Raw genomic sequence first — 57,362 nt, 5'->3', positions numbered from 1 at the left:
CTGCCACAATCAGGATGGTATGCGGCGCGCTGCCCAGCAGCAATTGGCCGATCAGGATAGCCAGAATGCCGCCGAGCAGCACCGGCTTCATCTTGCCCCGTTTCTCCGCGACGATGATCGCCGGGACCATCATCACGAACGCGAGCCCCATCACCGGCAGGTAGACCTTCCAGTGCGCGGCGACCGGCAGCCCGCCGTCGACGAGCAGGCGCGGCACGACGAGGAACAGCGCCGTCTGCGTCGCATGCAGCACCAGCACGCCGAAGTTCAGGCGCAGCAGCTCGACGTTGTGCAGCACCTCGGCGAACGGCGCGGGCACGTGCACGGGCTTCGCCGCGTCGGGCACGATCCACACCACGACGCCGATCGCGAGGATCGACAACACGCCGACGATCGTGAACAACCCGCTCATCCCGACCCAGTGGAATACGATCGGCGCGCCGACGATCGCGACCGCGAACGACACGCCGATCGAGCCGCCGACCATCGCCATCGCCTTGGTACGGTTCTGCTCGGAAGTCAGGTCGGCGATGAACGCGAGCACCGCGGACGACACGGCGCCCATCCCCTGGATCACGCGGCCGACGATGATCCACGTGATGTCGTGCGCGAACGCGGCGACGAAGCTGCCGATCGCGAAGATCACGAGGCCCGTGGCGATCACCGGCTTGCGGCCGAACTTGTCGGACGCCCAGCCGTAGAAGATGTAGAACAGCGACTGCGTGACGCCGTAGGCCCCGAGCGCGATGCCGACGAGCAGCACGTTGTCGCCGCCCGGGATGGTTTTCGCGTAGACCGAGAACACCGGCATGATCATGAACAGGCCGAGCATGCGCAGCGCGAAGATCGCCGCGAGCGACGTGGTCGCGCGCAATTCGGGCGCGGTCATGCGGGAAGACGTGGCGGACGGATTGGACATCGGGAATGAATTTCGAATGATCGGAATGTCCGCCCGGTAACGGGCGGCGGAAGATCAGGACCGGCGGGCGACGTATCGGGGCAGGATTCGGCAGCCTGCAGGCCACCCGGAACCGCGCGGCGCGACCGCTTTCCCCGGCGCAGGCGCCGCCTTGCTGCCACCTGCTGTAAAGGCTGGGGACCCCGAACGACGGTCTCGAAAAGCCGTTATAGTAGCAGGTTTGGTTCCCTCCATTTTCGCCAGGTTCATGGAACAGATCCGTATCCGTGGGGCACGTACCCACAACCTGAAAAACGTCAATCTCGACCTGCCGCGCCACAAGCTGATCGTGATTACCGGGTTGTCAGGGTCGGGCAAGTCGTCGCTTGCGTTCGACACCCTTTATGCCGAGGGCCAGCGCCGCTACGTCGAAAGCCTGTCCGCCTATGCCCGCCAGTTCCTGCAGTTGATGGAGAAACCGGACGTCGACCTGATCGAGGGCCTGTCGCCCGCGATCTCGATCGAGCAGAAGGCGACGTCCCACAACCCGCGTTCGACCGTCGGCACGGTCACGGAAATCCACGACTACCTGCGACTTTTGTACGCACGTGTCGGCACGCCGTACTGCCCCGACCACGACATCCCGCTCGAGGCGCAGAGCGTGTCGCAGATGGTCGACGCCGCGCTCGCGCTGCCCGAGGAAACCAAGCTGATGATCCTCGCGCCCGTCGTCGCGAACCGCAAGGGCGAGCACGTCGAGCTGTTCGAGGAGATGCAGGCGCAGGGCTTCGTGCGCTTTCGCGTGCGCTCGGGCGGCGGCACCGCGAACGAAGGCGTCGCGAAGATCTACGAGGTCGAGTCGCTGCCGAAGCTCAAGAAGAACGACAAGCACACGATCGACGTCGTCGTCGATCGCCTGAAGGTGCGCCCGGACATGAAGCAGCGCCTCGCCGAATCGTTCGAGACGGCGCTGCGCCTCGCCGACGGCCGCGCGATCGCGCTCGAGATGGATACCGACCACGAGCACCTGTTCAGCTCGAAGTTCGCGTGTCCGATCTGCTCGTACTCGCTGCAGGAGCTCGAACCGCGCCTGTTCTCGTTCAACAACCCGATGGGCGCGTGCCCGGAATGCGACGGCCTCGGCCAGATCACGTTCTTCGACCCGAAGCGGGTCGTCGCGCACCCGTCGCTGTCGCTCGCCGCGGGCGCCGTGAAGGGCTGGGACCGCCGCAACCAGTTCTACTTCCAGATGCTGCAGAGCCTCGCAGCGTTCTACGAATTCGACATCGACGCCGCGTTCGAGGATCTGCCGGAAAAAATCAGGAAGGTGCTGCTGTTCGGCTCGGGCAAGCAGACGATCCCGTTCTCGTACATCAACGAGCGCGGCCGCACGACGATCCGCGAGCACGTGTTCGAAGGGATCATCCCGAACCTCGAGCGCCGCTACCGCGAAACCGATTCGGTCGCGGTGCGCGAAGAACTGTCGAAGTACCAGAACAACCAGCCGTGCCCGTCGTGCGAAGGCACGCGCCTGCGTCGCGAGGCGCGCCACGTGCGGATCGGCACGGGCGACTACGCGCGCGGCATCTATGAAATCAGCGGCTGGCCGCTGCGCGATGCGCTCGGCTATTTCGACGGGCTGACGCTCGAAGGCGCGAAGCGCGAGATCGCCGACAAGGTGATCAAGGAAATCGTCGCGCGCCTGACGTTCCTGAACAACGTCGGCCTCGACTACCTGTCGCTCGAGCGCAGCGCCGAGACGCTGTCGGGCGGCGAGGCGCAGCGGATCCGGCTCGCGTCGCAGATCGGCTCGGGCCTCACGGGCGTGATGTACGTGCTCGACGAGCCGTCGATCGGCCTGCACCAGCGCGACAACGATCGCCTGATCGGCACGCTCAAGCACCTGCGCGACCTCGGCAACTCGGTGATCGTCGTCGAGCACGACGAGGACATGATCCGCACGGCCGACTACGTCGTCGACATGGGCCCCGGCGCGGGCGAGCACGGCGGCGTGGTGGTGGCCGAAGGCACGCCGAAGCAGGTGCAGTCGAACCCGCAGTCGCTGACGGGCCAGTACCTGCTCGGCAAGCGCACGATCGAGTATCCGGACGAGCGGATCGCACCCGACGCCGAGCGGATGCTGCGCATCGTCGACGCGCACGGCAACAACCTGAAGCACGTCGATCTCGAGCTGCCGGTCGGCCTGCTGACCTGCATCACCGGCGTGTCGGGATCCGGCAAGTCGACGCTGATCAACGACACGCTGTACCACGCGGTCGCGCGCCATCTGTACGGCTCGTCGGCCGAGCCGGCGCCGCACGAGGCGATCGAGGGCCTCGAGCACTTCGACAAGGTGATCAACGTCGACCAGTCGCCGATCGGCCGCACGCCGCGCTCGAACCCGGCCACGTATACGGGCCTGTTCACGCCGATCCGCGAGCTGTTCTCGGGCGTGCCGACCTCGAAGGAGCGCGGCTACGATCCGGGCCGCTTCTCGTTCAACGTGAAGGGCGGCCGCTGCGAATCGTGCCAGGGCGACGGCGTGCTGAAGGTCGAGATGCACTTCCTGCCGGACGTCTACGTGCCGTGCGACGTGTGCCACGGCAAGCGCTACAACCGCGAAACGCTCGAAGTGCAGTACAAGGGCAAGAACATCAGCGAAGTGCTCGACATGACGGTCGAGCATGCGTACGAGTTCTTCAGCGCGGTGCCGGTCATCGCGCGCAAGCTGAAGACGCTGCTCGACGTCGGCCTCGGCTACATCCGCCTCGGCCAGTCGGCCACGACGCTGTCGGGCGGCGAGGCGCAGCGCGTGAAGCTGTCGCTGGAGCTGTCGAAGCGCGACACGGGCCGCACGCTGTACATCCTCGACGAGCCGACCACCGGCCTGCACTTCCACGACATCGCGCTGCTGCTCGAGGTGATCCACCGGCTGCGCGACCAGGGCAACACGGTCGTGATCATCGAGCACAACCTCGACGTGATCAAGACGGCCGACTGGGTGATCGACCTCGGCCCCGAAGGCGGCGCCGGCGGCGGCCAGATCATCGCGCAGGGCACGCCCGAACAGGTCGCGAAGACGAAGGCAAGCTTCACCGGCAAGTACCTCGCGCCGCTGCTCAAGCGTCCGACCCGCAAGGTCGCGGCCGGCTGACGCGCTTTCGGCCCTCCCGGCCCTTCCCGCGCGCGGCCGCCCGGCCGCGCGCGTCCTTTCGCGGCGAGCAGCCCCCTCGTTTTCCCTTCTGCGTTTACACGACGCGCCAAACGGCCCGTTTGCGGACCATAATGGCAGCTATACTTTACGGTCGTAAGGTTCGCCTTCCGCACCAGTCCGGTGCGACGCCGGGCGAACCCGGCTCTGCCGCGCGCTGTGCGGCATGACACACGAACGACAGGAATCCACGATGGAGAAGCAACAAGAGTCGCGCGATGCGCAGAGCCGCGAGCCGCACCTGCGCAGCGTGCGGCTGACGAGCGACTTCAGCCTGCCGAAGCTGTCGGCACTCGAGATCGGCAGCTATCTCTTCACGATCGTCACGATGTGGCTCGTCCTCGAGCTCAAGCTGCTCGGCGGGCTGCTGGCCGGCCTGCTCGTCTACCAGCTGATCCACACGATCGCGCCCGTGATCGAACGCCACACGACGAGCATGCGCGCGCGCTGGGTCGCCGTCGTGCTGCTGGCGATCGCGATCGTCGGCGGGCTCACGGGCCTGACGATCGGCATCATCGAGCATTTCGAGCACACGGTGCCGAACCTGCAGAGCCTGCTCGGCCAGTTGATGCAGATCGTCGAGCAAACCCGCGCGCGCACGCCGGCGTGGATCGCGAACCTGCTGCCGGTCGACGTCGAGCAGATGAAGACCAAGGCGGCCTTGCTGATGCACTCGCACATGGACCAGCTCCAGCAGAGCGGCAAGAGCGTCGCGCGCGGCTTCGGCCACGTGCTGTTCGGGATGATCATCGGCGCGATGATCGCGATCGGCGTCGAGCACGGCAAGGTGCGCCGGCCGCTGTCGACCGCGCTCGTCACGCGCGTATCGCGCTTCTCCGACGCGTTCCGCCGGATCGTGTTCGCGCAGATCAAGATCTCGGCGATCAACGCGACGTTCACGGGCATCTACCTGCTCGTCGCGCTGCCGATCTTCCACGAGCGGCTGCCGCTGTCGAAGACGCTCGTGCTCGTCACGTTCATCGTCGGCCTGCTGCCGGTGATCGGCAACCTGATCTCGAACACGCTGATCGTCGCCGTATCGCTGTCGGTCAGCATGGGCACCGCGATCGCGTCGCTCGTGTTCCTCGTCGTCATCCACAAGCTCGAATACTTCCTGAACGCGAAGATCATCGGCGGCCAGATCGAGTCGCGCGCGTGGGAGCTGCTGCTCGCGATGCTGATCATGGAGGCCGCGTTCGGGCTGCCGGGCGTGATCGCCGCGCCGATCTTCTATGCGTACCTGAAACGCGAGCTGTACCTGCTGCGGCTGATCTGAAACCCGCGTCTCAGGCGACAAAAAAACGCCGCGCCCCGTAAAGGGGGCGCGGCGTTTTTGTTTCCGGGGACTGCCGATCGGCGGCCGGCGATCCGGGGGGGCGGCCAACCGGCGGCCGGCCAACCGGGGGCCGGCCGATTCAGATCAGCGGAACACGACCGTCTTCGTCCCGTTCAGCACGATCCGGTGCTCGACGTGCCACTTCACCGCGCGCGCGAGCGTCACGCACTCGACGTCGCGGCCGATCGCGGTCAACTGGTCGGGCGTCATGCTGTGGTCGACGCGCTCGACTTCCTGCTCGATGATCGGGCCTTCGTCGAGATCGGTCGTCACGTAGTGCGCGGTCGCGCCGATCAGCTTCACGCCGCGGTCGAACGCCTGGTAGTACGGCTTCGCGCCCTTGAAGCTCGGCAGGAACGAGTGGTGGATGTTGATCGCGCGCCCGGCGAGCTGCTGGCACATGTTCGGCGACAGGATCTGCATGTAGCGCGCGAGCACGACGAGATCGGCCTGGTGCTCGTCGATCACCTCCAGCACGCGAGCTTCCTGCGCGGCCTTCGCGGCATCGGACGAACCGCCGATCAGCGGGAAGTGATGGAACGGGATGTTGTAGCTCGCGGCGAGCTGGTAGAACTCCTTGTGGTTCGACACGATCGCCGGGATCTCGATCGGCAGCTGGCCAGTGCGATAGCGGAACAGCAGGTCGTTCAGGCAGTGGCCGATCTTCGACACCATGATCACGACGCGCGGCTTCACGGCCGCATCGTGCAGTTCCCAGCGCATCGAGAATTGCTCGGCGAGCGGCGCGAATTCCTTGCGAAGTGTGTCGAGCGCCGACGCGGCATCCGTGCCGTTGCCGTCCTGCTCGAAGTGCACGCGCATGAAGAATTCGCTGGTGCGGCTGTCGCCGAACTGCGCCGAATCGAGGATGTTGTTGCTGCGCTCGAACAGGAAGCCCGAGACCGCGTGGACGATGCCGTGCCGGTCGGGGCACGACAGTTTCAAGATAAAGCTGTGATCGGTCGGCATGACCGCTACTCCCTTTGTTTCCGTATTCGTCAAATTACCCGTTCGCGCCGCCGGACTGCGCGTCGCGGCGCGCGTCACGCGGCCGGTGCGAACAGCGCGTCGATGCCTGCCGCCTCTTGCGCCGTCAGCCAGCGATGGCGCAGCAGCGTGTCGAGCGTCGCGAGGCTCGCGTCCATCGTCGCGTGGCCTTCGCGCAGCCAGCCGATCACCTCGGGTACGCCGGCCAGCAGATGCTCGGCCACTTCGCCGTCCTGGTTGCGCGGCGCGAAGTCGTGCGGCAGCGGCAGGTCGTACACGAAGATCAGTTCGGACTGCGTGCCTTCCGGCAGCGAGCACAGCACCTGCACCGCGCGGCCCGCGATCGCGCGTGCCGCGAGTTCGGCCGGAATGCCGGCTTCTTCCCAGCACTCTTTCGCGAGCGTCTCGTGAACGCCCAGGCCCCAGCCGATGCCGCCCGCGACGACGTTGTCGAGCATGCCGGGGTCGGTTGCCTTGGTCGCGCTGCGGCGGCCGAGCCACATCTGCGGCACGGCCGCGGCTGGCGTAGCCGCGTATTCTACGATGCCGTTCAGATGCACCGCATAAGTCTGCGTCCCGAAGAACCGCGACGCGGCGCGCTCGATATACGCCAGCGGCGCATCGTCGAAGCGATTGCGGATCGCGTAGACCTCGTCGCGCCAGCCGGGAATCGCGCCTTCGGCCGCGAGCGCGCCGATCGCGCTCGCCAGCGCCATGCTGCGCGCGTCGACCGAGTCGTAGCGCGCCGACAGCACGACGCGCTCGCCGGTCAGCTCGAACACGTCGGGCCAGCGCGCAAGCTTCGCGACATCCTGACGGCGCACCCAGCCGACCGCCTGGCCGGCGATCTCGAAGCGCAGGTGCGCGGCCGGATCGAAGCGGCGCGCGGCCGCGATGCACGGAAACGTCATTGCCGTCAGTCCTTCAGCGCGACACGGATGCCGATCGCGATGAACGTCGCGCCGGCGATCCGGTCGAGCCACACGCCGGCCTTCGGGCGGCGCTTCAGCCATGCACCGATCATCCCGGCGCCGACGCCGAACAGCGAGAAGATCGCGGCCGTCTGCAGCATGAACAGCGCGCCGAGCTCGAACATCTGCAGCGTCACGCTCTGCGCGCCGTGCAGATCGACGAACTGCGGCAGGAACACGACGAAGAACAGCGTGACCTTCGGGTTCATCAGGTTGCCGATCACGCTCTGCCGGAAGATCGTGCCGAGCGGCTGCGGCGGGCGCGCGTGCGCATTCGCGAGGCCCTGGCTGCGCAGCGCCTTGATGCCGATCCACACGAGGTACGCGGCGCCCGCGAGCTTCAGGATCTCGAACGCGACCGGCGACGAACGCAGCACGGCCGCGACGCCGAGCGCCGCGAGCGTCGTGTGAAACAGGATCCCGGCCGTGAAGCCGAGCGCGGCGACGAAGCCGGCCGCGCGGCCCTGAGAGATGCCGCGCGCGAGCACCTGCAGGTTGTCGGGACCCGGCGCGAACGTGATCGCGATCGACGTGGCGAGAAACAGCATGAAGTTGGGCATCGTGACCTCGCGGTGTAAGCCGGCGTTCAGTGGCCGGCGAATTCGGTAACGGTATAGACGGGCAGTCCCGCGTTGCGCAGCAGCGTGGAACCGCCGAGATCGGGCAGGTCGATGATCGCCGCGCCTTCGACGACCACCGCGCCGAGCCGCTGCAGCAGGTTGCGCCCCGCCATCATCGTGCCGCCGGTCGCGATCAGGTCGTCCATGATGATCACGCGGTCGCCGGGGCGGCACGCATCCTCGTGGATCTCGACCGTCGCGCTGCCGTATTCGAGGTCGTACGATTCTGAGCGCGTCTTGTACGGCAGCTTGCCGACCTTGCGGATCGGCACGAAGCCGACGCTCAGCTCGTACGCGACGATCGGCGCGATGATGAAGCCGCGCGCGTCGAGGCCCGCGACGTAGTCGAGCTTCGCATCGACATAGCGCTCGACGAACAGGTCGACGAGGATGCGCAGCGCCTTCGGGCTCTGCAGCAGCGTCGTGATGTCGCGGAACATCACGCCCGGCTGCGGCCAGTCGGGCACCGTGCGGATCTGGCTGTGGATGAAGGCGACCGGATCGAGCGGCGCGCCCGACGACGAATGCGGCATGAAACTCTCCGAAAAAAACGGTGCGCGAAGATCGGGCACCGTTTCGAAAAATACGGGTCGGGTTATTGAATCGGCGCTCACGCGGCCGCGGCCGGCGGATCGCGCCGATGGCGCGACAGCCGCTCCTCCGCGAGCGCGAGCGCCTCGGGCAGCCCGCGCAGCACGACGATGTCGCTCGCGCGCAGCTTGGTCTGCGGATCGGGTTCGACACCGCGGATACCGTGCCGGCGGATCGCCGTGACTTCCAGCCCGAGCGCATACAGCCCGAGTTCCTCCAGCGAGCGCCCGACCGCGTCCGCGCGCGCATCGACCGGCACCGATTGTAGCCGCACCTGCTCGTGGTCGTCGTCGTCCGCGTCGTCCGCGCCGCGGAAATAGCCGCGCAGCAGGCTGTAGCGCTCGTCGCGCATTTCCTCGACGCGCCGCACGACCTTGCGCATCGGCACGCCGACCAGCACCAGCGTATGCGACGCGAGCATCAGGCTGCCCTCGACAATCTCCGGAATCACCTCGGTCGCGCCGGCCGCGAGCAGCTTCTCGAGATCGGCATCGTCGACGGTGCGCACGATCGCGGGCAGCGTCGGCTCGAGCTCGTGCACGTGGTGCAGCACGCGCAGCGCGGACGGCGTGTTCGCATAGGTGATCGCCACCGCCGCCGCGCGGTGGATACCGGCCGCGAGCAGCGACTCGCGGCGCGCCGCGTCGCCGAACACGACCGATTCGCCGGCTGCCGCGGCCGCGCTCACGCGGTCCGGGTCGAGGTCGAGCGCGACATACGAAATGCCTTCCTGTTCGAGCATGCGCGCCAGGTTCTGGCCCGCGCGGCCGTAGCCGCAGATGATCACGTGGCCGCGCTGCTTCAGGCTTTGCGTCGCGATCCGCGTCATCTGCAGCGACTGCTGCATCCATTCGGTCGACGACAGCCGCATCACGATCCGGTCGGCGTTCTGGATCAGGAACGGCGCGGCGAGCATCGACAGCAGCATCGACGCGAGGATCGCCTGCAGCAGCGTCGAATCGACCAAATGGCGGTCGAGGATCAGGTTCAGCAGCACGAAGCCGAATTCGCCGGCCTGCGCGAGGCCGATGCCCGTGCGCATCGCGACGCCCGGCGTCGCGCCGAACAGCCGGGCGAGCCCGGCGATCATCGTCCCCTTGAACAGGATCTGCCCGACGAAGAAGCCGAGCACGAGCAACGGATGCTCCCAGATCACGCGCGGATCGAGCAGCATCCCGGTCGTCACGAAGAACAGGCCGAGCAGCACGTCGCGGAACGGCTTGATGTCCTCCTCCACCTGATGGCGGAACGGCGTCTCGGAGATCAGCATCCCCGCGATGAACGCGCCGAGCGCAAGCGACAGGCCGAACTTGTCGGTGATGAACGCGGCGCCGAGCGTGACGAGCAGCAGGTTCAGCACGAACAGCTCCTGCGAGCGGCGCCGCGCGACGACGTTGAGCCAGCGCGTCATGAAGCGCTGGCCGATGACCAGCAGCAGCGTGAGCGCGATCACGATCTTGACCGCCGCGAAGCCGAGCGTCAGCGCGAGATCCTTCGACGATTCGGCGCCGAACGCGGCGATCACGATCAGCAGCGGCACGACCGCGAGATCCTGGAACAGCAGCACGCCGAAGATGTTGCGGCCGTGCTCGGTCTCGATCTCGAGACGTTCGGCAAGCATCTTCGACACGATCGCCGTCGACGACATCGCGAGCGCGCCGCCGAGCGCGACGGCGCCCTGCCACGTGATGTGCACCCAGCGCTCGAACAGCGCGCCGAGCAGCAGCGCGAGCAAAAGCGTCGCGACGACCTGCAGCAGCCCGAGACCAAACACGAGCCGCTGCATCGACCTCAGTTTCGCAAGCGAGAATTCGAGGCCGATCGAGAACATCAGGAACACCACGCCGAATTCCGCGAGATGCTCGGCGCGCTCGAGATCCGCCGCGATCCCGAGCGCGTGCGGGCCGACCAGGATGCCGACGGTCAGGTAGCCGAGCATCGGCGGGAGGTTCAGCGAGCGGAATACGACGACGCCCACCACCGAAGCCAGCAGCAGCATGAGCGTCATTTCGAGCGGGGAAATCACGGGCGAAGCGTCCTCGTTCGTCGGGGCCACCGCGAAGCGGGCGCGATGGCGTAGCGTGGGATAGGCGACATCGGACGAGTCCGAAGGCCCGGCGCGGCGAACAAACGCCTTTGCTATACTCCGCGCATGATAGCGAAAATCAATGATGATCGGGCGCTCGCGCTCGCCCGCGACGTGCTCGACATCGAGGCGGACGCCGTGCGCGCGCTGCGCGACCAACTCGACGGCGGCTTCGTCCAGGCCGTCGCGCTGCTGCTCGGCTGCCGCGGCCGCGTGGTGGTGTCCGGTATCGGCAAATCGGGGCATATTGCCCGCAAGATCGCGGCAACGCTGGCCAGCACCGGCACGCCGGCCTTCTTCGTCCATCCTGCCGAGGCCAGCCACGGCGACCTCGGGATGGTCACCTCCGACGACGTCTTCATCGGCATCTCCTATTCCGGCGAATCGGAAGAACTCGTCGCGATCCTGCCGCTCGTCAAGCGGATCGGCGCGAAGCTGATCGCGATCACGGGCCGCGCGGAGTCGAGCCTCGGCACGCTCGCCGACGTGAACCTGAACGCCGCGGTCTCGAAGGAAGCGTGCCCGCTGAACCTCGCGCCCACCGCGAGCACGACCGCCGCGCTCGCGCTCGGCGACGCGCTCGCCGTCGCGGTGCTCGACGCGCGCGGCTTCGGTTCGGAAGATTTCGCGCGCTCGCACCCGGGCGGCGCGCTCGGCCGGCGCCTGCTCACCTACGTGCGCGACGTGATGCGCTCGGGCGACGACGTCCCGTCCGTCGGGCTCGACGCGACGCTGTCGGACGCGCTGTTCCAGATCACCGCGAAGCGCCTGGGCATGACGGCCGTGGTCGACGCCGACGGCAAGGTCGCGGGCATCTTCACGGACGGCGACCTGCGCCGCGTGCTCGCGCGCGACGGCGACTTCCGCACGCTGCCGATCACCGACGTGATGACGCGCAACCCGCGCACGATCGGGCCGGATCACCTGGCGGTCGAGGCCGTGGAACTGATGGAGCGCCACCGGATCAACCAGATGCTGGTGGTCGATGCCGACGGCGCGCTGATCGGCGCGCTGAACATGCACGACCTGTTTTCGAAGAAGGTGATCTGATGAGCGCAGCGCTGACTGCGGCCGAACGCGCGAGCCGCGTGAAGCTGATGATTTTCGACGTCGACGGCGTGCTGACCGACGGCGGCCTGCTGTTTACCGCGGCCGGCGACGCGATGAAGTCGTTCAACTCGCTCGACGGCCACGGCGTGAAGCTGCTCGGCGAAGCCGGCATCGCGACCGCGATCATCACGGGCCGCCGCTCGGAGATCGTCGCGGCGCGCGCGAAGGAAATGAAGATCGCGCACCTGTTCCAGGGCGTCGAGAACAAGCTCGCGGTGTTCGCCGACCTGATCGCATCGCTCGGCCTCACCGCCGACGCGTGCGGCTACATGGGCGACGACTGGCCCGACCTGCCGGTGATGCTGCGCTGCGGCTTCGCGACCGCGCCCGCGAACGCGCACCCCGACGTGATCGCCCGCGCGCACTGGGTGGCCGAGGCCCGCGGCGGCCACGGCGCCGTGCGCGAAGTCTGCGACGCGATCCTGCGCGCTCAGCGCCGCTACGACGCGCTGCTCGCGGCCGCCTGCGGAGCCTGACGGATGAATACGCATTTCCGCTGGACCCAGCTGCTGCCGCTCGCCGCGGTCGCCGCGCTCGCGGGCATCACGTGGTGGCTGCTGCAGGCGACGCTGCCGCCGCCGGGCGAAGGCATCGCGCAGCCGAAGCGCCATACGCCCGACTATTTCGCGGACAACTTCTCGGTTACCGAACTCGACCAGTCCGGCACGACGCAGTACCGGCTGACGGCCGCGAAGCTGGTCCATTACGAAGACACCGAAAACAGCGACCTGGCCGATCCGGCCATGCGCGCATTCCAGCCCGGCAAGCCGGTCGTGACGACCACCGCGAAGCGCGGCACCGTCAACGGCGACGTGTCGATCGTCGATTTGTACGACGACGCGCGCATCCTGCGCGCGGCCGGCGGCGGCGATCCGCAAATGCAGGCCGATTCCCAGCATTTCCGGATCTTCGTCAATGACGATGTGATCCAGACCGAAAAGCCGGTTAAACTTCAGCGCGGCCTGTCGCTCGTCAACGCGACCGACGGCATGAAGTACAACAACGTCACCCGGGTCATCGAGCTTTACGGCAACGTGCGCGGCACGATCGCCGCGGCGGACACGTCCGGCGGCTCGAAAGGTCAACCCAAGTGACGCTTCCCTCACGTGACTGCATGAACGAACCGTTCCCTCGACAGATTTCCGGCGGCGCTGCGCGCGCCGTCCGCGCCGCGCTCGCCGCGACGCTCGTGGCGCTCCCGTTGATCGGGCTGGCGCCGCTCGCCCATGCCGAGAAGGCCGACCAGAACAAACCGATCAACGTCGAGGCCGACAACCTGACCTATGACGACCTGAAGCAGGTCACGGTCGCGACCGGCAACGTCGTGATCACGAAGGGCACGATCATCATCAAGGGCGATCGCGTCGAAGTGCGTCAGGATCCGGAAGGCTATCAGTACGCGACGTCGTTCGGCAGCGGCAAGAAGCACGCGACGTTCCGCCAGAAGCGCGAAGGCCTCGACGAATACATCGACGGCGACGCCGAGCGCATCGACTACGACGGCAAGCAGGACCTGACCACGCTGACGACCGCCGCGACCGTACGCCGCCTGCAGGGCACGTCGACCGTCGCGGACACCGTGCACGGCAGCGTGATCACGTACGACGGCCAGCGCGACTTCTACACCGCGAAGGGCGGCAAGGACATCGCCGCGCCCGGCAACCCGAACGGCCGCGTGCGCGCGATGCTGTCGCCGAAGAACGGCGGCCCCGCGCCGCTGACCGGCGCGCCGGCGAAGCTGTCGCCGTCGACCACGATCCAGGGAGCGCCGGGCCAATGAACGCGCTACCGAACCGTCAGCCGGCCGGCACCACGAGTTCGCTCGTCGTCCGCAACCTGAAGAAGCGCTACGGCTCGCGCACGGTCGTCAAGGACGTGTCGCTCGACGTGAAGAGCGGCGAAGTCGTCGGCCTGCTCGGCCCGAACGGCGCCGGCAAGACCACGTCGTTCTACATGATCGTCGGCCTCGTGCCGCTCGACGCTGGCGAGATCTCGCTGAACGGCAGCTCGATCAGCCTGCTGCCGATCCACAAGCGCGCGTCGCTCGGCCTGTCGTACCTGCCGCAGGAAGCGTCCGTGTTCCGCAAGCTGACCGTCGAGGAAAACATCCGCGCGGTGCTCGAGCTGCAATACGGCGAAGACGGCAAGCGGCTGTCGAAGGACGCGATCTCGTCGCGCAGCGAAGCACTGCTCGACGAGCTGCAGATCGGCCACCTGCGCGAGAACCCGGCGCTGTCGCTGTCGGGCGGCGAACGACGCCGGGTCGAAATCGCGCGCGCGCTCGCGACCAACCCGAACTTCATCCTGCTCGACGAACCGTTCGCCGGCGTCGACCCGATCGCGGTGCTCGAGATCCAGAAGATCGTCAAGTTCCTGAAGCAGCGCAACATCGGCGTGTTGATTACCGATCACAACGTCCGTGAAACGCTCGGCATCTGCGACCACGCCTATATCATCAGCGACGGCTCGGTACTCGCCGCCGGCGCGCCGAGCGAAATCATCGAAAACGAAAGCGTGCGCCGCGTGTATCTCGGCGAACACTTCCGCATGTAACTTCCTCCTCGTGGCTGGCTGCACCCCGCCCGGCATGGCCGCGCGGGGCCGCGCCCCGCTTCGCGGCCATGCCCGCGGCCGGGCGGCGCGCCGCGCGTAATCGCGGATGGCTCAACGCGCCTGGGTCGTGGCAAACTGCCGGTATGACTCCCTCCTTGCCATGAAAGCCAGCCTCCAACTCCGCCTGTCGCAACATCTGGCGCTGACGCCGCAGCTACAGCAGTCGATCCGGCTCCTGCAGTTGTCGACGCTCGAATTGCAGCAGGAAGTCGCGATGGCAGTCGCGCAGAACCCGCTGCTCGAGAACGACGACGAATGGATCGTGAGCCCGCTGCGCGTCGCGTCGGACGGATCGCTGATCGCGCAGACACCTTCCGGCCAGAATACCGAGCCGGCTCCGGCAAACAGCAGCAGCACGTCGGGCGATCGCGCGGAGCGCGACGAACCGGCCGGCGCGGACGAATACGACGGTTACGCGTCCGGCGACGGCAACGACGGCCCGCAATGGAATCTCGACGAATTCGGCCGCTCGAGCGGCGCGTCCGACGACGACGACCTCCCGCCGCTGCAGGTGCAGGAAGCCGCGACGTCGCTGCGGGACCACCTGTCCGCGCAGTTGCGCGTCACGCAGGCCGGGCCGCGCGATCGCGCGCTCGTGATGTTCCTGATCGAATCGCTCGACGACGACGGCTACCTGACCGCCACGCTCGACGAAGTGCTCGCCGACCTGCCGCCCGAGCTGGAGATCGACTGCGACGAACTGAACGCGGCACTCGCGCTACTGCACAGCTTCGACCCGGCCGGGGTCGGCGCCCGCTCGGCGTCCGAATGCCTGAAGCTGCAGCTGCTGCGCCTCGATCCGTCCCCGACGCGCACCCTCGCGCTCGAGATCGTGTCGCAGCATCTGGAGCTGCTCGCCGCACGCGACTTCACGCGATTGCGCAAGCACCTGAAGGCGAGCGACGACGCGCTGCGCGACGCGCACGCGCTGATCCGCTCGCTCGAGCCGTTCCCCGGCGCCGCGTACGGCAAGGCCGAGGCCGACTACGTCGTGCCCGACATCATCGTGAAGAAGGCCGGCCAGGGATGGCTCGCGGAGCTCAATCCGGAGGTCGTGCCGCGCCTGCGGATCAACAACCTCTACGCGAACATCCTGCGCAACAGCCGCGGCGATCCGTCGACCGGTTCGCTGAAACAGCAGCTTCAGGAAGCACGCTGGCTGATCAAAAACATCCAGCAGCGTTTCGACACGATCCTGCGTGTCGCACAGGCTATTGTCGAGCGTCAGAAGAATTTCTTTGCGCACGGTGAAATTGCCATGCGCCCCTTGGTTTTGCGGGAAATAGCTGATACGCTGGGCCTACACGAGTCGACTGTCAGCCGTGTGACAACCGGGAAGTACATGCTGACCCCGTTCGGGACGCTTGAATTTAAGTACTTCTTCGGATCTCACGTTTCGACCGACACCGGTGGCGCCGCCTCGTCGACAGCCATCCGAGCCCTCATCAAGCAACTGATAGGAGCTGAAGACCCAAAATCGCCACTTTCGGACAGCCGCATTGCCGAGCTGCTGGCAGAACAGGGTTTCGTGGTCGCGCGCCGCACGGTTGCCAAATATCGCGAAGCCCTCAAGATCCCGGCAGTGAATCTGCGCAAGTCTCTTTAGGCCTGCTGCCTGCCCGGCGGCAGGCGTGTTCCGGCCACCGCGCACACGGGGAACAGGCCGGGCGACCTGTCCGCGATACACCGCCTCTGTGCGGCACGGGCAAGTCGGCCGGAGCGCCGCCTCGATGCGGCCGGGTGGTCACTCGCTTGGAGAAGCACTATGAACCTGAAGATCAGTGGACATCATCTCGAAGTCACGCCTGCAATTCGCGAATACGTGATCACCAAGCTGGACAGGGTGCTACGGCATAGCGATCAGGTGATCGATGGCACTGTGATCCTCTCGGTCGACAATCACAAGGAAAAGGACAAGCAGCAGCGCGCGGAAATCAATCTGCACCTGAAGGGCAAGGACATCTTCGTCGAAAGCGCGAACGGCAACCTGTACGCCGCGATCGATCTGCTGATCGACAAGCTGGATCGCCAGGTCGTCAAGCACATGGAGCGCCTACAAACGCACGCGCACGACCCGATCAAACTTCAACCGTCGATCGACCAGATCGAACTGCCGCCGCAATAACCGTCACCGCAACACGCACGCCGCCCGGTTCGCCGGGCGTTTTTTTTGCGACTCCGCGCCCGTGGTGCGACCGGTCCGTCCATGCTGCGCCACGCACGCGGCTGTGCTCTATAATGTCCCGGTTATCGCCGGGGGGGCGTTGGGTGCGGTAGCTGCGTTGCAGGTTGCCGATACCAAATGCCTTGATATCGCCGAACATGGAAAATCAGTCTGCCGCCGCAAGGAGACCCCAGGCCGCCCAATCGCCTGCCAACATGAATCGCCTAGCCAAAATCCTGCCCATAGAGAACGTCGTCATCGACCTCTCGGTCACCAGCAAGAAACGCGTGTTCGAACAAGCCGGGCTGATGTTCGAGAATCAGAACGGCATCGCCCGCAGCACCGTCACGGACAACCTGTTCGCGCGCGAGCGCCTCGGCTCGACCGGGCTCGGCGAAGGCGTCGCGATTCCGCACGGGCGCATCAAGGGTCTCAAGCACCCGCTCGCCGCGTTCGTCCGGCTCGCCGATGCGATCCCGTTCGAAGCGCCCGACGGCCAGCCGGTCGGCCTCCTGATTTTCCTGCTCGTCCCCGAGCAAGCCACCCAGCAGCATCTCGAAATCCTGTCGGAAATCGCGCAACTGCTGTCCGATCGCGACGCGCGTGAGCGTCTGCACAACGAAACGGATATCGCCGAGTTGCATCGCCTGCTCACTCAGTGGCAACCTTGAGTTGATCCGGGCGGAATATTTTCCCGTACGAGGCGGCACGCGCCGCCGTCCAGGGCCGCCCGGCGCCGGCCCGGCATGGCGACGTCCGTCGCCGCGCGCATGCACCGGCCCATTGGAGTGACGAAAGTCATGGATACGTCCAGCATCAACGCCCAGAGCATCTTCGACGACAACGCGGCCACGCTGAAACTGAGCTGGCTGACGGGGCATGAAGGCTGGGAACGCGGCTTTTCGGCCGACACGGTCGGCAACGCGACGTCGAGCGCCGACCTCGTCGGCCACCTGAACCTGATCCACCCGAACCGGATCCAGGTGCTGGGTGAAGCCGAAATCGACTACTACCAGCGCCAGACCGACGAAGACCGCTCGCGCCACATGGCCGAGCTGATCGCGCTCGAACCGCCGTTCCTCGTCGTCGCCGGCGGCGCCGCGGCGCCGCCCGAACTCGTGCTGCGCTGCACGCGCTCGTCGACCCCGCTGTTCACGACGCCGATGTCGGCCGCCGCGGTGATCGACAGCCTGCGGCTCTACATGTCCCGCATCCTCGCGCCGCGCGCGACGCTGCACGGCGTATTCCTCGACATCCTCGGGATGGGCGTGCTGCTGACCGGCGACTCGGGCCTCGGCAAAAGCGAGCTCGGCCTCGAACTGATCAGCCGCGGCCACGGCCTCGTCGCCGACGACGCGGTCGACTTCGTCCGTCTTGGCCCCGATTTCGTCGAAGGGCGCTGCCCGCCGCTGCTGCAAAACCTGCTCGAAGTGCGCGGCCTCGGCCTGCTCGACATCAAGACGATCTTCGGCGAAACCGCCGTGCGGCGGAAAATGAAGCTGAAGCTGATCGTCCAGCTCGTGCGGCGCCCCGACGGCGAATTCCAGCGCCTGCCGCTCGAAAGCCAGACCGTCGACGTGCTCGGTTTGCCGATCAGCAAGGTCACGATCCAGGTCGCGGCCGGCCGCAACCTTGCGGTGCTCGTCGAGGCCGCCGTCCGGAACACGATCCTGCAGTTGCGCGGAATCGACACGTTGCGCGATTTCATGGATCGGCAACGACTCGCGATGCAAGATCCCGACAGTCAGTTCCCCGGCAAACTGGTGTAACCCGCACGCGCCGGCTGCGCAACGCCGACGTGTCGAGCCGGTGCTATGATGAAACGTCAGGATTCTCTGCTTCCCATGCGCATCGTCCTTATCACCGGCATCTCCGGCTCAGGCAAATCCGTCGCGCTGAACGCGCTAGAAGACGCAGGCTATTACTGCGTCGACAACCTGCCGCCGCATGTGCTCCCCGAACTCGCCCGCTACCTCGCCCAGGACGGCCAGCGCCGGCTCGCGGTTGCGATCGACGCGCGCTCGAGCGCATCGCTCGACGAAATGCCCGGCCTGATCCGCGAGCTGTCACGCGATCACGACGTGCGCGTGCTGTTCCTCAACGCAAGCACCCAGGCGCTGATCCAGCGCTTCTCCGAAACGCGCCGCCGCCATCCGTTGTCCGGCTCGCTGTCGCACGATGCGGACGTCGGCCTGCTGTCGTCGCTCGAGGAAGCGATCGAGCGCGAACGCGACCTCGTCGCGCCGCTCGCCGAGTTCGGCCACCAGATCGATACGAGCACGCTGCGCGCGAACGTGCTGCGCACGTGGGTCAAGCGCTTCATCGAGCAGAAGAACAACGACCTGATGGTGATGTTCGAGTCGTTCGGCTTCAAGCGCGGCGTACCGCTCGACGCCGACCTGATGTTCGACGTGCGCGCGCTGCCGAATCCGTACTACGACCACGAGTTGCGCCCGCTCACCGGGCTCGACCAGCCGGTCATCGCCTTTCTCGACGCACTGCCGATCGTCCACCAGATGATCGACGACATCCATGCGTTCCTGTTGAAATGGCTGCCGCACTTCCGCGATGACAACCGCAGCTACCTGACCGTCGCCATCGGCTGCACCGGCGGCCAGCATCGCTCGGTGTTCATCGCGGAAACGCTCGCCGCGCGCCTCGCGCACGAGGCGAACGTGATCGTGCGGCATCGTGACGCGCCAGTGGATGTCGACGCGTCGTCGCGGCTCGTCTCCGAGGTCGACCGACCCTAGCGACACCCGCCCCAACGCCCGCGCGCCATGTCCTCCCTATCGACCACCCTGATCGACCTGCCGCTGTTTCCGCTGCACACGGTGCTGTTTCCGGGAGGCCTGCTCCCGCTCAAGGTGTTCGAGGCACGCTACCTCGACATGTCCCGCGCGTGCCTGCGCGACGACGCGCCGTTCGGCGTGTGCCTGCTGAAGAGCGGGCCCGAAGTCGCACAGGACGGCGCCGTGTCGGTGCCCGAAACCATCGGCTGCATGGCGCGCATCACCGAGTGCGATACCGGTGAATTCGGGATGCTGTATCTGCAGGCGGTCGGCACGCAGCGTTTCGAACTGCTGTCGTATCGCGTCGAAGGCAACGGGCTGCTGGTCGGCATCGCGGAGCCGCTGCCCGACGACATCCCGCTCGAAGGCGAGCAGGCGCTCGCACAGTTCGGCTCGTGCGCCGAGGTGCTCGAGCGCATCATCGACGCGCTGAAGAAATCCGAGCCGGGCAAGCTGCCGTTCGGCGAACCGTTTCGTCTCGACGATCCCAGCTGGGTGTCAAACCGCCTCTCGGAACTGCTGCCGCTCGACCTGCGCGCGCGGCAAAAGCTGATGGAGTTTCCGGACGTCGGCGCACGCATCGACGCCGTGCACCACGTGCTCGACCGGCACGGCTGGCTGTAGGCGCCTCCAGACGGGACTTCCTTCGGTGCCGAAAACCCGGCGCGGCCGGGCGTTTTCTCGAACGCGCGGCCCGCGCCGCACCCTTTCCTCCTCGTTACAGCAGCGGCCCGCTCAGCGCATCGAGCAGCTTGCGCACGGGTGCCGGCACGCCGTACGCATCGAGCCGGCTCAACGGCACCCACGCGGTCTCCGCGTCCCGCGCCTGCGACGGCAGGCCGCCGCCGTCCGCCATGTCGCTCAGCCGCGGCTCGATCTCTAGCCGGAAATGCGTGAACGTGTGCGTGAACGGCGCAAGCGGCACCGGGCCGCCGCCGCCGAAGCCCTGCGCAAGTTCCGCGAGCGCCGCATCACCGTCGGCTTGCGGCAGGCTCCACAGGCCGCCCCAGATGCCGGCCGGCGGCCGCCGCTCGAGCAGCACGGCGTCGCCGTTGCGCAGCACGAGCATCCAGGTCTTGCGTGTCGGCACGGCCTTCTTCGGCCGCGCGGCCGGCAGTTCGCGCTGCCGGCCCGTCGATTGCGCGACGCAGTCGCCCGCGAACGGGCAGCGCGCGCAATCGGGCTTGCCGCGCACGCACAGCGTCGCGCCGAGATCCATCAGCCCCTGCGTATAGGCGCTTACGTCCGCCGCGTTCGCGGCGTCAGGCAACAGCGATTCGGCGAGCGCCCACATGTCGTTCTCGACGCGCTTCTCGCCCGGAAAGCCCTCGACGCCGAACACCCGCGCGAGCACGCGCTTCACGTTGCCGTCGAGGATCGTCGCGCGCGCGCCGTACGCAAACGACGCGATCGCCGCGGCCGTCGAGCGGCCGATGCCCGGCAGTTCGGCCAGCGCGTCGGGCGTCGCCGGAAACGCACCGCCGTGCTCGGCGACGACGGCCTGCGCGCAGCGGTGCAGGTTGCGGGCGCGCGAGTAGTAGCCGAGCCCCGCCCACAGCGCCATCACGTCGTCGACCGGCGCGGCCGCGAGCGCGGCGACGTCGGGGCAGCGTTCGAGAAAGCGCGCGTAATACGGGATGACGGTCGACACCTGGGTCTGTTGCAGCATGATTTCCGACAGCCAGATTCGGTACGGATCGCGGGTGTTCTGCCACGGCAGGTCGTGGCGGCCGTGCTCGCGCTGCCACGCGATCAGGCGCGTGGCGAACGTGCGGTGCAGCGGCGTGACGGGGAACGGAGCGGGGGCGATGCGGGGCGGCTTCAAGTTATCTAATCGCGGAAAAAGGTTTCAACGCTGGCAGGTCGCACAGAAATAGGTCGACCGCTGGCCCTGCACGATCTGGCGGATCGGCGTGCCGCATACGCGGCAAGGCTGGCCGGCACGGTCGTAGACGAAGCAGTCGAGCTGGAAATAGCCGCTTTCGCCGTTGCTGCCGACAAAATCGCGCAGCGTACTGCCGCCGCGCTCGATCGCATCGGCGAGCGTCGCGCGCACCGCGTCGGCCAGCCGCTCGTAGCGCGGCAGCGACACCTTGCCGGCGGCCGTCGTCGGCCGAATGCCGGCGCGAAACAGGCTCTCCGACGCATAGATGTTGCCGACGCCGACGACCATGTCGCCCGCGAGCAGCGCCTGCTTGACCGACACCGTGCGACCGCGCGTGCGCGCATGCAGCAGCGCGCCGGTGAACGCCGGCGAGAACGGCTCGACGCCGAGGCTCGCGAGAAGCGGATGCGCATGCACGTCGCCCGCTTCGCGCGGGTGCCACAGCACGGCGCCGAAGCGGCGCGGATCGCGGAACCGCAGTACGAATTCGTCGAAGATCCAGTCGATGTGATCGTGCTTCGCGGCAACGGGCACGCCGGCCGCGGGCAGCACGCGCAGCGTGCCCGTCATGCCGAGATGGACGATGAACCAGCCCGCGTCGACCTCGAACAGCAGGTACTTGCCGCGACGTTCGACCGCGAGCACCTCGCGCGCGCGCAACTGCTCGGCGAGCCCCGCCGGCACGGGCCAGCGCAGCATCGCGGTACGGATGTCGACACGCTCGACGCGGCGGCCCGCGACAAAGGGCTCGATGCCCCGGCGCGTGACTTCGACTTCTGGCAACTCTGGCATGTTATACGGGTCTGAGGCTGGATTCACGATCGTGCGTGTATTGTAGCGAGCGCGTTACAATCGGTTGAAACATCGAACGGATTTCCATGACTCTGCCCTCGAAGCTGCTTCAGAAGCGCCCCGCCGCCGCGCGCGGCGCGCGCGCCTTCCCGGTCCGTCGTGCACTCGGCGCCGCGCTGTTTGCCGCCTGGACCCTCACCGCCTTCCCGGCTCACGCGCAGGATCCGGCATCGGACGACGCGGAGCCGCAGGGCGCGTTCGAGCATGTGATGCCGGATGAGCAGAAGAATCTCCCCGGTGTCGCGCTGACGAGCCAGATCGTCTACCAGGTGCTCGCCGCCGAAGTCGCGCTCCAGCGCAACCAGCCGGCGCCGGCGTACCAGACCTACCTCGCGCTCGCCCGCGACACGCGCGATCCGCGCATGGCGCAGCGTGCGACCGAGATCGCGCTCGGTGCACAGAGCCCGGCCGACGCGCTGTCCGCCGCGAACCTGTGGCGCCAGTACGCACCGGATTCGAACCGGGCGTCGCAGGTCGACGCCGCGCTGCTAGTGCTCGCCGGCAAGCCGGCCGACGCGCAGCCGATGCTCGCGCGCGAGCTGGCCCGCGCAACCGGCGAGACGCGCGGGCCAGCGATCCTCGCGCTGCAGGCGCTGCTCGTGCGCGGCTCCGATCGCGTCGGCGGCCTCGCGGTGCTGAAGGACATGCTGAAGAACGACATGAACCGGCCCGAGGCGCAGCTCGCGATCGCGCGGCAGCAGCTCGCGGTCGACGACAAGGACGGCGCCGCGCAATCGCTGAAGCGGGCGCTGCAGCTCCGCCCCGACTACCTGCCGGCGGCCCTGATGCTGTCGCAGATGGGGCCGGCGGAACGCGCGGCGGGCATCGCGTCGTTCGAGAAATATGTTCAGCAGAATCCGAAGTCGCGCGACGCGCGGCTCGCGCTGTCGCAGCTCTATCTCGCCGACGATCGCCTCGACGATGCGCAGAAGCAGTTCGAGACGATGCGCAAGCTCGACTCGAAGGATCCGACGCCGCTGATGGCGCTCGCGCTGATCAAGATTCAGCAGAAGAAACTCGACGAAGCGACCGCCTACCTGAAGCAGTACGTGCAGCTCGGCGACAAGCAGCAGAACCTCGACGTCGGCCAGGGCTACATCTACCTCGCGCAGATCGCGATCGACCAGAACAACGATGCGCAGGCGTCGCAATGGCTCGACAAGGTCGACCAGACGAGCCAGCACTATCTCCCCGCGCAGATCACGCGCGCGCAGTTGCTGCAGAAACAGGGCAAGACCGACGAGGCGCGCAAGGTGCTCGACGACCTGCCGATCACGGATCCGCGCGACGCGGCCGTGGTCGCGCGCACCGACGCGTCGATCCTGTTCACCGCGAAGCGCTATCCGGAAGCCGAGGCACGGCTCGGGCAGGCGGTCCAGGACTTCCCGGACGATCCCGACCTGCGCTACGACTACGCGATGGCGGCCGAAAAAACCGGCCACTACACGACGATGGAAAAGCAGCTGCGCGAGCTGATCCGCACGCAGCCCGACAACCCGCAGGCGTACAACGCGCTCGGCTATTCGCTTGCCGACCGCAACCAGCGCCTGCCCGAAGCCAGCAAGCTGATCGACAAGGCGATGACGCTCGCGCCGAACGATGCCTACATCATGGACAGCCTCGGCTGGGTGAAGTACCGGATGGGCGACACGGCCGGCGCTACGAAGGTCCTGCGGCATGCGTACGAACTGCAGCCGAACGCCGAAATCGGCGCGCACCTCGGCGAAGTGCTGTGGAAGAGCGGCGCGCAGGACGACGCGCGTTCCGCGTGGCGTGCCGCGCAGAAGCTCGAGCCCGACAACGAAACGCTCGTGCAGACGCTGAAGCGCCTGCAGATCAACGGCCTCTGATGCAGATGTTCCCGATGCTTTCCCTGTTCTCCCGCGCGCAGCGCACGCTGGCCGCAGCCGGCGCGGTGCTCGCGCTCGCCGGCTGCGCGAGCACGCCGCCGTCGGCAAGCGCGCCGACGGGCGCGGCGCTGCAGACCGCCGCGACGCACGCTTACCATGGCCGCTTCGCCGTGCAGTACGACGACCGTCTCGGCAAGCAGCAGAACGTGTACGGCAACTTCGACTGGCAGGAGCACGGCAACGACGTGTCGCTCGAGCTGCGCAGCCCGCTCGGCCAGACGCTCGCGGTCGTGAAATCGACGCCGCAGGCGGCGTCGCTCGAGCTGCCGAACCGTCCGACGCAATATGCGGCAGACGTCGGCGACCTGATGCAGCGAACGCTCGGCTTCGCCCTGCCGCTCGCGGGCCTGCGCTACTGGCTGCTGCCGACGCCCGCGCCCGCGACGCCGGCGGAGACGGTACGCGATCCGGCCGACGACTCGCACGTCAAGCAGATCCGCCAGGACGGCTGGACGATCGACTACCTTGCCTACGCGGACGCCCCGGCCACGGGCGTCAAACGCGTCAACCTCGTGCGCGCGACGCCGCCGCTCGACATCAAGCTCGTGCTCGATCAGTGAGTACGCGCGCCTAGCCCAACATACGCATGACCGATTCGACCCGCTCGCTGCGCAACTGCCTTGCGCCCGCGAAACTCAACCTGTTCCTGCACATCACCGGCCGCCGCCCGAACGGCTATCACGATCTGCAGAGCGTGTTCCAGCTGCTGAACTGGGGCGACACGCTGCACTTCACGCTGCGCGACGACGGCCGCGTCGCGCGTGTCACCGACGTGCCCGGCGTGCCCGAGGAAAGCGATCTCGTCGTGCGCGCAGCCAACCTGCTGAAGGCGCACACCGGCACCGCGTCAGGCGTCGACATCGAGATCGACAAGTGCCTGCCGATGGGTGCCGGCCTCGGCGGCGGCAGCTCCGACGCGGCGACGACGCTGCTCGCGCTGAACCGCCTGTGGCAACTCGACCTGCCGCGCACGGAGCTTCAGTCGCTCGCGGTGAAACTCGGCGCAGACGTCCCGTTTTTTATTTTTGGAAAAAATGCGTTCGCAGAGGGTATCGGAGAAGAATTAGCTGAGGTAGAATTGCCGACTCGCTGGTTCTTGGTTGTGACGCCACGCGTTCATGTCCCGACCGCTGAAATATTTTCAGATGAGTTGTTGACAAGAGATTCGAAGCCCGTCACAATTGCTGACTTTCTTGCACAGCAAAACAGCGATGCGGGATGGCCAGACAGCTTCGGCCGGAACGATATGCAGCAAGTTGTGACAAGTAAGTACGCGGAAGTTGCGCAGGTGGTCAAATGGTTGTATGATGTGACCCCCGCGAGGATGACCGGCTCCGGAGCAAGCGTGTTTGCAGCGTTTCGCAGCAAACACGAGGCAGAAGCGGCGAAAGCCAAGCTGCCCGCCAGTTGGAACGGCGCAGTTGCCGAGAGCCTGAACGAGCATCCGCTCTTCGCTTTCGCGTCATGAAGTTTTACTTTGCCGGATGGCCTACACGAGTCCGGTGAAGTTATCAGTTAAGTGTAGGGGAGTCGCCAAGTTGGTCAAGGCACCGGATTTTGATTCCGGCATGCGAGGGTTCGAGTCCTTCCTCCCCTGCCAAAAATTTTCCCGCATTTCCCGCCTAAGCCTGAAGCAGGTGCACGATGAGCAGCCATGACGGCCTGATGGTTTTTACTGGCAACGCGAATCCCGCGCTCGCCCAGGAAGTCGTCAACATTCTTGGAATTCCCCTCGGCAAAGCAATGGTCAGCCGTTTCTCCGACGGCGAGATCCAGGTCGAGATCCAGGAAAACGTGCGTGGCAAGGACGTCTTCGTCCTGCAATCCACGTGCGCGCCGGCGAACGACAACCTGATGGAACTGATGATCATGGTCGACGCGCTCAAGCGCGCATCGGCCGGCCGGATCACCGCAGCCATCCCCTACTTCGGCTACGCCCGTCAGGATCGCCGCCCGCGTTCGGCGCGCGTCGCGATCTCGGCGAAGGTCGTCGCGAACATGCTGGAAATCGCCGGCGTCGAGCGGATCATCACGATGGATCTGCACGCCGACCAGATTCAGGGCTTCTTCGACATCCCGGTCGACAACATCTACGCAACGCCGATCCTGCTGGGCGACCTGCGCAAGCAGAACTACTCGGATCTACTCGTCGTGTCGCCGGACGTCGGCGGCGTGGTGCGTGCCCGGGCACTCGCGAAGCAGCTCAACTGCGATCTCGCGATCATCGACAAGCGTCGTCCGAAGGCGAACGTCGCCGAAGTGATGAACATCATCGGTGAAGTCGAAGGCCGCACCTGCGTGATCATGGACGACATGGTCGATACGGCCGGCACGCTCTGCAAGGCCGCGCAAGTACTGAAGGACCGCGGTGCGAAGCAGGTGTTCGCGTACGCGACGCACCCCGTGCTGTCGGGCGGCGCCGCCGACCGCATCGCAGCATCGGCACTCGACGAGCTGGTCGTCACCGATACGATCCCGCTGTCGGCCGAATCGCTGGCGTGCTCGAAGATCCGTTCGCTGACGAGCGCGAGCCTGCTGGCCGAGACGTTCTCTCGGATCCGCCGCGGCGATTCGGTGATGTCGCTGTTCGCGGAATCCTGATCGCGAGTCGACACAACAAAGCATGCGCAGAAAGCGAAGCGGCAACGCTTCGCTTTCTGCACAATCGGACGGGATAGACGAAACCCCGCCGTTTCATCGGGGGCCGCCGTTTGACGGCCCCGTTTTACTGCCTGGTCGCGGGCAGCCATTGGAGAATCACATGAAAGTCGTCGCTTTCGAGCGCCAACAGCAAGGTACGGGTGCGAGCCGCCGCCTGCGCAACGCCGGTAAGACCACGGGTATCGTTTACGGTGGCGAAGCAGCCCCGCAAAAGATCGAACTCGATCACAACGCCCTGTGGCACGCCCTGAAGAAGGAAGCCTTCCACTCGTCGATCCTCGACCTCGAAGTGGCCGGCCAGTCGCAGCAGGTTCTGCTGCGCGACGTGCAATACCACCCGTTCAAGCAACTGGTGCTGCACGTGGACTTCCAGCGCGTTGACGCGAAGAAGAAGCTGCACACGAAGGTGCCGCTGCACTTCCTGAACGCCGAAGTCAGCCCGGCCGTGAAGCTGTCGAGCGCGGTCGTTTCGCACGTCGCGACGGAAATCGAAATCGAGTGCCTGCCGGCTGCCCTGCCGGAGTTCCTCGAAGTCGACCTGTCGAAGATCGAAGCCGGTCAGTCGCTGCACGCGAAGGACATCGCGCTGCCGAAGGGCGTCGCGCTGGTCGCGCACATCGATGCGGAAAACCCGGTTGTCGCATCGGCGACGGTCCCGGCTGGTGCCGTATCGGACGCAGCAGGCGAAGGCGAAACGCCGGCTGCCTAAGCGGCTGCCTACGCGCCCGATCGATCCGTTTCACGAAACGGTCGACGCAACCCGCCGCGGCTTGCCCGGCGGGTTTTTCTTTTTCTGCGCCCAGGCGGCAGCGGCCGCCTTCGAAACGTCATGATCAAACTGATCGTCGGCCTCGGCAATCCCGGGGCGGAATATACCGCAACGCGCCACAACGCCGGCTTCTGGCTGATCGACCAGCTCGCCCGCGAGGCGGGCACGACGCTGCGCGACGAGCGCCGCTTCCACGGCTTCTACGCGAAAGCGCGCCTGCACGGCGAGGAAGTCCACCTGCTCGAGCCGCAGACCTACATGAACCGCTCCGGCCAGTCGGTCGTCGCGCTCGCGCAATTCTTCAAGATCCTGCCCGACCAGATTCTCGTCGCGCACGACGAGCTCGACCTGCCGCCCGGCACCGTGAAGCTGAAGCTCGGCGGCGGCAGCGGCGGCCACAACGGCCTCAAGGACATCTCCGCGCACCTGTCGACGCAGCATTACTGGCGGCTGCGGATCGGCATCGGCCATCCGCGCGACCTGATTCCGGAAAGCGCGCGCGCCGGCGCGAAGCCCGACGTCGCGAACTTCGTGCTGAAGCCGCCGCGCCGCGAGGAACAGGACGTGATCGACGCGTCGATCGAACGCGCGCTCGCCGTGATGCCGATGGTCGTCAAGGGCGAACTCGACCGCGCGACGATGCAGTTGCATCGCAACTGACCTGACCGCGTATCGCACCGGCCCGGTGCATCGGGCCGTCCGGCGTCGCCGGGCGGCACCGCCCTTCCCACCTTGACGCGCACATGCGGTAATCTCGTCGTTTTGCCCGACAGGAGCCAAGCGGTGAGCCGTTACTGGAGCGACGTCGTTCAGCAACTCGTGCCTTATGTGCCGGGCGAACAGCCCGCGCTCGCGCACCCCGTCAAGCTGAACACCAACGAGAATCCCTATCCGCCGTCGCCGCGCGTCGTCGCGGCGATCGCACGCGAACTCGGCGAGACCGGCGACACACTGCGCCGCTATCCGGATCCGGTCGCGCGCGCGCTGCGCGAGACGGTCGCGGCCCACCATCGCATCAAGCCCGAACAGGTGTTCGTCGGCAACGGCTCCGACGAGGTGCTCGCGCACACGTTCCAGGCGCTGCTGAAGCACGACCGGCCGCTGCGGTTTCCCGACATCACGTACAGCTTCTATCCGACCTACGCTCGCCTGTACGGCGTACAGACCACGATCGTGCCGCTCGCGGACGACTTCTCGATCCGCGTCGACGACTATCTCGACGACGCCGGCGGCGTGCTGTTTCCGAACCCGAATGCGCCGACCGGGCGCGCGCTGCCGCTCGCGGATGTCGAGCGGATCGCGGCCGCGAATCCGTCGTCGGTCGTCGTGATCGACGAGGCCTATGTCGATTTCGGCGCGCAGTCCGCGATTACGCTGATCGACCGCCATCCGAACCTGCTTGTCGTGCACACGACGTCGAAGGCCCGCTCGCTCGCGGGCATGCGCGTCGGCTTCGCGTTCGGCGATGCGGCACTGATCGACGCGCTGAACCGCGTGAAGGACAGCTTCAACTCCTATCCGCTCGACCGGCTCGCGCAGGTTGCCGCGCAGGCCGCGTACGAGGACACCGACTATTTCGACGCAACCTGCCGGCGCGTGATCGACAGCCGGACGCGGCTCACGCACGCGCTCGACGCGCTCGGCTTCGACGTCGTGCCGTCGGCTGCGAATTTCGTGTTCGCGCGCCATCCCGCGCACGATGCGGGCGCGATCGCGGCAAAGCTGAAGGAACGGGAAATTTTCGTGCGGCACTTCCGGCTGCCGCGAATCGACCAGCATCTGCGCATCACTGTCGGCACCGACGCCGAATGCGATGCGCTCGTCGCGGCGCTGCGCGAGCTGCTTGCCTAAGGAAGAACCGGCGCCGGACGGCGCCGCTCGGGACGCGTGACGCGTGCGCCGATAAACCAAAGCGCGCGCGTCACCGCAGGGTCACGACGCGTCGTCGCCTTTCCCGGCGATCAACGCGTGATACTTCTCCATCAATTGCGCGTGCGATTCGTCATGCTGCGGATCGCGCGGAATGCATTCGACCGGACACACCTGCTGGCACTGCGGTTCGTCGAAATGGCCGACGCACTCGGTGCACTTGTTCGGGTCGATCACGTAGATATCCGGGCCCATCGAAATCGCGCCGTTCGGGCACTCGGGCTCGCACACGTCGCAATTGATGCACTCGTCGGTAATCATCAAAGCCATACTGATCTCACTTCTTCAGGCCGGCGGCCGGCTTCGCAACGAAACCGGCCGGCGCCGCGTCACGCGGCAGGGCCTCCCATCGCGGCGACTTTCTCGGTCAGCCACTTTTCGACGGACGGGAACACGAACTTGCTGACATCGCCGCCCAACTGTGCGATTTCGCGCACGATCGTTCCCGAGATGAACTGGTACTGATCGGACGGCGTCATGAACATCGTCTCGACGTCGGGCAGCAGATAGCGGTTCATCCCCGCCATCTGGAACTCATATTCGAAATCGGACACGGCGCGCAGCCCGCGCACGATCACGCGCGCGTTGTTGGTGCGGACAAAGTCCTTCAGCAGACCGGTGAAACTCATCACCTTCACGTTCGGATAATGGCCGAGCACCTCGTTCGCAATCGTCAGACGTTCTTCGAGCGAGAAGAACGGCTTTTTCGCGCGACTGTCGGCGACACCGACCACCAGCGTATCAAAAATGCTCGACGCGCGCCGCACGAGGTCTTCGTGCCCGCGCGTCAGCGGATCGAACGTACCGGGATACACGGCGACTACCATGTCGCTCCTCCTGTCATCACGCAAACGGGATGGCAGCGGTGCGATGCGCACGCCACTGCCGAGATGGGCATGCGTCGCCTTTGCGGCGCGCCGCCTCGTATGGAACGCGCATTATTCATCATTTTCGCGCCGCAGCAAATGATAGTGAACCGCACCGGCCTTGCCGTGCTTCACGACCTGCCAGCCCGCGAGCGCGTCGTGCGCGGCCGGATCGAGTTCCGCCCCCGTCTCGACGTACAGCGCGCCGCCCGCCGCGACGAGCGGCGCCGACAGCGCGATCGCGCGCTCGAGCGCGGCCGGATCGCCGAACGGCGGATCGAGAAACACGACGTCGAACGCACCCGGCGCGAGCCCGGCCGCGAGCCGCAGCGCATCGGCTTCGGCGACTTCGACCGTGCGGGCGCCGAGCTTGTCCTTGATCGCACGCAGTTGCTGCGCGGCGCGCGGATGGCGTTCGACCATCACGACGCTCGCCGCGCCGCGCGACGCGGCCTCGAAGCCGAGCGCGCCGGTGCCCGCGAACAGGTCGAGGCAGCGCCGGCCTTCGAGATCCTGGCCGAGCCAGTTGAACAGCGTCTCGCGTACGCGATCGGGCGTCGGCCGCAGGCCGTCGAGATCGAGCACCGCGAGCGGGGTACGTTTCCAGTCGCCGCCTATGATGCGGATCGTGTGCGGCTTGCCGCGGCCGGGAGGGGCCGCCGGGCGGCCGGGAGAGGAACGGGACATACGGAATATAGGCAACGGAGGGACCGGGCGCGCGCCAGGGCGCACCGCCAAACAGGCGCACGTTACCACAGCGGCGTCGCGCACTGACGCGAGCGCCACGCCGCACTGATAAAATGCACGGTTTCGGCCGCCGTGCGCCGCGCCCGCGCGAACGCAGAACGGCCCCTCCGGCGCCCCGCTCCTGGCGGCGGCCCACCCTCTTCCCGACGTCAGACCATGTTCAGCTTCTTCAAACGATTCAAGAAAACGCAGGAGCCCGATCCCGCGGAATCGCAATCGGCCGACGCGCAGCAAACGGACGAGCCGTCCGAGGCGCCCGTGCTCGAGGCTCCGCCCGCGGCCGACGTGCCGCAGGCGCCCGTGCAACCGGCCGCGCCGGCCGTCGTGATGACGGTCACGCCGACCAACGACGGCCGCGACGAAGTCGTCGAGACGGTCGAGATCGTCCCGCCGCCGCTACAGGACGCATCCGCGAAGAAATCGTGGCTTGCGCGCCTGAAAACGGGGCTCGCGAAAACGGGCAACAGCATCACCGGCGTATTCGTCAACACGAAGATCGACGAGGATCTGTACGAGGAACTCGAAACCGCGCTGCTGATGTCCGACGCGGGCGTCGACGCGACCGAGTACCTGCTCGACGCGCTGCGCGAAAAGGTGCGCACCGGCCGGCTGACCGACCCGCAGCAGGTGAAGAGTGCGCTGCACGACCTGCTCGTCGAGCTGCTGAAGCCGCTCGAGAAATCGCTGATGCTCGGCCGCGCACAGCCGCTCGTGATGATGATCACCGGCGTGAACGGCGCGGGCAAGACCACCAGCATCGGCAAGCTCGCGAAGCATCTGCAGAGCTTCGACCAGTCGGTGCTGCTGGCCGCGGGCGACACGTTCCGCGCGGCGGCGCGCGAACAGCTGGCGGTCTGGGGCGAGCGCAACAACGTGACGGTCGTGCAGCAGGAAAGCGGCGATCCGGCCGCGGTGATCTTCGACGCGGTCAGCGCCGCGCGCGCACGCAAGATCGACGTGATGATGGCCGACACGGCCGGCCGCCTGCCGACGCAGCTCCACCTGATGGAAGAGTTGAAGAAGGTGAAGCGCGTGATCTCGAAGGCGCATGACGGCTCGCCGCACGAAGTGCTGCTGGTGATCGACGCGAACACCGGCCAGAACGCGCTCACGCAGGTGAAGGCATTCGACGACGCGCTCGGCCTCACGGGACTCATCGTCACGAAGCTCGACGGCACCGCGAAGGGCGGGATTCTCGCCGCGATCGCGCGGCAGCGCCCGGTGCCCGTCTACTTCATCGGCGTCGGCGAGAAGGTCGAGGACCTGCAGCCGTTCAGCGCCGTGGAATTCGCGGACGCGCTGCTCGGCTGAACGCCGCCGGCCCGCATCGCCCAGGGCGCCTTCGGGCGCCCTTTTTCATGCGCGCCCGGGGGGGCGCCGCGCTCATTCGGCGTCGGGTTGCGCGCCGGGCTCGGCGGCCTTGAACGCGTCGAGCGTCGATGCATGGTCGACGATCCGTTGAATCGTCGGATAACGCGTCGTGTCGATCGAGAAGCGGTTCGCGTTGAACACCTGCGGCACGAGGCACAGGTCGGCGAGCGTCGGCGTGTCGCCGAAGCACAGCTTGCCGGTGCGCGGATCGTTCGCGAGGCGCGTCTCGAGCGTTTCGAAGCCCGCCTCGATCCAGTGCCGGTACCACGCGTTCTTCGCCTCTTCGGGTACCTGCAGCGTGTGCTTCAGGTACTTCAGCACGCGCAGGTTGTTGAGCGGATGGATTTCGCACGCGATCTGCAGCGCGGCCGCGCGCACGTACGCGCGGTCGACCGGCTGCTTCGGCAGCAACGCGGGCTCCGGATGGGTTTCTTCGAGATATTCGATGATCGCGAGCGACTGCTGAAGCGTCGCGTCGCCGTCGGTCAGCGTCGGCACGACCGCATCCGGATTCAATGCACGGTACTCGTCCTTCAGTTGCTCGCCACCGTTGCGCAGCATGTGCACGGGGACATAGTCGAACGGCAGCTGCTTCAGGTTCAGGGCGATCCGCACGCGGTACGACGCAGAACTGCGGAAATAGCTGTAGAGCTTCATGGGATGTCTCTCGTAGTCGTATTCGGCCGGCAACGGCACAGGCGCGGCGCAGCCGGCGCGCCCACCGCCGGTAACCAGAGTGTAGCGCGACGCGATGCGCGGCCGCGCTTGAGCCGGCCGCACCCGTGCGATACTCGGGGCATTCCTTACGCTCACCGCGCGGCCCGATGCCGGCCGCCCGCCCCACGTCCCGATGACCGCTTCCCACGATCCCGCCGCCGTTCCGTTCCGTTGCGCCCGTTTCATCAAGGAGATCGGCCGCGGCCCGCACGGCGCGCGCGCACTGTCCGCCGAGGACACGTTCGAGCTCTATCGCGCGATGCTCGACGCACGCGTGTCGGACGTCGAACTCGGCGCGATCCTGATCGCCTATCGGCTGAAGGGCGAAACGTCCGACGAGCTGGCCGCGATGCTCGCCGCCGCGCAGGCGTCGTTCGAGCCCGTGCACGTGCAGGACGCCGCGTTCCGCCCCGTGTCGATCCCGAGCTACAACGGCGCGCGCAAGCAGCCGAACCTCGTGCCGCTGCTCGCGCTGCTGCTCGCGCGCGAAGGCGTGCCGGTGCTCGTGCACGGCGTCGAGCGCGACCCGGGCCGCGTGACGAGCGCGGAGATTTTCTCGGCGCTGTCGCTCGCGCCGTCGACGTCGCACGATGCGATCGAGGACATGCTCGCCGAGCGCCGCGTCGCGTTCGCGCCGATCGAAGCGCTGGCGCCGCGCATCGCGCACCTGCTGTCGATGCGCAGCGTGCTCGGCGTGCGCAACTCGACGCATACGCTCGTGAAGATCCTGCAGCCGTTCGCGCCGGCCGGCCTGCGGCTCGTCAACTACACGCATCCGCCGTACCGCGACAGCCTCGCGCAATTGTTCCGCGACCATCCGGACGCCGCGCTCGGCGGCGCGCTGCTCGCGCGCGGCACCGAGGGCGAAGCCGTCGCCGATACGCGGCGCCAGGTGCAGGTCGACTGGCTGCATGACGGCGTATGCGACACGCTGATCGAGGCCGAACGTTCGTCGACCGATACGCCGCCCGTCGCGCTGCCCGAATCGCGCGATGCGGCGACGACGGCCGCGTGGACGGACGCCGTGTTGCGCGGCGAGGTGCCGGTGCCCGACACGGTCGCGCGGCAAGTCGCGACGATCGTGCAGATCGCCCGCATCGCGCGCTGACGGCGCGGCAACGACCCGCCCCGCGCCTCGACGATTTGACACGCGAGCGCATCCTGGCATAGAGTTGCCGTCATGCGTTCCTTTCCGAACACCCTCCGAATTACCTCCGGCCGCCTAGCGCGGCCGCTATCGCTACGACTAGCCTAAGGCTGTCGTAGCGCCGTGTGCTGTCCGCACGGTCCCTCCCTGCAGTTCCTCGCCGTACCCCTCTCGCAGTTTTTACAACCCGAAGTCGTCAGCATTCGTCCGTCTATCCGTCGGTCGATTCGCGAAGATCATCCGCAACCGCAGCGCGATCGCGCGCCGCGGTGCGAGGCAGCGCCAACCATCGCCCCTGCCGCCCGTCTTCGCTCGCGACTTGAGACCCGAGGTCCAGAAGATGAAGCGCAATCCGCAAGACAAGTACCGTCCGTTCGAGCCCGTCCGCATCAATGGCCGCCGCTGGCCGACCCGCACCATCGAGCGCGCGCCCGTCTGGATGAGCACCGACCTGCGCGACGGCAACCAGTCGCTGATCGAGCCGATGAGCATCGAGCAGAAGCTCGAGTTCTTCGAGATGCTGGTCGCGATCGGTTTCAAGGAGATCGAAGTCGGTTTTCCGTCGGCGTCGCAAACCGACTTCGATTTCGTCCGCAAGCTGATCGACGACAAGCGGATTCCCGACGACGTGACGATCGAGGTGCTCGTACAGTCGCGCGAAGACCTGATCGCCCGCACGTTCGACGCGCTCGAAGGCGTGCCGCGCGCGATCGTGCACCTGTACAACGCGGTCTGCCCGTCGTTCCGCCGCATCGTGTTCGGGATGTCGAAGAACGACGTGAAGGCGCTCGCGGTCGACGGCACGCGCATCATCAAGGAACACGCCGCCGCGCGCCCCGACACGCACTGGACCTTCCAGTACTCGCCGGAAACCTTCAGCATGACCGAGCTGACGTTCGCGCGCGAAATCTGCGACGCGGTCGCGCAAACCTGGCGGCCGACCCGCGACCACAAGATGATCGTCAACCTGCCGGCCACCGTCGAGGCCGCGAGCCCGAACGTGTTCGCCGACCAGATCGAATGGATGGACCGCAACCTCGCGTATCGCGACAGCATCGTGCTGTCCGTGCATCCGCACAACGATCGCGGCACCGCGGTCGCGGCGGCCGAACTCGCGCTGCTCGCGGGCGCCGACCGCATCGAGGGCTGCCTGTTCGGCAACGGCGAGCGCACCGGCAACGTCGATCTCGTCACGCTCGCACTGAACCTCTACACGCAAGGCATCGACCCGGGCCTCGACTTCTCCGACATCGACGCGGTGCGCCGCGTCGTCGAACGCTGCAACCAGATTCCCGTGCATCCGCGCCATCCGTACGCGGGCGACCTCGTGTTCACCGCGTTCTCGGGCTCGCACCAGGACGCGATCCGCAAGGGTTTCGCGCAGCAGCGCCCCGACGCGGTCTGGGAAGTGCCGTACCTGCCGATCGACCCGGCCGACCTCGGCCGCAGCTACGACGCGGTGATCCGCGTGAACAGCCAGTCAGGCAAGGGCGGCGCGACGTTCCTGCTCGAACGCGGGATGGGCTTCACACCGACGCGCCGCGTGCAGATCGAATTCAGCCATGCGGTGCAGACGCTCGCCGACGCGTCCGGCGAGGAAGTGACGGGCGACACGATCTGCGCGCTGTTCGCCCGCGAATTCTTCGAGACCGACGGCCCGGCCTCGCGGCATGGCAGCGGTGCACGCTGGCAGAACCGCGAGATCGCGGCAGCGCCGGCAGCGGCCGACGCGACGCCCGAAGACGCCGTGCGACATTTGGCCGCGGCATTCGCGGCGGCCGCCGGCGCCGCGATCGACATCGCGTCGTACGAACATGCGCGCACGACGGACGGCCGGATCGCGGTATCGGTCGGCTGCCGGGTCGGCGATGCGCCGCTGCGGCACGGGGTCGGCCTGCACGCCGATGCGGCAAGCGCCGCGCTCGATGCAATCGTCAGCGCAATCAACCGTTCGGCATGGCATTGCACGGATCGCCGCGCGGCGGCCTGACGCTCAGGGTTCGGCAGTCAGCGAGCAGGGCGTGACCGCCCGTGCGCCGCGCGATCCGCGCCGCACGGGCCAGCAAAAAGCGGCCCATAAGGCCGCTTCGGTGGGGACATGAAAAGGAGCGCCACGCGCGCTCATGTCTCGGTCGCGCACCGCGTCGCCTGCCATGCGAGCAGGCACCAGCGGCCCTGCTCCTCGGTGTGGACGGACGTATAGGCAATCGGAAAGACCAGGCCGCCGTTGTTCGTTTCCATCTCGATCAAAGCGCGCCCGGTGACGACGCAGGTTTCGCCGCCGACGGCCAGCACGTCCTGCGACTGGATTTCGATCTGACGATAGCGGCGGCGGCCGGCGACGATGGCGTCGATGAACTGCTGCTTGGTTTCACGTTTGCCGTTGGTGTGCACGAAGAACACCTTGTCCGACAGCAGCGCGTCGAGCGCCTCGCCGTCCCCGTCCACCATCGCCCGGAACCGATCGCGCTCGAGCGCGCGGATCGCATCGACCACCTTCGCCATCGCCTGACTCCTCGGCAACGCGCACGCCGTGCGCGGGCATGCGGATCAGAAGTTGTACTGCACGTAGAACTGGTGGAAATTTATACCAGGATTCGGCTCTTTGATACCCGCGTTAGACACATGTTGAAAACGGTAACCGACCTGATACTGTTGCCGTTCTCCGAACTGTGCGCCGACGCCGACGACATCCACGAACTGGAACGACGTCGCGAGCGAAAGATTGTTGGAGATCGTCGGGGAAGTCAGGAACCGGATACCGGCGCCGGCCTCGACGAACGGGCGCACCTGGCCCGCACTCTTGATGAAGCGGAACATCGGCGTCCCGCCGAATTCGCCGATGCTGCCGTGGACATTGCCGCCCGTGTGCCAGTAGCCGACGTGGCCTTCCATCACGAACGCGAAGTGCCAGCCGCCGATTTCCCACCAGTTCCAGCCCGGATCCCACACCACGCCGAGATCGGCCTTGTCGATCCCGTGACGATCCGAAAACCCGCCGCCCGCCTGGATACCCCATCGATCCGCGAACGCCGCGCCCGATCCGCCCAGAAGTGACGCCGCCAGCATCGCATGCAGCGCAAGCCGGCTGCGGGGCCGGCGATTCTTCTTATTGTTCATCTGACACTCCAACTTTGTGGGTTGAATGGAGCCTGCCGCGACGGCCTGGCTCGAGCGAACTGAATGGTATGGTAAAGGACTTTTCGGATCGGCATCACGAAGCGAAATGGCTTCCTTCCAAAACGACAAAAATCGAAATCGTCTACTGATTCCTATCAGAAACAATGGTTTACGGAACTTCGATCCGCCGCCTTGGTCGCAGATTAGACTATCGACTCGACTATCTCGATAGAAAAATCGGGAACTCAGATGCCCACGCCCGCTCTAAGGAATTAGCACTCGGTTTGCGGGAGTGCTAAGATTGGCCCCGGAATCTCATCCGAGACCCGGGGTTTGTCCCTGATTCCAAAGGAGTTTTTAGTGAGCAACGCCCTGACCCTTCCGAATACCCTGAGCCCGACGCCGGCCAAGGCCGAATCGGCAGGCTCGCTGGCGCTCGCAGCTCAATCGATGTTGCCGGGCCAGCTTGGCAACATCGACGCGTATATCCAGGCCGTCAATCGCATTCCTCTGCTGACGGCCGAAGAGGAACGCCAGTACGCAACCGAATTCCGCGAAAACAACAACCTCGACTCGGCGCGCCGCCTCGTGCTGTCGCACCTGCGTCTCGTCGTGTCGATCGCGCGCAACTATCTCGGCTATGGTCTGCCGCACGGCGACCTGATCCAGGAAGGCAACATCGGCCTGATGAAGGCCGTGAAGCGCTTCGATCCGGCCCAGAACGTGCGCCTCGTGTCGTACGCGATCCACTGGATCAAGGCCGAGATCCACGAGTACATCCTGCGCAACTGGCGCATGGTGAAGGTCGCGACGACGAAGGCGCAGCGCAAGCTGTTCTTCAACCTGCGCAGCCACAAGAAGAGCATGCAGGCGATGACGCCCGAGGAAATCGACGGCCTCGCGCAGGAGCTCAACGTCAAGCGCGAAGACGTGACCGAGATGGAAACGCGCCTGTCGGGCGGCGACATCGCACTCGAAGGGCAGGTGGAAGACGGCGAGGAGTCGTACGCGCCGATCGCCTATCTGGCCGACTCGCACAACGAGCCGACCGCCGTGCTCGCCGCGCGTCAGCGCGACACGCTGCAGACGGACGGCATCGCGCAGGCGCTCGACGCGCTCGACGCGCGCAGCCGTCGCATCATCGAGGCGCGCTGGCTGCACGTCGACGACGACGGCTCGGGCGGCTCGACGCTGCACGATCTTGCCGCCGAGTTCGGCGTGTCCGCGGAACGCATCCGCCAGATCGAAGCGAGCGCCATGAAAAAGATGCGCACCGCCCTCGCCGAATACGCATAAACCCGGCGATTCAGAGCGCTTCATCGAAAACCGCTGCCCGACCGGCAGCGGTTTTTTTTCGTCTGCTTTTTCCCGCTGCTTTTCCGCTTTTCCCGCTGCGTTTCATCCGCTTTACCGCCCGTTTCTTCGCCGATTAATTGACCTGATTCATCAGGTATTAGGCCGTTTTCGGGCCCCTTCCGCATAAGCTTGATCTGCCTCAAGTTTCAGCCCGCAGTTAGCGACGGTCTGCCGCAGCGCCGCACTCGGCATCGGAAAGCCGTCATCTTAAAATTGGCATGTCAGGCGCAAAAGGATTAAAACAGCTTCACGGCCGTCATAAATCCGACGTAAAGTCGCCCTCAATCCGTCCTAAATCGATTCAGGATAATCGCCTTGATCTCGATCAATAAAGAGCCTGCGCCGCCTCCCCAGCGGCCGGCCGGCACGATCGGCTGGCGCGCGCGCATCGCCGCGTGGGCTCGCGGACCGACCCTCGCCCGCGACATCACCCTGGTGCTGATCGTCAAGCTGATCCTCCTGATGTCGCTCAAATACGCATTCTTCAATCATCCGCAGGCCGAGCACATGTCGCTTCCGCCTGCCGCCGTCGCCGAGAGGCTGCTCTCGGTACCGGCGCCTGCACCTACCGAGGGAGACCACCATGATAAGTAGTGAAGTCGTCGATCTATCACGCCTGCAGTTCGGCATCACGGCGCTCTACCACTTCCTGTTCGTGCCGCTGACGCTGGGCCTGTCCTGGCTGCTCGTCATCATGGAAGCCGTCTACGTGATGACCGGCAAACAGGTCTACAAGGACATGACCCAGTTCTGGGGCAAGCTGTTCGGCATCAACTTCGCGATGGGCGTGACGACCGGCATCACGCTCGAATTCCAGTTCGGCACGAACTGGTCGTACTACTCGCACTATGTCGGCGACATCTTCGGCGTGCCGCTCGCGGTCGAAGGCCTGATGGCGTTTTTCCTCGAATCGACGTTCGTCGGCCTGTTCTTCTTCGGCTGGAACCGCCTGTCGAAGGTCAAGCACCTGATGGTCACGTTCCTTGTCGCGCTGGGCTCGAACCTGTCCGCACTGTGGATCCTCGTCGCGAACGGCTGGATGAACAACCCGGTCGGCGCCGAGTTCAACTACCAGACGATGCGGATGGAAATGACGAACCTGTTCGACGTGCTGTTCAACCCGGTCGCGCAGGTGAAGTTCGTGCACACGGTGTCGGCCGGCTACGTGTCGGCCGCGATGTTCGTGCTCGGCGTGTCGTCGTGGTACCTGCTGAAGAAGCGCGACATCGACTTCGCGCTGCGCTCGTTCGCGGTCGCGGCCGGCTTCGGCCTCGCGGCGACGCTCTGCGTGATCGTGCTCGGCGACGAATCGGGCTATACGACCGGCGAAGTGCAGAAGATGAAGCTCGCCGCGATCGAATCCGAATGGGAAACGCAGCCGGCGCCCGCATCGTTCACGCTGATCGGCATTCCGAACCAGGAAGAGCAGCGTACCGACTACGCGATCAAGATCCCGTATGCGCTCGGCCTGATCGCGACGCGCTCGATCGACGAACCGGTGATCGGCCTGCGCGATCTCGCGAAGCGCAGCGAGGAGCACATCCAGAGCGGGATGATCGCGTACGGCGCGCTGCAGAAGATCAAGCAGGGCGACACGAGCGCCGCGACGCGCGAACTGTTCGACCAGCACAAGCAGTATCTCGGCTACGGGCTGATGCTCAAGCAGTTCACGCCGAACGTGACCGACGCGACGCCCGAGCAGATCAAGGCCGCCGCGAAGAAGACGATCCCGCCGGTCGCGCCCGTGTTCTTCTCGTTCCGGATCATGGTGGCCCTCGGCTTCCTGTTCGTCGCGACGTTCGTTGCCGCGTTCTGGTTCTGCGCGCGCCGCGAACTGCTGCAGGACAACCGCCGCTGGTTCCTGCGCTATGCGGTGTGGGCGATCCCGCTGCCGTGGATCGCGATCGAATTCGGCTGGATCGTCGCCGAGCTCGGCCGCCAGCCGTGGACGATTGCGGGCGTGCTGCCGACGCACCTGTCCGCGTCGAGCCTGACGCCGACCGACCTGTACCTGAGCCTCGCGGGCTTCATCCTGTTCTACACCGCGCTGTTCGTCATCGAGATCAAGCTGATGTTCAAGTACGCGCGCCTCGGCCCGTCGTCGCTGCATACCGGCCGCTATCACCACGAACTCGCGGCCGCCAGCGAGCGCGCCCCGGCGTGAGCACGCACCCGAAACGGAACAAGGAATCGCTATGGACTATGCAACTCTCAAGCTGATCTGGTGGCTGCTTGTCGGCGTGCTGCTGATCGGCTTCGCCGTCACCGACGGCTTCGACATGGGCGCGACCGCGCTGCTGCCGTTCCTCGGCAAGACCGACGAGGAGCGCCGCATCATCGTCAACACGGTCGGCGCGACGTGGGAAGGCAACCAGGTGTGGCTGATCACGGCCGGCGGCGCGATGTTCGCGGCCTGGCCGCTCGTTTATGCCGCGTCGTTCTCCGGCTTCTACTTCGCGATGCTGCTCGTGCTGTTCGCGCTGTTCTTCCGGCCGGTGGGCTTCGACTACCGCAGCAAGCGGCCGGACCCGCGCTGGCGCGCGGGCTGGGACTGGGGCCTGTTCGCCGGCGGCTTCGTGCCGGCGCTCGTGTTCGGCGTCGCGTTCGGCAACCTGCTGCAGGGCGTGCCGTTCAAGTTCGACAGCGACCTGCGCGTGACCTATTACGGCAGCTTCTGGGCGCTGCTGAACCCGTTCGCGCTGCTGTGCGGGCTCGTCAGCCTCACGATGCTCGTCGCGCACGGCGCCGCGTTCATCAAGATGAAGACCGACGGCGTGATCGCGCGCCGCGCATCGATCGCGCTGCGTGTGGCGTCGTTCCTCGCGGTCGTGCTGTTCGTGCTGGCCGGCGTGCTGATCGCGTCGTATATCGGCGGCTTCCACATCACGAACGCCGCGCCGACCGACACGGTCGCGAACCCGCTGCTCAAGGACGTCGCCGCCGGCTCGGGCCTGTGGCTCGCGAACTACGGCGAGTTTCCGTGGATGATCGCGGCGCCGGTCGTCGGGATCGCGGGCGGCCTGCTGGCGCTGCTGCTCGCCGGCTCGAAGCAGGAGAAGACGGCGTTCTTCTGCACGGGCCTGATGATCGTCGGCGTGATCCTGACCGCCGGCTTCTCGATGTTCCCGTTCATCATGCCGTCGTCGCTCGACCCGCGCAGCAGCCTGACCGTGTGGGATTCGACGTCGAGCCACAAGACGCTGCAAGTGATGCTGTTCGCGGTGATCGTGTTCCTGCCGATCGTCCTGATCTACACGGGCTGGGTGTATCGCGTGATGCGCGGCAAGGTCACGCACCAGACACTCGAAGAGAACAATCACTCGATGTATTGAACCGGGCCGGGGCGCACTGGCGCCCCCGCCCACCGTTTCGCAAGGAGTCGGATCATGTGGTATTTCAGCTGGATTCTCGGTATCGGCGTCGCGCTGTCGTTCGGCATCGTCAATGCGATGTGGCTCGAAGCGCGGCAGAAGACGCAGGAAGCGCCCGCGCGCGTGCGCCGCGACTGACGCGTGACGCGTGCGGCGGATCGCGCCGCCGCCGTCCGGAACTAACCTCGCTTCGCGCGAGGTTTTTTTTCGTGCCGGCCGCCCGGACAGGTGTCGCACGCCGATGCCAATTTAGCGCCAGATTGATACCACTTGAATACCAATAAAAGGTTTCATAAGATCGTTGGACACGGCCGCTGACAAGCCGAATCCTTCTGGGTGGGGGAGACATGCGAATCCCGTTTATGGCGCGCGCCTGCGCGTCGTGTCGCCGGGTGGAGGCCGGTTGCCGTTCGGCGGCACCTGTCGTCGCCAGCGTGCGCGGCCGGACGAACATAGCCGACCGCGGCCGCTTCGCCATTGCGGCCGTTGCCGCGCGCCGCCGATGAACGCGCGTACGCCGCCCCGCCAATCCGATCGGCACGCCTGCCCGCCTCCCGTTCCGTAACGCACGCCCTCGCGTGCCGAAAGCGCGCGGTGCGGCCGCATCGCCCCGCACGCTGGCATCTCCCGCAGCTCCACTGAAAGACCCGATCGCAGCGACGTCACCCCACGACGCCGCCACGCCCCCTTTTTTCTCAGGAGTTCGAATGAAGCGCATCTTGTCATCCCTCTTTGCCGGCGCGCTGATCGCAGCGCTGTCGCCGGCCGCGATCGGCGCCCAGCCGGCGTCGACCGCGTCCGGCGCAACCGCGGGCATCGCGCAGCCCACCGCGCAAGCGGCCAGTCTCGCGGCGCTGCTGTCGAACGGCCTCGCGTTGCGCGTCGCCGTCGACAACAACCACGCAGCCGCGGCCGGCGTGCCGTGCGCCGATCTCGGCGCCGACGGCGCGGCCTGCGCGACGGGCCGCCTGATCCTGCAGAACCGCGGCCACCAGGCGATCACCGACGGCGGCTGGAAGCTCTACCTGCACAGCATCCGCCGCCTGCTGCGGATCGACCGTCCGGGCTTCGCGCTGCGGCGGCTCACGGGCGACCTGTACGAGTTGACGCCGCAGCCGGGCTCGGTGCGGCTTGCGCCGGGCGAGCGCATCGAGCTGCCGTTCGTCGCCGAATACTGGCTGCTGCGCTACAGCGACCTGATTCCGCGCCCGTACGTCGTCGTCGACGGCGCGCCGCCCGCCGTGCTGCGCTACAACGACACCGACGACGAGCTGCGCTACGTCGAATCGCTGCCGGCCGACGCGCAGAACAACTCGACCGGCAATGCGCCGCCGGTCGCCGCCCGGCCCGACGCGAGCCGCGCGCTGCCGAGCGTGAAGCGCGAGCAGCCGCTGCCCGGCACGCTCGACCTGCGCGGCGTCGAGTTCGCGTTGCCGAACCTGCCGGACGCGCAGGTCGCGGCGCTGCGCGAGCGCGCGACGACGCTCGGCCTCGACGGCGCACGCGTGCCCGTGTGGGGTGCCGTCGCGCCGCGCCGGCTGCCGGCCGACATCGCGACGCCGGGCGGCTACCGGCTCGCGATCGGGCCGCGCGGCGTGTTCATCGAAGCCTACGATCGCGCGGGCCTCTACTACGGCGTGCAGACGCTCTTCTCGCTCGCGCCGGCCGGCGGCGGCCCGATCCCGGCGATGCTCGTCGAGGATGCGCCGCGCTTCACGCATCGCGGGATGCACGTCGACCTCGCGCGCAACTTCAAGCACCCGGCGACGCTGCGCCGCCTGATCGACCAGATGAGCGCGTACAAGCTCAACCGCCTGCACCTGCATCTATCCGACGACGAAGGCTGGCGCATCGAGATCCCCGGCCTGCCCGAGCTGACCGAGATCGGCTCGCGCCGCTGCCACGACCCGAGCGAGACGCGTTGCCTGCTGCCGCAGCTCGGCTCCGGCCCGGACAACCGCTCGGGCGGCGGCTACCTGACGCGCGACGACTACGTGGCGCTCGTGCGCTACGCGGCCGCGCGTTTCGTCGAGATCATCCCGGAGATCGACATGCCCGCGCACGCGCGCGCGGCCGTCGTGACGATGGAGGCACGCTACCGCCGGCTGCATGCGGCCGGCCGCGAGCAGGAAGCGAACGCATACCGGCTGCTCGATCCGCAGGACACGTCGAACCTGCTGACGGTGCAGTTCTACGACCGCCGCAGCGACCTGAACCCGTGCGTGCCGGGCGCGCTCAATTTCGCGTCGAAGGTGATCCGCGAGATCGCGGCGATGCATGCTGACGCGCAGGCGCCGCTGCACACCTGGCACTACGGCGGCGACGAGGCGAAGAACATCCTGCTCGGCGCGGGTTTCCAGCCGCTGAACGGCACCGATCCGAACAAGGGCCGCATCGATCTCGCCGCGCAGGACAAGCCGTGGGCGCGTTCGCCCGCGTGCACGGCGCTGCTCCAGCGCGGCGAGATCAAGTCGATCGACGAACTGCCGACGCGTTTCGCGCAACAGGTGAGCGCGGCAGTCAACGCGAACGGGATCGACACGATGGCCGCGTGGCAGGACGGCATCAAGCATGCGAACGGGCCGCAGGACTTCGGCACGCGCCACGTGATGGTGTCGCTGTGGGACACGATCTTCTGGGGCGCGTCGGACAGCGCGCGCGACCTGAGCGGCAAGGGCTACCTGACGGTGCTGGCGCTGCCCGACTACCTGTACTTCGACTTCCCGTACACGCTCAACCCGCGCGAGCGCGGCTACTACTGGGGTTCGCACGCGACGGACGAGTACAAGGTGTTCTCGCTCGCGCCCGAGAATCTGCCGCAGAACGCCGAGGTGATGGGCGACCGTGACGGCAACGCGTTCGAGGTAACGGGCACGGGCCCCGCACCGCGCCTCGAAGGCATGCAGGGGCAGGCATGGGGCGAGGTGATGCGCAACGACACCTTCCTCGAATACATGGCCTACCCGCGGCTACTCGCGCTCGCCGAGCGCGCGTGGCACCGGGCCGACTGGGAGCTGCCGTACGCGGCCGGCGTGCGCTACAAGCGCGGCGATACGCATCACGTCGACACGGCCGCGCTGCAGCGCGACTGGGCCGGTTTCGCGACGCTGCTCACGCAGCGCGAATTGCCGAAGCTCGACCGCGCGGGCATCGGCTACCGGAAGCCGACCTTCACGCTGACGAACCCGTGAACGGTTGAGCGGTTGAGCGATGCGGACGAACGCATCGCGCAATCGCCCCGCCAAAGCAAAACGGCTTGCGACGCATCGCAAGCCGTTTTCGTTTCTGCCGGCCGGCCCGAACCCGCAGCGCGGGTCCTGCCGGCCTTATTGCGTCATGCCGGTTGCGCAGCCGCGCCGCCTGCCGCCGGCGGCAGGCGCGCGCCGAGCTGTTCGGCATAGCGTGCCGCCGCATTGCCGCAGACGATGTGGAACGTGTCGAGCGACACCCACGCGACGTCGAGCGTGCCGAGACGATCGCGATCGACCGCCGACGGATCGCGCACGACGACGCGCAGGCGCGTGGTCGCGACCGCGTCGAGCGACGCGACGTTGGTCGCCCCGCCGAACACCGCGAGCCAGCGTGCCGGCTCCGGATCGAGCGGCCCGGCGGCCGCGCCCGTGACGGGCTGCGCCGCGGCGGCCGTCGCCGTCGACGCCGCGCCGGTCGCACCGCTGCCGATCGCGGTACGCATCTCGTCGGCAATGAGGTCGGCCTCGGGCCCGATGATCACCTGTACGCTGTTGCCGCCGCGCTTGAGCACGCCGCGCGCGCCGATCGACTTCAGTTCCGGCTCCGATACCTTCTCCGGATCGACGACGGTCAGGCGCAGGCGCGTCGTGCATGCGTCGACGACCGTCAGGTTGCCCGCCCCGCCGAGCGCGGCGATGTAGCGCTGCGCGCGCGGTGCAGCCGATGCGGCGCCCGCAGCCGGCGCGACGAAACCGCCCGATGCGTACGATTCCGCCGCCGCGTCGGCCGATGCCGGCTCACGGCCCGGCGTCGCCATGTTGAACTTGCGGATGAAGAAGCGGAACAGCCCGTAGTACGCGGCGCCGTATGCGATGCCGAGCGGAATCGCGATCCAGCCCTTCGTCGACAGCCCGTAGTTCAGCACGTAGTCGATCGCACCGGCCGAGAACGTGAAGCCGAGCTTCACGCCGAGGATCTGGCAAATCGCGAGCGACAGCCCCGTCAGCACCGCGTGGATCACGTACAGCACCGGCGCGAGGAACATGAAGCTGAACTCGATCGGCTCGGTCACGCCGGTCAGGAACGACGTCAGCGCCATCGAGAACAGCAGGCCGCCGACCATTGCGCGGCGCTCCTTGGGCGCTTCGTGCAGCATGGCCAGACACGCAGCCGGCAGCCCGAACATCATGATCGGGAAGAAGCCGGCCATGAAGGTGCCCGCGGTCGGATCGCCCGCGAAGAAGCGGTGCAGGTCGCCGTGCACGATGTCGCCGCCGGCGGGCGGCGTGAAGTTGCCGAACACGAACCACGCGAGCGAGTTGATGATGTGGTGCAGGCCCGTGACGAGCAGCAGGCGGTTCAGGAAGCCGAACACGAACGCACCGATCGCGCCCGCCGTCGTCAGCCACTGGCCGGCCGCGTCGATCGCATGCTGGACCGGCTGCCACACGTACCCGAACACGATGCCGAGTATCACGCAGACCAGCCCCGTGATGATCGGCACGAACCGTTTGCCGCCGAAGAACGCGAGGTAGTCCGGCAGCTTGATGTCCTTGAAGCGGTTGTACAGCAAGCCCGCGACCACACCCGCGATGATCCCGGACAGCACGCCCATGTTCAGCTTGGGATCGATGTCCTTCATGATCGCGGTTTCGATCAGGTAGCCGATCGCACCCGCGAGCGCAGCGACGCCGTTGTTGTCTTTCGCGAAGCCGACCGCCACGCCGATCGCGAACAGCAGCGGCAGGTTGTCGAAGATCGCACCGCCGGCGTCGGCGATCATCTTGATGTTGAACACGTCCGGCTGGCCGAGCCGCAGCAGGATGCCGGCAACCGGCAATACCGCGATCGGCAGCATCAGCGCCCGGCCCAGGCCCTGTATTTTCAGAAACGGATTCCCGTTCATTCAGTCCTCCAATCCTTGTCTCGTCGTTAAGCGTCGTTGACCTAATTGCTCTCGTAGTGAAACGGGTCGCGAGCCTGCCTTCGACGTTCAGTCGAGCGGCCAGACCTCGCGGCTTGCTGCCCTTACCGCCTGTGCCGAATCGAGCGCGAGCAGATCCTGCGCGCGCTGACGGCACATCTGGTAATCGAGACGGCGCACACGCGCCTTGATGCCCGGCACCGCTACCGGGTCGACCGACAGTTCGGTCACGCCGAGGCCGACCAGAATCGGCACCGCGAGCGGATCGCCGCCGAGCGCGCCGCACACACCGACCCACTTGCCGTGCTTCGCGGCGCCGCGCACCGCGATGTCGATCAGGCGCAGCACGGCCGGATGCAGGCCGTCGGATTGCGCGGCCAGATCGGCCTGGCAGCGGTCCATCGCGAGCGTGTACTGCGTCAGGTCGTTGGTGCCGATCGACAGGAAATCCGCGTGTTGCGCGAGCTGGTCGGCCAGCAGTGCGGCCGACGGCACCTCGATCATCACGCCGACCTCGATCGGCTCGGTGCGGCCCTGCGCGCGCGCGAACTCGTCGATGCGCTTTCTGAGCCGCACGATCTCGCCCGCGTCGGTGACCATCGGCAGCAGGATGCGCACCGCGCCGAACGGCTTCACCGCGAGCAGGCCCTGCAACTGATCGTCGAGAAGATCCGGGCGCACCTGCGCGAGGCGGATGCCGCGCAGGCCGAGCGCCGGGTTCGGCTCGGGCGGCAGCGTCAGGTAGTCGACTTCCTTGTCGGCGCCGACGTCGAGCGTGCGGATGATCGCCGTGCGGCCCTGCAGCGCGTCGACGATCGACTGGTAGCTCTGCTGGTGTTCGACGACCGTCGGCGCGGCCTGGCGATGGATGAACATCAGTTCGGTGCGCAGCAGGCCGACCGCGTCCGCGCCGTTGTCGACCGCGGTGTTCGCGTCGTCGAGCGTCGCGATGTTCGCGGCCACCTCGATCGCGCGGCCGTCGGCCGTCACGGCGGCAACGCCTGCCAGCTGCCGGTTCGCTTCGCGCACGCCGTCCAGGCGCTGGCGCTCGTGCCGCGCGCGTTCGACGTCGAGCGCGGTCGGCGCGTGTTCGAGACGGCCCGCGCTCGCATCGACGACGACCTGCGTGCCGTCCGGAATCGCATACAGCGCATCGCCGACCGCGACCAGCGCCGGGATGCCGAGCTGCCGCGCGATGATCGCCGCGTGCGACGTCGCACCGCCGCGCGCCATCACGAGCGCGGTCACGCGCTGGCGATCGAGCGACGACAGGTCCGACGGCGTGAATTCCTCGGCCGCGAGCACGGCCTCGTCGGGCAGCGCACGCGCCGCGCCGTTCGTGTGACCGAGCGCGCGCAGCACGCGCTTCTCGATGTCGCGCAGGTCGGCTGCGCGTTCGGCGAGCAGCGCGTCGTCGAGCTTCGACAGCGTGTCGATCTGCGTGCGGATCGTCGCGCGCCATGCGAAGCCCGCGCCCTTGCCGAGGCTGATCAGGTCGCGTGCGGCGTCGATCAGCGTCGGGTCTTCCAGCAGCACGCGATGCACCGCGAAGATGCCCGCTTCGCCGACCGCGCCGCGCGCCGATGCGCTGCGCACCGTTTCGTCGAGTTCGGCATCGACTGCCTTCAGTGCCTGGTCGAGCTGGCGGCTTTCCGTGGCCGGCGTGCCGGCTGCCTGCTCGGGCGGCACGATTTCCGCATCGTCGAGACGCACCAGCGTGCCGACCGCGATGCCGGGGGCCGCACACACGCCCGCGAGCGAGTTCGGGTCAATCGGCGCGCCGACGTTGCGCGCGACCGTCTGCGGCGCGGGCGACCTCAGCCGTGCCGGCTTTTCCTCGACCTCGCCGTGCGCTTCGCGCAGCAGTTCGTGCTCGACCGCATCGACGGCCTGCTGCGCATGCGCGCCGCGGCCGACCAGTTCGACCGTCGCGCCTTCGCCGGCGCCGAGGCCGAGCAGGCCGACGACACTCGCGATCGACGCCTTGCGGCCGTCGAACAGCACGTCGACGGTCGCGTCGAGCCCGCGCACGGCTTCACGCGCACGCGCGGCCGGCCGCGCATGCAGGCCGCCCGGCTGCGCCAGCACGATTTCGCGGCGCACTTCGTTGTGCGCCGCCGCGCCGGCCTGCGCCGCTTGCGCGGCGGCTTCGCCCTTGCCGCGCAGCGCGAGCAGCGGCGTCTCGCCGGCCGTCGCGAAACCGCTCGCACGGTCGACGACCTCGAACGCGTCGGAATTCGCGATCGCGATCACCGACACGAGCGAATGCGCGCTGCGCGCGACCGCGTCCTGGTCGAACTCGATCAGCAGATCGCCCGCCTCGACGCGCGCGCCGGCCTCGACGTGCGCGGCGAAGCCCTGCCCGTTCAGCTCGACGGTGTCGATGCCGATGTGCAGCAGCACTTCCGCGCCTTGCGGCGTCGTGATCGTCACCGCGTGGCCCGTGCGCGCGAGATGCGACACGATGCCCGCGCACGGCGCGACGAGCTTGCCCGCGAGCGGGTCGATGCCGATGCCGTCGCCGAACATCCCGCCGGAGAACACCGGATCGGGCACGTCGGCCAGCGGAACGATCGGCCCCGTCAGCGGGGCAAGCAGGACGATCTGATCGTGGGTGGGGCTCTTCAACTGGGACTCCTCGGCGCGTCTCATCGGCTGTCTCGGCTATCAGTGCGTTTCGGTGACTTTGTTCAGGTGGCGCGGCGTGTCGGGATTGCGGCCTCGCGCGACGGCGAGATCCGCCGCCATCACGTAGAACGAAAGAATGGCGGCGATCGGGTCGAGCGCCGGATGGGCGGACTGCGCGAGCGGCAGCACCGTGCCCGACAGGCCGGGCGTGCCGGCGGGCGCCGCGAGCAGCACGGCGGCGCCGCGTGCGCGCATATCTTCCGCGAGCTGCAGCAGGCCGGCCTGCTCGGGCCCCGGCGGTGCGAACACGAGCAACGGATAGTCGCGGTCGATCAGCTCCATCGGGCCGTGACGGACTTCGGCGCTCGAGAACGCCTCGGCCTGGATGCCGGACGTTTCCTTCAGCTTCAGCGCGGCTTCCTGCGCGATCGCGAGACCGAGGCCGCGGCCGATGACGATCATCCGCTCGACGCCTGCGAGCGCGGCAACGGCCTGCGACCAGTCGAGCCGGCCGGCCTGCGCGAGCACGTCGGGCAAGCCGCGCAGCGCGGTCATCAGCGCGGCGTCGCGCTGCCAGTAAGCGACGATCTGCGCGGACAGCGACAGCATCGCGATATAGCTCTTCGTCGCGGCGACCGACAATTCGGGGCCGGCGAGCAGCGGCAACTGGTGCTCGCACGCATCGGCGAGCGGCGACGGCAGCACGTTCACGGCGGCGACGGTGCGCGCGCCGGCTTCGCGCAGCGCGGCCATCGTGTTGACGAGGTCGGGGCTCTTGCCCGACTGGGAGAATGCGATCGCGAGTTGATCCTGCACCTTCAGCGGCGCCTGCTGCAGCGTCGCGACCGACATCGGCAGCGACGCGACCGGCACGCCGAGGCGGCTCATCGTCAGGCTCGCGAAATAGCTCGCGGCGTGATCCGAGCTGCCGCGCGCGACCGTCAGCGCGACGGCCGGCGGGTGATCGAGCAATTGGCCGGCGAGCGCTTCGACGCGCGTGGTATCGGCGATTTGCGCGGCGACGACCTGGGCGGACTCGCGCGCTTCCTTAAGCATATTCGACAATCGATTCTCCTTCGACATAGGTCGCGGTGAGGTTCAGGTCGCGATCGAACACCGCGAGGTCGGCCCATGCGCCGCGCTCGAGGCGGCCGCGATCGGCGACGCCGAGGTAGTCGGCCGCATAGCGCGACATCCGGTTCGATACGTCGGCGATCGGCAGGCCGAGCGACACGAGGTTGCGCAGCGCCTGGTCCATCGTCAGCGTGCTGCCGGCGAGCGTGCCGTCGGCGAGCCGCACGCCGCCGAGGCACTTCGTCACGTGCTGGCTGCCGAGCCGGTATTCGCCGTCGGGCATGCCGGTTGCGGACGTGCTGTCGGTCACGACGTACAGGCGCGGGATCGCGCGCAGCGCAGCACGAATCGCGCCCGGGTGCACGTGCAGCAGGTCGGGGATGATTTCCGCGTATTCGGCATGCGCAAGCGCCGCGCCCACCAGGCCCGGGTTGCGGTGATGCAGCGGCGACATCGCGTTGAACAGGTGCGTGAAGCCGCATGCGCCGTGCTTGAGCGCGGCGACGGCGTCGTCGTAGGTCGCGAGCGAGTGGCCGAGCTGCACGCGCACGCCGCGCGCGGCCATCTCGCCGATGATCTCGATGTGGCCGGCGATTTCCGGCGCGAGCGTGACGACGCGGATCGGCGCGATCGACAGGTACTTCAGCACTTCGTCGAGCACGGCCGACACGGCCGCGTCGGGCTGCGCGCCGAGCTTGCCGGGGTTGATGTACGGCCCTTCGAGGTGCACGCCGAGCACGCGCGCGCCGCCCGGCGTGCGGGTGCGCGCGACGCTGCCGAGGTTGCCGACGACTTTCATCAGTTCGTCGCGCGGCGCGGTCATCGTCGTCGCGAGCAGGCTCGTCGTGCCGAATTGCGCGTGCGTGCGGGCGATCGTCTCGATCGCGTCGCCGCCCTCCATCACGTCGGCGCCGCCGCCACCGTGCACGTGCAGGTCGATGAAGCCGGGCAGGATGTACGGCGCGTCGTTCTTCGCGGGATCGGCGGGCGTACCGTCGAGCGTGGTGATGCGGCCGTTCTCGCTGTCGAGCGAACCGTGAATCCAGCCGTCGGGGGTGAGGATGTTTCCAGTCAGCATGACGTTCTCTTGATGATCTGGTGACGCGGGCATCCGCGTCGTGATTTGCAAATCCGTGTCGTTGCTTCGCGCATGTCGCGCGCGGGCAGTCTCGCGCGTCAGCGTTTCAGTTCGGCGACGAAGTCGTAATAGTCGTCGCGGCAATACGATTCGGTCACTTCGATCGCGCGCTGGTCGGCACCGTAGCCGATGCGCGTGATCACGAGCAGCGCCGCGCCCGGCTTCACCGCCATCCATTTCGCGATCTCGCGCGTCGCGTTCACCGCGCGAAAGTGCTGCAGCGCGCGCACGACGACCATGCCGCGCGCTTCCAGGTATTCGTACAGCGATGCGCCGAGCGCCTGCGGATCGGGCACCACCGCGGCCGGCAGCGTCGAATGCTCGACGGCCATCACGATGCCGTCCGCGCGGCGCAGCCGTTCGAGCCGCGCAACCGTCGCGCCCGGCGCGAGGCCGAGATGCACGATCTCGTCGCGGCTCGCGGCGCGCAGCCTGCGCGACAGCCACACCGAATCGGGCATGAAGCCGCGCTGCTGCATCTTCGCGGTGAAGCCGACGAGACGCGACAGCGGATCGGCAACGCGCGGCGTGATGAAGCTGCCCGCACCGCGCGCCCGCGTGATCAGCCCCTGTTCGACCAGCAGCGCGAGTGCGCGGCGGGCCGTGATCCGCGATACGCCGACCGACACCGACAGCAGCCGCTCCGACGGCAGCGCCTCGCCGGCCCGCCACGCGCCGCCGTGAATCGCGCTCGCCAGGTTGCGGGCGAGCTGCAGGTAGAGCGGCGTGTCGCTGAGGGGATCGGGCGCCAGTTCGGACCAGCCGGTTTCCATGTGCCTCCGGGTGTCGGACGACGACCTCGGGCCGTCGAAAGTGAACGCATTATATAACCACCATAATACCAGTCAACGAACTGGTATTAGCGGCGTGAAAATCGCGGAAAGCCTTGCTGCGCAAGCGTTTTAGCGCCGGGAAATCCTTTGTTTACAATGCTGTTCGGGATAGGGATTTACCCGAGGTGGTATGCAAGGGGACAGTTCCAGTGCCCGGTTCAGCCAGGTTTCGGGTGCGAATATGAGACCGGAATAGAACCAGTTGAGCCGACTGGTATGCATCGTGGGACGAAGCGCCGCGGGCCGGCGGCACGCGTCGGGGGAGTCAGTGGAATTCGCGGCTCGACGTGCGCAGGCCGCCGAGCAGCGGCGTCAGATCCTCGAAATGCTGCGCGACGAGGTGCCTCACGTCGCTCACGACCTGCCACACGCCGGACGCTGCGAGCAGCCGCGAATCGAGGGTTTCGCGGCGCTGCCGCGCGAGCAGTTCGGGCCGGACGATCACGTTCACGCAACCCGTTTCGTCCTCGAGCGTCATGAACATCACGCCTTTCGCGGTGCCCGGCATCTGCCGCGCGGTCACGAGCCCGCACGCGCGTGCGAGCCGGCCGTCGGGGCGGTCGCGCAGTTCGGCCGCGGACGACAGCCGCTGCGCGCGCAGCGCGGGCCGCAGCAATGCGACCGGATGGCGGTTCAGCGTGAGGCCGGTGGTGTGATAGTCGGCGAGGATGTCGTCAGCCTCCGACGGCGCGCCGAGCGCGGGCTTCTCCGCTTCGTCGATCGGCGCGGCGGCGAGCAGGTCGCGCTCCGGCGCCGCGGCGACAGCCTGCCACAGTGCATCGCGGCGATGGCCGGCGAGCGTCGCGAGCGCGTTCGCGGCGGCGAGCGCTTCGAGATCGCGGCGCTCGAGCTGCGCGCGACGCGCGAGGGTGTCGACGTTCTCGAACGGGCCCGCCGCGCGTGCGGTTTCGATGCGGCGCGCGGCGGCTTCGCCGAGGCCGCGCACGAGCGACAGGCCGAGCCGCACGGCAGGCTGGCCGTGCGGCGGCGGCTGGCCGGGCAGCGCTTCGAGCGATGCTTCCCAGTCGCTTTGCGTGACATCGATCGGCAGGACCTGCACGCCGTGGCGCTTCGCGTCCTGCACGAGTTGCGACGGCGGGTAGAAACCCATCGGCTGGCTGTTCAGCAATGCGGCGAGAAAGATCGCCGGTTCGTGGCATTTGAGCCAGCTGCTGGCGTAGGCGAGCTTCGCGAAGCTCGCCGCGTGGCTTTCGGGGAAACCGTAATCGCCGAAGCCCTTGATCTGCTCGAAGATCTGTTCGGCGAATTCGGGCGGATAGTCGCGCTCGCGCATCCCGTCGACGATCTTGCGGTGATATTGCTCCAGATTGCCCTTGCGCTTCCACGCGGCCATCGCGCGACGCAACTGGTCGGCTTCGCCGGGCGTGAAGCCGGCCGCGATCATCGCGACCTGCATCACCTGCTCCTGGAAGATCGGCACACCCTGCGTGCGTTCGAGCGCGGGCTTCAGATCTTCCTTCGGGTAACTGACCTTTTCGATGCCCTGCCGCCGCTTCAGATAGGGATGCACCGCTCCGCCCTGAATCGGCCCCGGCCGCACGATCGCCACCTCGATCACCAGATCGTAATAATTGCGCGGCCGCAGGCGCGGCAGCATCGACATCTGCGCGCGCGATTCGATCTGGAACACGCCGACCGTGTCGGCGCGGCAGATCATGTCGTAGGTCGCTTCATCATCCTGCGGAATGTGTTTCAGCGTGAATGGCTCGCCGCCCGGCTCCGGCGGCCCGCGCCACGCGGTGCGCATGTCGAATGCGCGATGCAGCGCCGACAGCATGCCGAGCGCCAGCACGTCGACCTTCATCAGTCCGAGCGCCTCGAGATCGTCTTTATCCCACTGGATCACGCGCCGCCCGTCCATCGCCGCGTTCTCGACCGGCACGAGCCGCGTGAGCTTGCCGCGGCTGATCACGAAGCCGCCGGAGTGCTGCGACAGGTGGCGCGGAAAATTGAGCAATCGCCCCGCCAGTTCGGCCCATGCGCGAATCAGCGGCGTTTCGGGATCGAGCCCGGCCGTCGCGAACTTCTGCAGCAGATCGCGGCTGCCGTCGAACCAGCGGTGCCCTTTCGCAACGCGATCGACCAGCATCGGATCGACGCCGAGCGCCTTGCCGGTTTCGCGCAACACGCCGCGCGGGCGATACGTCGATACGGCAGCGGCGAGCGCGGCGCGATCGTGTCCGTATTTTTCGTAGATATGCTGGATCACTTCTTCCCGACGCTGATGCTCGAAGTCGACGTCGATATCGGGCGGCTCGCCGCGTTCCTCGCTGATGAAGCGCTCGAACAGCATCGTGCTCTGATCGGGATTCACTTCGGTGATGCCGAGGCAGTAACAGACGACCGAGTTCGCGGCCGAGCCCCGGCCCTGGCACAGGATGTTCTGGCTGCGCGCGTATTTGACGATGTCGTAGACGGTCAGGAAGAACGGTTCGTAGTTCAGCTTCGCGATCAGGTCGAGTTCATACCGGATCTGCTTCGCCACTTTCTCCGGAATACCCTGCGGATAGCGCTCGGCCGCCCCTGCCCTGGTTTCCTGCTCCAGATAGCTCGTCGGCGTGAGCCCCTTCGGCACGATCTCGTCGGGATACTCGTAGCGCAGCGAATCGAGTTCGAAATGACATGCATCGAGAATCGCGCACGTCTGCGCGATCTCGTCCGGCGAGAACAGTTCTGCGATTCGCTGCCGCCTGCGCAGATGCTGCTCCGCGTTCGGCGCGAGCGCATAGCCGCATTCCGAGACCGGCATCCCGATCCGGATCGCCGTCATCACGTCCTGCAGCGGCTTGCATGACCGCCGGTGCATCGTCACGTCGCCAAGCGCAACGATGCGCACCCCACGCCGCGCGCCGGCCGCACGAATCTCCTCGCGTTGCGCACCGTCCAGCGCGCGCTGCAACTGCACGAGCCCCAGCCGCGCACGCTCGCCGAATGTCGCGCGAAACCATGCGACCTGAGCATCGAGTACGTCCGCACGCACCGGATACGCGGGCACGAGAATCGCGAAGCAGTCGGGCATTCCGCGCAAGTGTGCAAACGCCTCGGGCGGCACCGACAGCATCCTCGACGTCAGTCGATACGTGCCCTTCGGCGATGCCATCCGCCGCCACGAAATCAGCTCGGACAGGTTGCCGTAACCCTCGCGGTTCTGCGCGAGCAGCACGAGCCCGAACGCGCCGGGGCCCGGATCGTGGCCAGGTGCGACTTCATCCGGGGTGACTTCGAAATACGAACCGATGACGAGCGGCAGCCCTTTCGCCTTCGCCTCGACATGCATGCGCGGCGCGCCTGCGAGCGAGCATTCGTCGGTGATCGCGATCCCGCGATAACCGAGCTCGAACGCGCGCTCGACCAGTTCTTCCGCATGCGACGCGCCATGCAGGAACGAAAAGTTCGAGCGGCAGAACAACTCCGCGTAGTCGGGAAGAAACTGGTATTGCGCAGCCATCACCGCTCACCCGAACAGGCCGTGCAGAGACCAGTGCGGAGCCGACCGACTGCTCGTCCGCTCCCTGAATACCCAGTAGCACGCCCCCTCTTCGCCCTGCGCAACGTAGTAATCGCGCGCGGCCAATTGGCCATCGAACCACCCGGCCTCGATCCGCTCCGCCGACGACATCATCCTGAGCGGCGTATGAAATACCGGCCGCTCCCCGCGCATCAGCAACGGCAGCGGCTCGGCCAGCAGCCACGCGGGACGCGGCGGCACGGCCGGCGGACCAGCGGCCGGCTTGCCGGCCTGCGCATCGAGCGGCAGCCAGCGGTTCGCGGCTTCGGGCCGGTGATCGGCGACGGGCGCCGCGCGCAGCACGTTCTCCGCGCCGAGCCGCGCGACCAGCAACTCGAACAGCCGCGCGCGCGTCTCGCGCGTGCCGCCCGGCTCGGGAAACAGATCGTCGGCCGGCGGCGCGACCGATTCGACGCGCGTGGCCTTCAGGCGCACCGCGATCACCGCGGCCGGCAGTTCGACGCGCGCGAGCCGCTCGCCGAGCAGCCGCATGAAGTGCGCCTCGTCGCGTACGGGCGCGGCGAACGCGAGTTCGAGCGGCGTCGGCGGCACGGCCTGGCGGCCGCGCTCGTGCTCGAGATCGAACGTCATCGCAGCCAGCGACAGTTGCCGCGCGGCCAGCCAGCCGCAGAGCTGCACGACGAGCCGCCGCGTGGCGAACAGCACGGCTTCCGCGTATTCGACGCGCTCCGGCAATTCGAGCCGCACGTCGAACACGGGCGGCACCGCCATCCACGCAAGCGGCTCGACCGCTTCGCCGTATGCACGATCGAGCGCGGCCAGCAGCGCGGGACCGCAGCGGCGCTGCAGCCCCGCGCGCGGCAGGCGGCGCAGATCGGCGAGCGTGCGGCAACCGAGGCCGTCGAACCAGCCCGCATACGGACGCGCATCGGGCAGCAGCACACAGGGCAGCCCGTCGAGCGAGCGGACGAGCGACGCGTGGCCGGCGACGCGGCGCCGGCTG

At 67.2% G+C, this 57,362-nt stretch carries 50 protein-coding genes and 1 tRNA gene (1 of these 51 running past the window's edge); 30 read left to right on the top strand and 21 right to left on the bottom strand.

Translation table 11 applies throughout. The features are described from left to right. Nucleotides 1–919: the 5' portion of an MFS transporter gene (locus ACNQQL_RS12980; RefSeq protein WP_072444663.1), read on the bottom strand. The gene continues 269 nt to the left of window position 1, outside the view; 919 of the gene's 1,188 nt are visible here — the first part of the coding sequence; its start codon is at nt 917–919; its stop codon lies off the left edge, out of view. Nucleotides 920–1,166: 247 nt separating this feature from the next. On the opposite strand from ACNQQL_RS12980, the gene uvrA reads away from it, so the two are divergent. Then, nucleotides 1,167–4,052: an excinuclease ABC subunit UvrA gene (gene uvrA / locus ACNQQL_RS12975; RefSeq protein ID WP_072444665.1), complete on the top strand. Its 2,886-nt coding sequence runs from the start codon at nt 1,167–1,169 to the stop codon at nt 4,050–4,052. A gap of 250 nt (nt 4,053–4,302) precedes the next feature. Continuing rightward, on the top strand, nt 4,303–5,385 hold the full coding sequence (locus tag ACNQQL_RS12970) for an AI-2E family transporter (protein WP_204424570.1): 1,083 nt from the start codon (nt 4,303–4,305) through the stop codon (nt 5,383–5,385). A gap of 144 nt (nt 5,386–5,529) precedes the next feature. On the opposite strand, the gene purU is transcribed toward ACNQQL_RS12970, so the two are convergent. The 5 genes from purU to ACNQQL_RS12945 all read right to left on the bottom strand — a co-directional run bounded on the left by purU (nt 5,530) and on the right by ACNQQL_RS12945 (nt 10,640). Further along, entirely contained in the window at nt 5,530–6,414 is an 885-nt protein-coding gene (gene purU / locus ACNQQL_RS12965) for a formyltetrahydrofolate deformylase (protein ID WP_034179051.1), read from the bottom strand. Nucleotides 6,415–6,488: 74 nt separating this feature from the next. Continuing rightward, nucleotides 6,489–7,343 carry an NUDIX hydrolase gene (locus ACNQQL_RS12960; protein WP_347064318.1) on the bottom strand — a complete coding sequence of 285 codons (855 nt, stop codon included), beginning with the start codon at nt 7,341–7,343 and terminating at the stop codon, nt 6,489–6,491. Nucleotides 7,344–7,348: 5 nt separating this feature from the next. Further along, a complete protein-coding gene (locus ACNQQL_RS12955; RefSeq protein WP_347064317.1) occupies nt 7,349–7,963 on the bottom strand; it encodes a LysE family translocator in 615 nt (204 codons plus the stop codon). Nucleotides 7,964–7,989: 26 nt separating this feature from the next. Continuing rightward, the gene (locus tag ACNQQL_RS12950; RefSeq protein ID WP_034179054.1) at nt 7,990–8,556 is read right to left on the bottom strand and encodes an adenine phosphoribosyltransferase; all 567 of its coding nucleotides are present in this window, start codon (nt 8,554–8,556) and stop codon (nt 7,990–7,992) included. A 77-nt stretch (nt 8,557–8,633) separates the two neighbouring features. Next, on the bottom strand, nt 8,634–10,640 hold the full coding sequence (locus ACNQQL_RS12945; protein ID WP_111017820.1) for a monovalent cation:proton antiporter family protein: 2,007 nt from the start codon (nt 10,638–10,640) through the stop codon (nt 8,634–8,636). Nucleotides 10,641–10,766: 126 nt separating this feature from the next. On the opposite strand from ACNQQL_RS12945, the gene kdsD reads away from it, so the two are divergent. The 11 genes from kdsD to ACNQQL_RS12890 all read left to right on the top strand — a co-directional run bounded on the left by kdsD (nt 10,767) and on the right by ACNQQL_RS12890 (nt 20,003). Next, a complete protein-coding gene (kdsD, locus tag ACNQQL_RS12940) occupies nt 10,767–11,750 on the top strand; it encodes an arabinose 5-phosphate isomerase KdsD (protein ID WP_034179055.1) in 984 nt (327 codons plus the stop codon). Beyond that, the gene (locus tag ACNQQL_RS12935; RefSeq protein WP_072444673.1) at nt 11,750–12,286 is read left to right on the top strand and encodes a KdsC family phosphatase; all 537 of its coding nucleotides are present in this window, start codon (nt 11,750–11,752) and stop codon (nt 12,284–12,286) included. Before kdsD ends, ACNQQL_RS12935 begins: the two co-directional genes overlap by 1 nt. Nucleotides 12,287–12,289: 3 nt before the next feature. Next, nucleotides 12,290–12,904, top strand: coding sequence for an LPS export ABC transporter periplasmic protein LptC (gene lptC, locus ACNQQL_RS12930; protein WP_072444675.1), 615 nt, complete (start codon nt 12,290–12,292; stop codon nt 12,902–12,904). 20 nt (nt 12,905–12,924) lie between these two features. After that, complete coding sequence (gene lptA, locus ACNQQL_RS12925) at nt 12,925–13,590, top strand: lipopolysaccharide transport periplasmic protein LptA (protein ID WP_072444677.1); 666 nt, start codon at nt 12,925–12,927, stop codon at nt 13,588–13,590. After that, on the top strand, nt 13,587–14,363 hold the full coding sequence (lptB, locus tag ACNQQL_RS12920; protein ID WP_072444679.1) for an LPS export ABC transporter ATP-binding protein: 777 nt from the start codon (nt 13,587–13,589) through the stop codon (nt 14,361–14,363). Before lptA ends, lptB begins: the two co-directional genes overlap by 4 nt. 160 nt (nt 14,364–14,523) lie before the next feature. Beyond that, nucleotides 14,524–16,029 (top strand): RNA polymerase factor sigma-54, encoded by a 1,506-nt coding sequence (locus ACNQQL_RS12915; RefSeq protein WP_072444681.1) that lies wholly within the window; start codon nt 14,524–14,526, stop codon nt 16,027–16,029. Between the two features lie 159 nt (nt 16,030–16,188). Further along, the gene (gene hpf, locus ACNQQL_RS12910; protein WP_006477786.1) at nt 16,189–16,548 is read left to right on the top strand and encodes a ribosome hibernation-promoting factor, HPF/YfiA family; all 360 of its coding nucleotides are present in this window, start codon (nt 16,189–16,191) and stop codon (nt 16,546–16,548) included. A gap of 197 nt (nt 16,549–16,745) precedes the next feature. After that, on the top strand, nt 16,746–17,258 hold the full coding sequence (locus ACNQQL_RS12905) for a PTS sugar transporter subunit IIA (protein ID WP_034195643.1): 513 nt from the start codon (nt 16,746–16,748) through the stop codon (nt 17,256–17,258). 129 nt (nt 17,259–17,387) lie between these two features. Beyond that, entirely contained in the window at nt 17,388–18,356 is a 969-nt protein-coding gene (gene hprK / locus ACNQQL_RS12900) for an HPr(Ser) kinase/phosphatase (RefSeq protein ID WP_006483133.1), read from the top strand. A 75-nt stretch (nt 18,357–18,431) separates the two neighbouring features. Next, nucleotides 18,432–19,340 carry an RNase adapter RapZ gene (gene rapZ, locus ACNQQL_RS12895; RefSeq protein ID WP_034179062.1) on the top strand — a complete coding sequence of 303 codons (909 nt, stop codon included), beginning with the start codon at nt 18,432–18,434 and terminating at the stop codon, nt 19,338–19,340. A gap of 27 nt (nt 19,341–19,367) precedes the next feature. Further along, nucleotides 19,368–20,003, top strand: a complete 636-nt coding sequence (locus tag ACNQQL_RS12890) for an LON peptidase substrate-binding domain-containing protein (RefSeq protein WP_072444683.1) — start codon at nt 19,368–19,370, stop codon at nt 20,001–20,003. Between the two features lie 94 nt (nt 20,004–20,097). On the opposite strand, the gene mutY is transcribed toward ACNQQL_RS12890, so the two are convergent. Together mutY and mutM are read right to left on the bottom strand one after the other, a co-directional pair. Then, on the bottom strand, nt 20,098–21,204 hold the full coding sequence (mutY, locus tag ACNQQL_RS12885; protein WP_347064316.1) for an A/G-specific adenine glycosylase: 1,107 nt from the start codon (nt 21,202–21,204) through the stop codon (nt 20,098–20,100). A gap of 24 nt (nt 21,205–21,228) precedes the next feature. Next, nucleotides 21,229–22,056, bottom strand: coding sequence for a bifunctional DNA-formamidopyrimidine glycosylase/DNA-(apurinic or apyrimidinic site) lyase (gene mutM / locus ACNQQL_RS12880; RefSeq protein ID WP_072444687.1), 828 nt, complete (start codon nt 22,054–22,056; stop codon nt 21,229–21,231). 86 nt (nt 22,057–22,142) lie between these two features. Between mutM and ACNQQL_RS12875 the strand changes: the two genes are divergently transcribed. The 8 genes from ACNQQL_RS12875 to hisC all read left to right on the top strand — a co-directional run bounded on the left by ACNQQL_RS12875 (nt 22,143) and on the right by hisC (nt 29,307). Next, on the top strand, nt 22,143–23,966 hold the full coding sequence (locus ACNQQL_RS12875; RefSeq protein WP_347064315.1) for a tetratricopeptide repeat protein: 1,824 nt from the start codon (nt 22,143–22,145) through the stop codon (nt 23,964–23,966). Then, nucleotides 23,966–24,586 (top strand): lipoprotein insertase outer membrane protein LolB, encoded by a 621-nt coding sequence (lolB, locus tag ACNQQL_RS12870; RefSeq protein WP_347064314.1) that lies wholly within the window; start codon nt 23,966–23,968, stop codon nt 24,584–24,586. Before ACNQQL_RS12875 ends, lolB begins: the two co-directional genes overlap by 1 nt. Before the next feature lie 26 nt (nt 24,587–24,612). After that, nucleotides 24,613–25,494 carry a 4-(cytidine 5'-diphospho)-2-C-methyl-D-erythritol kinase gene (gene ispE, locus ACNQQL_RS12865; RefSeq protein ID WP_034179068.1) on the top strand — a complete coding sequence of 294 codons (882 nt, stop codon included), beginning with the start codon at nt 24,613–24,615 and terminating at the stop codon, nt 25,492–25,494. A gap of 55 nt (nt 25,495–25,549) precedes the next feature. Further along, nucleotides 25,550–25,626 (top strand) — tRNA-Gln (locus tag ACNQQL_RS12860). A gap of 44 nt (nt 25,627–25,670) precedes the next feature. After that, nucleotides 25,671–26,627, top strand: coding sequence for a ribose-phosphate pyrophosphokinase (locus ACNQQL_RS12855; protein WP_034179069.1), 957 nt, complete (start codon nt 25,671–25,673; stop codon nt 26,625–26,627). A 160-nt stretch (nt 26,628–26,787) separates the two neighbouring features. Further along, entirely contained in the window at nt 26,788–27,396 is a 609-nt protein-coding gene (locus ACNQQL_RS12850) for a 50S ribosomal protein L25/general stress protein Ctc (RefSeq protein WP_034179070.1), read from the top strand. Between the two features lie 120 nt (nt 27,397–27,516). Beyond that, nucleotides 27,517–28,116 carry an aminoacyl-tRNA hydrolase gene (pth, locus tag ACNQQL_RS12845; protein ID WP_034179071.1) on the top strand — a complete coding sequence of 200 codons (600 nt, stop codon included), beginning with the start codon at nt 27,517–27,519 and terminating at the stop codon, nt 28,114–28,116. A 123-nt stretch (nt 28,117–28,239) separates the two neighbouring features. Further along, a complete protein-coding gene (gene hisC / locus ACNQQL_RS12840; RefSeq protein ID WP_204424579.1) occupies nt 28,240–29,307 on the top strand; it encodes a histidinol-phosphate transaminase in 1,068 nt (355 codons plus the stop codon). A gap of 81 nt (nt 29,308–29,388) precedes the next feature. Here hisC and ACNQQL_RS12835 read toward each other — a convergent pair whose 3' ends face one another. The 3 genes from ACNQQL_RS12835 to rsmD form a co-directional block, all read right to left on the bottom strand. Then, entirely contained in the window at nt 29,389–29,655 is a 267-nt protein-coding gene (locus ACNQQL_RS12835; protein ID WP_034179073.1) for a YfhL family 4Fe-4S dicluster ferredoxin, read from the bottom strand. A 59-nt stretch (nt 29,656–29,714) separates the two neighbouring features. Next, a complete protein-coding gene (gene coaD / locus ACNQQL_RS12830) occupies nt 29,715–30,212 on the bottom strand; it encodes a pantetheine-phosphate adenylyltransferase (protein ID WP_031403077.1) in 498 nt (165 codons plus the stop codon). Between the two features lie 111 nt (nt 30,213–30,323). After that, nucleotides 30,324–30,938 carry a 16S rRNA (guanine(966)-N(2))-methyltransferase RsmD gene (gene rsmD, locus ACNQQL_RS12825; protein WP_204424581.1) on the bottom strand — a complete coding sequence of 205 codons (615 nt, stop codon included), beginning with the start codon at nt 30,936–30,938 and terminating at the stop codon, nt 30,324–30,326. Between the two features lie 216 nt (nt 30,939–31,154). Here rsmD and ftsY point away from each other — a divergent pair, with 216 nt between their 5' ends. Next, entirely contained in the window at nt 31,155–32,309 is a 1,155-nt protein-coding gene (gene ftsY / locus ACNQQL_RS12820) for a signal recognition particle-docking protein FtsY (protein WP_347064313.1), read from the top strand. A gap of 72 nt (nt 32,310–32,381) precedes the next feature. Here ftsY and maiA read toward each other — a convergent pair whose 3' ends face one another. Beyond that, nucleotides 32,382–33,026, bottom strand: coding sequence for a maleylacetoacetate isomerase (gene maiA, locus ACNQQL_RS12815; protein ID WP_347064312.1), 645 nt, complete (start codon nt 33,024–33,026; stop codon nt 32,382–32,384). Between the two features lie 193 nt (nt 33,027–33,219). On the opposite strand from maiA, the gene ybiB reads away from it, so the two are divergent. Both ybiB and leuA read left to right on the top strand, forming a co-directional pair. After that, entirely contained in the window at nt 33,220–34,194 is a 975-nt protein-coding gene (gene ybiB, locus ACNQQL_RS12810) for a DNA-binding protein YbiB (protein WP_175750335.1), read from the top strand. A gap of 379 nt (nt 34,195–34,573) precedes the next feature. Further along, complete coding sequence (gene leuA / locus ACNQQL_RS12805; RefSeq protein WP_347064311.1) at nt 34,574–36,223, top strand: 2-isopropylmalate synthase; 1,650 nt, start codon at nt 34,574–34,576, stop codon at nt 36,221–36,223. Nucleotides 36,224–36,354: 131 nt separating this feature from the next. Here the strand turns inward: leuA and ACNQQL_RS12800 are convergent, their stop codons facing one another. Together ACNQQL_RS12800 and ACNQQL_RS12795 are read right to left on the bottom strand one after the other, a co-directional pair. Next, entirely contained in the window at nt 36,355–36,738 is a 384-nt protein-coding gene (locus tag ACNQQL_RS12800) for a nuclear transport factor 2 family protein (RefSeq protein ID WP_347064310.1), read from the bottom strand. A gap of 45 nt (nt 36,739–36,783) precedes the next feature. After that, nucleotides 36,784–37,353, bottom strand: a complete 570-nt coding sequence (locus ACNQQL_RS12795; RefSeq protein ID WP_072444709.1) for an acyloxyacyl hydrolase — start codon at nt 37,351–37,353, stop codon at nt 36,784–36,786. A gap of 360 nt (nt 37,354–37,713) precedes the next feature. Here ACNQQL_RS12795 and rpoH point away from each other — a divergent pair, with 360 nt between their 5' ends. The 6 genes from rpoH (at nt 37,714) to ACNQQL_RS12765 (ending at nt 45,271) form a co-directional block, all read left to right on the top strand. After that, nucleotides 37,714–38,649: an RNA polymerase sigma factor RpoH gene (gene rpoH / locus ACNQQL_RS12790; RefSeq protein ID WP_111016065.1), complete on the top strand. Its 936-nt coding sequence runs from the start codon at nt 37,714–37,716 to the stop codon at nt 38,647–38,649. Nucleotides 38,650–39,024: 375 nt separating this feature from the next. Next, nucleotides 39,025–39,303, top strand: coding sequence for a cytochrome oxidase putative small subunit CydP (gene cydP / locus ACNQQL_RS12785; protein ID WP_416392613.1), 279 nt, complete (start codon nt 39,025–39,027; stop codon nt 39,301–39,303). Continuing rightward, the gene (locus ACNQQL_RS12780; protein WP_175963638.1) at nt 39,293–40,873 is read left to right on the top strand and encodes a cytochrome ubiquinol oxidase subunit I; all 1,581 of its coding nucleotides are present in this window, start codon (nt 39,293–39,295) and stop codon (nt 40,871–40,873) included. Before cydP ends, ACNQQL_RS12780 begins: the two co-directional genes overlap by 11 nt. 31 nt (nt 40,874–40,904) lie before the next feature. Further along, nucleotides 40,905–42,041 carry a cytochrome d ubiquinol oxidase subunit II gene (gene cydB, locus ACNQQL_RS12775; RefSeq protein ID WP_111016062.1) on the top strand — a complete coding sequence of 379 codons (1,137 nt, stop codon included), beginning with the start codon at nt 40,905–40,907 and terminating at the stop codon, nt 42,039–42,041. A gap of 54 nt (nt 42,042–42,095) precedes the next feature. Then, nucleotides 42,096–42,218 (top strand): cytochrome bd-I oxidase subunit CydX, encoded by a 123-nt coding sequence (gene cydX, locus ACNQQL_RS12770; RefSeq protein WP_034179083.1) that lies wholly within the window; start codon nt 42,096–42,098, stop codon nt 42,216–42,218. A 569-nt stretch (nt 42,219–42,787) separates the two neighbouring features. Then, entirely contained in the window at nt 42,788–45,271 is a 2,484-nt protein-coding gene (locus tag ACNQQL_RS12765) for a family 20 glycosylhydrolase (RefSeq protein ID WP_347064309.1), read from the top strand. 143 nt (nt 45,272–45,414) lie between these two features. Here the strand turns inward: ACNQQL_RS12765 and nagE are convergent, their stop codons facing one another. From nagE to ACNQQL_RS12730, 7 genes are all read right to left on the bottom strand, one after another. Further along, a complete protein-coding gene (gene nagE, locus ACNQQL_RS12760; RefSeq protein WP_347064308.1) occupies nt 45,415–47,178 on the bottom strand; it encodes an N-acetylglucosamine-specific PTS transporter subunit IIBC in 1,764 nt (587 codons plus the stop codon). Nucleotides 47,179–47,265: 87 nt separating this feature from the next. Beyond that, a complete protein-coding gene (gene ptsP / locus ACNQQL_RS12755) occupies nt 47,266–49,848 on the bottom strand; it encodes a phosphoenolpyruvate--protein phosphotransferase (RefSeq protein WP_347064307.1) in 2,583 nt (860 codons plus the stop codon). A 15-nt stretch (nt 49,849–49,863) separates the two neighbouring features. Next, nucleotides 49,864–50,880: an SIS domain-containing protein gene (locus ACNQQL_RS12750; protein ID WP_347064384.1), complete on the bottom strand. Its 1,017-nt coding sequence runs from the start codon at nt 50,878–50,880 to the stop codon at nt 49,864–49,866. Continuing rightward, nucleotides 50,873–51,976, bottom strand: a complete 1,104-nt coding sequence (nagA, locus tag ACNQQL_RS12745; protein WP_072444726.1) for an N-acetylglucosamine-6-phosphate deacetylase — start codon at nt 51,974–51,976, stop codon at nt 50,873–50,875. Before nagA ends, ACNQQL_RS12750 begins: the two co-directional genes overlap by 8 nt. 98 nt (nt 51,977–52,074) lie before the next feature. Beyond that, nucleotides 52,075–52,809: a GntR family transcriptional regulator gene (locus tag ACNQQL_RS12740; RefSeq protein WP_175963632.1), complete on the bottom strand. Its 735-nt coding sequence runs from the start codon at nt 52,807–52,809 to the stop codon at nt 52,075–52,077. Between the two features lie 325 nt (nt 52,810–53,134). After that, on the bottom strand, nt 53,135–56,338 hold the full coding sequence (locus tag ACNQQL_RS12735) for an error-prone DNA polymerase (protein WP_347064306.1): 3,204 nt from the start codon (nt 56,336–56,338) through the stop codon (nt 53,135–53,137). A gap of 6 nt (nt 56,339–56,344) precedes the next feature. Next, nucleotides 56,345–57,362, bottom strand: a 1,018-nt coding sequence (locus ACNQQL_RS12730; RefSeq protein WP_347064305.1) for a DNA polymerase Y family protein, incomplete at its 5' end; no start/stop codon positions are given.

Origin of the sequence: Burkholderia sp. LFS061, from assembly GCF_047978125.1 — a bacterium.
GTDB lineage: Bacteria > Pseudomonadota > Gammaproteobacteria > Burkholderiales > Burkholderiaceae > Burkholderia > Burkholderia pyrrocinia_C.
The sequence above is the reverse complement of the archived record's forward strand: the minus strand, read 5'-3'. Positions and strand labels throughout refer to the sequence as shown.

Bases quoted from the DNA above. Each gene is read 5' to 3' on its own strand.
- coaD (WP_031403077.1), bottom strand. From the start codon at position 30,212: ATGGTAGTCGCCGTGTATCCCGGTACGTTCGATCCGCTGACGCGCGGG.
- mutM (WP_072444687.1), bottom strand. From the start codon at position 22,056: ATGCCAGAGTTGCCAGAAGTCGAAGTCACGCGCCGGGGCATCGAGCCC.
- ACNQQL_RS12800 (WP_347064310.1), bottom strand. From the start codon at position 36,738: ATGGCGAAGGTGGTCGATGCGATCCGCGCGCTCGAGCGCGATCGGTTC.
- ACNQQL_RS12765 (WP_347064309.1), top strand. From the start codon at position 42,788: ATGAAGCGCATCTTGTCATCCCTCTTTGCCGGCGCGCTGATCGCAGCG.
- purU (WP_034179051.1), bottom strand. From the start codon at position 6,414: ATGCCGACCGATCACAGCTTTATCTTGAAACTGTCGTGCCCCGACCGG.
- ACNQQL_RS12960 (WP_347064318.1), bottom strand. From the start codon at position 7,343: ATGACGTTTCCGTGCATCGCGGCCGCGCGCCGCTTCGATCCGGCCGCG.
- cydB (WP_111016062.1), top strand. From the start codon at position 40,905: ATGGACTATGCAACTCTCAAGCTGATCTGGTGGCTGCTTGTCGGCGTG.
- lolB (WP_347064314.1), top strand. From the start codon at position 23,966: ATGCAGATGTTCCCGATGCTTTCCCTGTTCTCCCGCGCGCAGCGCACG.
- ACNQQL_RS12890 (WP_072444683.1), top strand. From the start codon at position 19,368: ATGTCCTCCCTATCGACCACCCTGATCGACCTGCCGCTGTTTCCGCTG.
- ACNQQL_RS12740 (WP_175963632.1), bottom strand. From the start codon at position 52,809: ATGGAAACCGGCTGGTCCGAACTGGCGCCCGATCCCCTCAGCGACACG.
- ACNQQL_RS12970 (WP_204424570.1), top strand. From the start codon at position 4,303: ATGGAGAAGCAACAAGAGTCGCGCGATGCGCAGAGCCGCGAGCCGCAC.
- ybiB (WP_175750335.1), top strand. From the start codon at position 33,220: ATGACCGCTTCCCACGATCCCGCCGCCGTTCCGTTCCGTTGCGCCCGT.
- ACNQQL_RS12955 (WP_347064317.1), bottom strand. From the start codon at position 7,963: ATGCCCAACTTCATGCTGTTTCTCGCCACGTCGATCGCGATCACGTTC.
- lptC (WP_072444675.1), top strand. From the start codon at position 12,290: ATGAATACGCATTTCCGCTGGACCCAGCTGCTGCCGCTCGCCGCGGTC.
- ACNQQL_RS12915 (WP_072444681.1), top strand. From the start codon at position 14,524: ATGAAAGCCAGCCTCCAACTCCGCCTGTCGCAACATCTGGCGCTGACG.
- lptA (WP_072444677.1), top strand. From the start codon at position 12,925: ATGAACGAACCGTTCCCTCGACAGATTTCCGGCGGCGCTGCGCGCGCC.
- ACNQQL_RS12905 (WP_034195643.1), top strand. From the start codon at position 16,746: ATGGAAAATCAGTCTGCCGCCGCAAGGAGACCCCAGGCCGCCCAATCG.
- cydX (WP_034179083.1), top strand. From the start codon at position 42,096: ATGTGGTATTTCAGCTGGATTCTCGGTATCGGCGTCGCGCTGTCGTTC.
- lptB (WP_072444679.1), top strand. From the start codon at position 13,587: ATGAACGCGCTACCGAACCGTCAGCCGGCCGGCACCACGAGTTCGCTC.
- kdsD (WP_034179055.1), top strand. From the start codon at position 10,767: ATGATAGCGAAAATCAATGATGATCGGGCGCTCGCGCTCGCCCGCGAC.
- uvrA (WP_072444665.1), top strand. From the start codon at position 1,167: ATGGAACAGATCCGTATCCGTGGGGCACGTACCCACAACCTGAAAAAC.
- ACNQQL_RS12780 (WP_175963638.1), top strand. From the start codon at position 39,293: ATGATAAGTAGTGAAGTCGTCGATCTATCACGCCTGCAGTTCGGCATC.
- nagA (WP_072444726.1), bottom strand. From the start codon at position 51,976: ATGCTGACTGGAAACATCCTCACCCCCGACGGCTGGATTCACGGTTCG.
- ACNQQL_RS12750 (WP_347064384.1), bottom strand. From the start codon at position 50,880: ATGCTTAAGGAAGCGCGCGAGTCCGCCCAGGTCGTCGCCGCGCAAATC.
- ACNQQL_RS12935 (WP_072444673.1), top strand. From the start codon at position 11,750: ATGAGCGCAGCGCTGACTGCGGCCGAACGCGCGAGCCGCGTGAAGCTG.
- hprK (WP_006483133.1), top strand. From the start codon at position 17,388: ATGGATACGTCCAGCATCAACGCCCAGAGCATCTTCGACGACAACGCG.
- ispE (WP_034179068.1), top strand. From the start codon at position 24,613: ATGACCGATTCGACCCGCTCGCTGCGCAACTGCCTTGCGCCCGCGAAA.
- nagE (WP_347064308.1), bottom strand. From the start codon at position 47,178: ATGAACGGGAATCCGTTTCTGAAAATACAGGGCCTGGGCCGGGCGCTG.
- hpf (WP_006477786.1), top strand. From the start codon at position 16,189: ATGAACCTGAAGATCAGTGGACATCATCTCGAAGTCACGCCTGCAATT.
- ACNQQL_RS12835 (WP_034179073.1), bottom strand. From the start codon at position 29,655: ATGGCTTTGATGATTACCGACGAGTGCATCAATTGCGACGTGTGCGAG.
- pth (WP_034179071.1), top strand. From the start codon at position 27,517: ATGATCAAACTGATCGTCGGCCTCGGCAATCCCGGGGCGGAATATACC.
- ACNQQL_RS12855 (WP_034179069.1), top strand. From the start codon at position 25,671: ATGAGCAGCCATGACGGCCTGATGGTTTTTACTGGCAACGCGAATCCC.
- ACNQQL_RS12850 (WP_034179070.1), top strand. From the start codon at position 26,788: ATGAAAGTCGTCGCTTTCGAGCGCCAACAGCAAGGTACGGGTGCGAGC.
- ACNQQL_RS12795 (WP_072444709.1), bottom strand. From the start codon at position 37,353: ATGAACAATAAGAAGAATCGCCGGCCCCGCAGCCGGCTTGCGCTGCAT.
- ptsP (WP_347064307.1), bottom strand. From the start codon at position 49,848: ATGAGACGCGCCGAGGAGTCCCAGTTGAAGAGCCCCACCCACGATCAG.
- leuA (WP_347064311.1), top strand. From the start codon at position 34,574: ATGAAGCGCAATCCGCAAGACAAGTACCGTCCGTTCGAGCCCGTCCGC.
- ACNQQL_RS12950 (WP_034179054.1), bottom strand. From the start codon at position 8,556: ATGCCGCATTCGTCGTCGGGCGCGCCGCTCGATCCGGTCGCCTTCATC.
- rsmD (WP_204424581.1), bottom strand. From the start codon at position 30,938: ATGTCCCGTTCCTCTCCCGGCCGCCCGGCGGCCCCTCCCGGCCGCGGC.
- ACNQQL_RS12735 (WP_347064306.1), bottom strand. From the start codon at position 56,338: ATGGCTGCGCAATACCAGTTTCTTCCCGACTACGCGGAGTTGTTCTGC.
- ACNQQL_RS12875 (WP_347064315.1), top strand. From the start codon at position 22,143: ATGACTCTGCCCTCGAAGCTGCTTCAGAAGCGCCCCGCCGCCGCGCGC.
- maiA (WP_347064312.1), bottom strand. From the start codon at position 33,026: ATGAAGCTCTACAGCTATTTCCGCAGTTCTGCGTCGTACCGCGTGCGG.
- rapZ (WP_034179062.1), top strand. From the start codon at position 18,432: ATGCGCATCGTCCTTATCACCGGCATCTCCGGCTCAGGCAAATCCGTC.
- ftsY (WP_347064313.1), top strand. From the start codon at position 31,155: ATGTTCAGCTTCTTCAAACGATTCAAGAAAACGCAGGAGCCCGATCCC.